Origin of the sequence: Virgibacillus salexigens (assembly GCF_014905415.1) — a bacterium.
GTDB classification, from domain to species: domain Bacteria; phylum Bacillota; class Bacilli; order Bacillales; family Amphibacillaceae; genus Virgibacillus; species Virgibacillus salexigens.
In genome coordinates this window covers 461,371-519,041 of sequence record NZ_BNEO01000001.1, presented here as the reverse complement: position 1 = coordinate 519,041, position 57,671 = coordinate 461,371, and the positions used below count along the sequence as shown (strand labels likewise).

Genomic DNA, 57,671 nt, shown 5'->3' with positions numbered 1-57,671 from the left:
TTTCACCGCTTTCAACTGTAGCCGTGATATACACCCACGGGCATACGGACCATGTTTGTGGTGCCTCTGTTTTTATGGATGAGGGAACGGAAGTGTACGCGAATGCAAAGACGAAAGATTTATTTAATCAACAATTTAATCAATTGGATCCTATCTTAACCGTCCGTGGAGCTAGACAGTTTGGAGTGAAAATTCCACGTGAATACCTTCCTGCGATGGGGCTTGGACCGTTTCTTCATGTCGATGGATATAATCCTCAATTGGTTATGCCTACTCAAGAGTTTGAAGATTTGTTGGAATTACGTATTGGAGGACTTCGATTAAAATTGGTTTCTGCTCCAGGTGAGACCGATGACCAAATATTTATATGGATACCCGAAAAAAAAGTGTTACTTAGTGCTGATAACTATTATCCTTGTTTCCCTAATCTGTATACCATTCGTGGAACAACCCCACGGCCAGTTTACAAATGGGTTGAATCACTAGATAAAATGAGAGATCTTGGTGCTGAGTATTTAGTTCCTAGCCATGCAGAACCGATTTACGGATCAGAAAGAATCCATGAGCTTCTTACGGTATACCGTGATGCAATTCAATATGTTCATGATTCTGTTGTTAGAGGAATGAATCAAGGGAAGACCCCAGATGAGCTGGTCGAAGGCATCTATCTTCCGCCACATCTCCAAACATATAAAGAATTACGTGAGCTGTATGGAGAGCTTTCACAGTCTATAAGAGCTATCTATGATGGTTATTTAGGCTGGTTTGACGGGAACGCAACTAATTTAATCCCCCTTTCTAAAGCGATTCGTGCCCAAAAAATAGTGGATTTAGCAGGTGGTTATCAAAAGATGCTGAAAGAGATTAGAACTGCATTGGACAACAAAGAATATCAGTGGACCGCGGAAATTTCAGATATGTTGCTGACGATCACACCGGATAATGATGAAGTTACATCCTTGAAGGCTGAGGCATTATTTAAATTGGGCTGCGCTTCTCAGAATTCAAACAACCGTGCTTATTATCTTACGCAGTCGCTTGAGTTAAAAGGGGAAATTCATTACCGGCCAAGATCTGTGGACAAACAACTTTCATACGCCAAGTCTATGTCAGTTGATCAATTTTTTTCCAATATGGCGATTCGCCTTAACCCAGACAAGAGTAAGAATGATGTCATTACCGCATCCGTTCAAATCACAGATAACGATGCAGCCTATCAAATCCAAGTGCGACGGGGAGTAGCAGAGGTACGGAGGGGATATATTCAGTATCCTGATCTTTGGATTGAAACGACAGGTGTGGTATGGAAAGAAGTCATTATTGGAGCATACGACATTCGAGAAGCACTGCATTCGGGTAAGGTCCAACTAGTGGGGGAAGTCGATTTACTACGCTATTTTGTTAATCTATTCAAAAGTGATTCAGAATGAAACAAATTAATCCTATAGAAAAAGATAAACATAAAAACCAACTAAAATATGCACAGCAGCATCTAGCAAACGAACGAACTTATCTTGCCTGGATTCGTACAGTTGTGGCTGTTATAGGTATAGGGTTATTAATTGCGCATCTTGGTATTAAGGGAATTACTCTAATCGTTACCATATTAGGAATAGGAATGGTAGGAACGTTAACAATTATCATCGCTACATTCAGTTACCTTAATAAGAAAAAACAAATCGATCAACAAACCTTTTATTCATCGCATACCAGTATTATTTATTTCTCATTTCTTTTATTTGTGATTATATTGTTTGCTCTGTTAATCAGTGCATGCTACCACATGAAATAAGTGTTCCATATTATCGATATATGTTCAAATATGAGAGTGGAAGACAGTTTAGATCGTACCAAGGGAACGGGTACGGTCTTTTCATTATTGCAAATAATAATCGGAGAAATGACAACAAATGGGGAGATGTCTTATAGAGAATAGCATTCAGTTTGAAATTAATATTCTATTTACGATGTATTAAAACTCTATTAATAGTTTGTAGATATACTAGAATTAATTGAGTTTGGAGAGGAGAGATAATGTGTTAAAGAAAATAGGTGTGGTTGCAGTAAGTCTTGGTCTAGTTGCTTCTAGTATGGGATCTGTACAAGTTGCAGAAGCAAGTAAACCAGAATGGGTGAAGCCTGGGAAGCCTGATTGGGTGGAAAAAGGAAAAGTGGAGAATGTTATTTATATGATCCCAGACGGTTTTAATGCCGATTATGCTACGAATTATCGAATCTTTAAAGGGGAAGAGGCAGTTTGGGATGACCACTTAAAAGGGATGTATACGACACATTCTGCTAACTCCAATATTACAGATTCTGCTGCGGCTGGAACGGCAATGGCAACAGGGGTGAAGACGAATAACGGAATGCTAAGTGTCGATCCAGACGGGGATGAATTGGAAACTGTTCTTGAAGCTTCAAAGGATAAAGATATGGCAACAGGATTAATAGCTACATCAACGATTACACATGCAACGCCAGCAGCGTTTGCTTCTCATGTTGAAGATCGAAATAATGAAACAGAGATTGCTAGACAAATGATTGCTAATGAAGTTGATGTTTTGCTTGGCGGTGGGAAAAGCAACTTCTTACCTGAGTCAGAAGGTGGGGAGCAAGAGGAAGGAAATTTGCTGAAAGAAGCGGAAGAGCAAGGATATGAAGTAATTGAAGATCGAGAAGAATTGCAGAAGAAAAATGAAATTTCTTTAAAAGATAATGATAAACTACTTGGGTTATTTGCGGATGGTCCACTCTCGGATGAAATGATTCGTGACAAGGAGGAACAACCAAGCCTTGCTGAAATGACAGAGGCCGGAATTGATATTCTTAATCAAGAAAGAGACGGGTTCTTCCTTATGGTTGAAGGAAGTCAAATTGATTGGGCCGGACATGACAATGATGCAGCCTGGGCAATGAATGAGGTAGAAGCGTTTGAAGAGGCAGTAAAAGAGGCAATCGAATTTGCTAAAAAAGATGGAGAAACGCTTGTTGTTATTGGTAGTGATCATGAAACAGGAGGTATGACGGTAGGCGCGAATGGCTCCGCTTCTGCAAATCCAGAATTGCTAAGGGATGTAAAAGCAACAGGAGCACAAATGGCAGCAGAATTAAATGAAGAGCGTTCCAATATTGCAGAAGTTATTAAGCAATATACGGATTTTGGCCTAAATGAAACAGAAATTGAACAAATTAAAAAGGCAGAAGATCCAGCAGTTGCCATTAATAAAGTGATTAGTGATCGTGCCAATGTTGGCTGGACAAGCAGTAATCATACTGGTGTTCAGGTACCTGTATTTGCATACGGTCCGAAGGCAGATGAGTTTGTTGGATTTTATGATAATACGGATTTACCGAATAAAATTGCAGAGGCATTGAAATTAAAATTGGATCAATAAATTTTAAATTTCATATAGATCACTAAAGCCTTATGATATTGCACCCCAAAAGTTAGTTTGTCTAACAACTAACTCTTGGGGTTTTTTATAGTGCCGCTTCAACTCGTTTTTAGAACAAGTCTGTTTAATTAACGTTAAAAAAAGAGTTCACTACGGATGGGGACACATCCGATAATTGCTGGTAATTATATTTCGGATTCCGATCTTTATCTATAACGACAGACCGAACGCCCTCATAAAAATCATGCGACTTTAAAAAGTTTCTAGCTAGAACCAAGTCTGTTTCTAGACATTCCTCTAATGTTTTATTTTCTCCTTTGATTAGTTGATCTAATGTAACCTTAAGAGAAATCGGGGATTTAGATAACAAGGTTTCTTTCGTTTTGCTAGCAAATTCACTATTATCGGATTTAAGAGAATCAATGATTTGTTCAACTGTTCCATAAGAGAAATGTTGGTCGATTTTCGATTGTAAGGCTTCGATTTCACCATCAGGTATTGAAGTTGGATGACATGTATCAAGAAGCAAATCAAGTTTTGCTGCTCGATCTTGTTCAATATGCCAATTGGTTTCCATTACTTGCTTTTCTAATGCTTCTAGCTGATTACTGGATACAGCTGTATCCGCTCCATTTACATAGAGAACATCTGTAGCAGTAATCACATTAGCTGTAAGTGCTAGGTATCTACCAGCATAGCCAGGCGCTTTGTTTAGAAAGTAAGCTGCTCCAACGTCAGGAAAAAACCCAATATTCATTTCAGGCATAGCCCATTTGCTTCGTTCCGTAACAATTCGGTGGCTGGCGCCGTAGGATAATCCAATTCCTCCGCCCATAACAACACCATCTAAGATTGCTAGAATCGGTTTAGAAAAGCTAGTAACTAATTGATCGGTTAAATACTCTTCGGTAAAGAAGGTAATTGCCTTATCATATCCATCCTTGTTATCTTTTGCCTGATACAGTGTCTTAATATCTCCGCCAGCACAAAAACCTTTGGCACCTGCACCTTTCAGAATAACAAGACAAATACGATCATCTTGTTCCCATTCTAGTAATTTCTCGCGAATTGGTACGAGCATCTCATAGTTTAATGAATTAATCGCTTTTGGTCGATTTAAGGTGATTACTGCAACTCCATTATCCTGTGTTGAGAATAAAACTTCCTCCATGTTTACACGTCTCCTTTACTTATACTTATAGTGGGAATTTATTTATGTTTGAAGCTTGGTTTTCTTTTTTCAACAAACGCGTTTACGCCCTCTTTGGCATCTTCTGTTTGAAATAATGCTGCAAAGTTTTCTCTTTCCCTTTTTAATCCATCTGCGAAGGATTCATGGTATCCATAGACAATGCTCTCCATGGCTTTGATTACACTTGTCATACTATGTCCATTAATAAAACCATTAGCCGTCGCTAAGGTTGTGGGTAATAGTTCTTCTTGGGGAGTAGATAGTTGAACAATTCCATATGCAAAAGCCTGTTCGCCATTGATATGTTTACTAGATAAAATTAACTCGGTAGCAGTAGCTATACCGGTAATTCTTGCCAGACGCTGTGTTCCACCAAAAGAGGGGATTAATCCTAAATTTAACTCTGGTAGCCCAAGCTTCGCATCATGAGCAGCAATTCGAAAATGGCAGGCCATTGCCAGTTCCAGTCCTCCGCCTAATGCAGGGCCATTAATGGCAGCTATCACCGGTTTATTCATGGACTCGATCTCATTACATAATGCTTGTCCTGCTTCGGATATACTCCTTCCCTTATGTGCATCGCCCATCGCTGGTACAAATTCTTTAATATCAGCACCAGCTGCAAAGAACTTTCCAGAACCGGTTATAATGATAGCGTGGACGTGATCAGTTTCGCGTAATTGTTTGAAAACGGTACGTAATTCTTGAATCATAGTAGTTGATAATGTATTTGCTGGTGGTGCATCTAGTTCTATCTTAGCAAGTTTATCCTTATACGTTAACTGAATATGATTACATTCCATAGTTCTTCCTCCTAGAATCATTCTATTGTTACTTTATTCTATAATCTTAATGCAAATAACATGCCAATCAATATGTGAAATCATAATAGCAAAACAGTGACTTAGCTGTACAATTGTACAAACAATTAGACAGTTATGTTTTTTATGCCGGTTTTTAGAAGATAAGATCAACACACATAAAGAAAAGCAGCTGCTATTTTTAGCAGCCGCCTTACTTATGAAGGGGAAGAGGGAGACAATGAATTTACTACTTTTTAACCTTTTGGATAATTCGGTAATTTTCATGTGCCACCACTGTATTTGAGAAGCCATGGCTGATTTTCCTCAAATTATTGGATGAGGAAATATCGACAATAATACTACGTTTACAGTTTGATGGCAGTACTTGTCCTTGTAAGATGTAATTTTCTTTCTCGAATTCAATAATATCACCTGGGTTAGCCTTTTTGGTATCTGCTTTAAACATTACAGTTCCTCCTCTAGCAATTAATTTGTTATTCGAACATTCTTGCGAAAGATTCCTTTTTCATTTCGTACTCATTCGCCGGGGTGATTGCTTGTTTTAATGACTCAATCTGTTCTCGTAAATCATTAATTTCTTTGGATTGTTGTTCTGCGATCTTCATCCTTTTTTTCTGTTCTTCCTGCAGTGATTGAATGGATTTTTCTTGATTAGCAACATTAGAGACTGTCATTCCAATCGTTTGCATCACCGTTAAGATATTTTCTCGGTAATTTCCTTGTTCAAAAGTCATTTGTACATCCTCGATTGTACTTTCTACTCGTATTGGAAAGCTTCTATTAGCTAATCGCTTTAGTATATCTGGTTTCTTATAGTTTTTGTATTTACATTTTTTGATGAATTTTAAAACGTCAATTGCTTCTGGAAGATAATACATGACATCTTGCTGCTGTGTCTTTGGTACGTACATATTAAATTCCTCAACCCAGGTTGCTGCAGTATTTTTTGGAACGCCAACAATGTGAGACAACCCATTTAGACTAAGCAATTCCATTGTTTTTCACCGTCTTTCTATTATTTTCAAATGTTTGCTGGGTGCTTATAATGAAGCACATTACTAATACTAAACAATGGTGATGGAATGAATATGTGATAAATGTGGAATAAATGAGGAAATATAAATCGATTGTTTTTATACTTCGTGAGAACGATTAAAGGGAGCAATCACTTGTTATATAAGCTCATTTGTAAGAAAAAAATCAGCCTGCAAGTTTTTCTTTACAAGCTGATTTCATACGTATCTATATAAGTATGCTCATCCAAAACGTATATACAAGCTACTGCTTTCGTTCATCAATACATGCTTGTACTAATGTAACTCCTTGACTCATTGCAGGTCCACCCCCAAAAGCAGCAGTCACACATATGGCATCAAGAATTTCCTCCTCGGTGCAGCCTTGATCCAAACAGCCTTTTGTATGATAGATAATACAATATTCATCTTGCGCATGAACACTGATACCTAATGCGATTAATTGCTTTGCTTTCTTAGGTAAGGCCCCTTCTTGAAAACAAGCTTCTGTAAAGGATGTATAGGCTTTTGTAAATCCCGGCATTTTATCGGAGAATTTTCCCATCCCTTCTTTATATTCAATCAGCTTTGATTTGGTAGAATCCATTTGCTCAGCTCCATTCTTCAAATAATTATAGAACTTAGTATGAGCAAAATAGAACTTGTTAAACCAAGTTTGTCGTTCATCTATTACATTTTCTGAGATGGGCAGTTTTGTTCTCCTTCGTTTGACTTGGGTTGGATGTTTATAATATACTTTATTCAACAAAGTTGAATGAAATGAAACATGATCCAATATATATAGTACAAAAAGAGGTTATATTTTTATAAGTAAGCGTATTCACAAGCCTTCTTATCGTGAACTGTATTTGTCATTTTGCATACATTGATAATAATACGTAATGAGGAGTTTCGAAAAAATCAATTCTGAAATTGGAGGGGAAAGCATGTGTCAGTATCCAAAGCATGTGGGTATCAAAGAGGTTGGGCCAAGGGACGGATTACAGAATGAAGATGTATTTATTGATACAAATGACAAGGTGAAATGGATTAACATGCTGTCTGAATCCGGTGTGAAGGAAATTGAATATTCATCTTTTGTACATCCAAAGTGGATTCCACCATTGGCCGATGCACGTGAAGTAGGCAGAAGGATTAAGCGAAATCCAGACGTGACCTACTCTGCGCTTGTTCCCAATTTAAAGGGGCTAGAGCATGCATTGGAAACAGGAATTGATGTAGCTTCGGTTTTTATGTCAGCAAGTGATACACATAATCAAAAAAATATTAATAAATCCATTGATGAAACCTACCCCGTGTTGAAAAAAGTAATCCATGAAGCAAAAGATGCTAAAAAGGCAGTAACTGGTTATGTATCTACCGTTTTTGATTGTCCATATGAGGGAAGAATCTCTCCAGAACAAGTAATAGACGTTTGCGATCAATTATTTGATTATGGTGTGGATTCTATATCATTGGGCGATACAATTGGAACTGCCGTTCCGAGTCAGGTAGAAGCTTTATTAGCTTCTATATTATCTCGTTACGATCAAGAAAAGATTATTATGCATTTTCATGACACAAGAGGAATGGCAATCGCAAATATGATGACATCTATTCAACATGGAATAACGCGATTTGACAGCTCTGTTGGCGGTTTAGGTGGCTGCCCTTATGCAAAAGGAGCGGCTGGGAATGTTGCTACAAATGATGTATTATATTTGTTACATGGATTGGGAATTGAAACCGGCATAAAAGAAGAAAAGATTCAACAAGCAGCTTTATATATTCAAGATAAATTAGGTAAAAGTCTACCGAGTAAAGCACTTGCTTATCAATCTAGTAATTATAAAAAAACAGTCTAAAACAACGACCTACGAAGTAAATGAGCTTTGTAGGTCGTTTGCTTTATGTGAGCCTTACGATATTTTAACTTCTCTGCTTTGTTGGGATAACGATCACCATCTTAGTAAAGCAAATAATTAGTTGGGTGCCTAAGGGCATCTTTTCTTGTTTTTAAATGATTGCAGGCAGCGTTTTTACAAAGTCACTTATACCCTTCAGATCATTCACTTCACTTGATATACCTACTAAAGTACTGATTATTCATTTTCAGAAGGAGATACAAAAGCGCCTATCGAAACTAAAAATAAATACATGTTTATAAGTTAGGGACTGGATTGCTCGGAGTTTTAAAAGGATGTATTGACTTTCTCTAAAAAGAGATTTAAAGGAGGTGTTTCATCAAAGTACATCTAAAATAAGTAATTGTTTCATCACTTTATTAAGATGAATAGCAGTAGGGATGATTAAGTGAATTTTTAGGGAGGGCATTATGAGAAAAAATAGTTGGACAAAATTAATATTCGTTGCTTTTATCTTACTAGTAATGAATCCGCTTTCTGTACAGGCGCTGCAAAACGATAATAATACTGATAATGTGGACCATGATTGGATGAGCAATGAAGAACTAATTCAAAAGCTAAATCAAATTGAGAAGGCAAGTTCTAACAGAGTCGATGTTGATGTCATTGGTCATTCACACCAAGGACGAGAAATCTATGCTGCTAGAGTGGGGACAGGGGATCAAGTATTATTAATAAATGGTAATATACATGGAAACGAAAAGAGTGGTCCTGAAGCACTTGTACAAATGCTTGAAACACTCGGAACCAGTGATAGTACCTTTGCTCAAGCAATTCGTGACGAAGTTACAATAGTTGCCGTGCCTAGGCTTAATGTCGATGGTGCTGACATAACTCAACGCCAGAATATTTTCTCATGGAATGATGTTATGAATAAGTATCCACAGCTTAATGGTACTACTCCATCTTGGTACTATAGTGAAACGAACGGCGGATTTGACATTAACCGGGATTTTAACCCGAATTTGAGCTACGAACCAGAGGTTGCGGATTTACCTGGTACAGGGGCCGATCCTGGTTTTTTCCTAACAAATGAATCCCGCATCCTTAGAAACGTATATCTGAATTTGAAAGATGAGTTCGGTGAAGTTGAGGCTTTTGTAGATCTTCATCATATGGGAACCCCAGAAACGAATAAGACCGGCGAGGATGTCACAATCGCGATAGACTATCCACCACTGGGGCCGGAAGATAGTACAAAATATGCGGATTGGCCAAAATTGGATCAAGATAAGTCTAAGCGATACGCGTTAGCTGCTGCTCTTGGGGTAAAGGAATTTTCGGATAGGGAAGAGCCAGGAGTTGCCCGTTATTTGCACCCTGAGGAACGTGACTTGCCTGGACAGGCTAGGTCTTCATTTGCTCTTAATGGAACCGCTACGGTTCTCTTCGAAATGCCAGGGCAACAACCTGAATATGGCTATGATCAAGCGTTAATCGATCGTGTGGAAAATGGATTATGGGGCATTGCTACTCGTATGGCTGATGGGTCTATCGACCAACTAAATGGTGATCAATTCCTTCGTTTGCCAAAGTATTGGACGGAGCGTTCATCTGATATGAAAATATTAGTTGAACGATTTTTAGAGGAAGGAAAGATCGAGAACGAAAGTGCTGCCCATTCATTATCTATCCATTTGATGATGGTTAATATTTATGAGAAAAGAGAAGAAGGTGAGAAGGTTGTTAAGCATATGAGGAACTTTAAATTACTACTTGATCATCAAAACGAAGAAGGATTGATTGCTGAAGATGCATATAACAGACTTCATGATGATGCTGATTATTTAATTGAGAAGTGGTAAGCTTTTATAAGAAGGTGTAGCAATATAAGGTAATCCATATAAAGCAAAAAAACATAATATGGATTACCTTTAAGTCTTTCTTAAATAGTAGAGTTGCGTTGGATCAAGCTTTACGCATTGCTTAATCCTTTTTGCACTCTTTCGTTATATAGAGACAACCTGTGAAAAAGGAGTTTAAATGCTTAAGTTAAAGTATCTTTTGAGCTCTTTCTGTCCCTTATCGGTAATCGTAACGGCACGACTTAAAGGTTTTCTGCTAATCCAATTCAATTCAAAAAGATGAGAAGTTATGGCCTGACCTAAAGCACCAGCAAGATGATGATGCCGTTCACTCCAGTCCAAACAAACACGGGAGAAGGAACGACGTTCTTTTCTTAGATCCGCAAGTTCCAATCCGAAATCCTGAAAAAACCGTTCTCCATTAGAGGTTACCTCAAATTCTTTTTCTCCTTTTCGCAAATAACCCAAATTCACCATCGATTCAGTTAATGCTACACCTAACCGTCCTGCTAAATGATCATAGCACGTTCTGGCATTACGAAGGGCGATTGTTTGGCTAGACTGTTTTAATGAACGCACTTCGGGTGGTTTTGAAATAGTAAGAAAAGATTCTAAAATACATGCAACCTCTCGACTTGCCAGTTGATAATAACGATATCGTCCATGCTTTTCGACAGTAACAAGGTTCCCCTTCACTAATTTTGAGAGATGAAAACTGGCTGTCTGGGGTTTAATGGCAGCCATATAGGCTAACTCACTTGCTGTATGAAAACGCCCATCCATTAAACTAGTTAGAATCATTGCTCTTGAAGGTTCACTAAGGAGAGAAGCAACTTCGGCCACATTTGGATTCACACTCATTTGTATTCATCTCCTTCTGCATTCCATATTTCGATTATAGTTGAACTATCCATAGGTTACAATAATCATAGATTATAAGTGATTTCAAATTTAATTCATGAAAAGGGGTTTTTTTATGGATCAAAACCATCGATCTTTAAAAATGAGTAACTTTCATCATCTACATCAGCAGTCATCCAGCTTTGTTCTTCCAAATGCGTGGGATGCCATTAGTGCTAAGATGTTTGAAGAAAGTGGATTTGAAGCGATTGGAACGACAAGCGCTGGTATTGCCGCTTCATTGGGGTATAAGGATGGAGGAAATATTCCACTGGAAAAAATGATTGAAGTCATTCAGTTGATTACAAGTTCTGTGAATGTCCCCGTCAGCGCAGATATTGAAGCAGGATACGGAGAAACCATTAAGGAGGTTTTAGAAACAGTAGAAAAAATTATAGCTACTGGAGTTGTTGGGATAAATATTGAAGACGGTACAGGCAAACCAGATCAACCACTATATGATCTATCCTTTCAAAAAGAAAAAATTGCAGCTATCAAGGAACTTTCCTATGCCACTGATGATGCTTCATTATTTATAAATGCTCGTACAGATACATACTGGCTCCATGTTGGAGATGCAACAATGCGATTGAAAGAAACCGTTAGACGTGCTAAAGAATTTGAGGAAGCGGGAGCGGATTGTATTTTCGTTCCTGGATTAACAGACCAGACGATTATCCAACATCTCAGAGAAGAACTTTCCTTACCTATTAATCTATTGGCCAGCCCTGGAATGCCTTCTTTGACCGAGTTATCAGATATTGGCATTGAGAGGCTTAGTTGTGGGTCTGGCCCTTTTAGAGCAACTGTAACTTTACTGAAAACCATTAGTGATGAGATCATGGGTCAACAAACCTTTCATCATATGATGAATGACGCTATGCCCTATGACAAGATTGCTAACTTAGGGGGGAAATAATAAGATTCAAATCCTTTTATAACATTCTATAATGGTAAGTCGATTATGCTTATATGAGGTAATCGACTTTATTCTCAGGATACATATTCTATTTGAAGTTCAAGTAGTTTATTTGTCCCCTGCTATAGTAGTACCTCTGTACGCGAACTATCAGAAACGCTTTATGCATAAAACCATAGAAAATACTCTCAACATGTAACTGTATTTTCTCCTAAATGAACAATAATTACAGTCTGTTTTTTGATGAACATAAACAAAAAATCATAACAAGTACTTGACCTTCTATTGATTCTGCTATACTATGTTTATAGAATTAATGCAATCGTTTGCACATATGGTTGGGAGAATAGGATTAAATAAGTAGAATTTTGATAACGTATATGTTTTATTTTTTAGTAAAATGAAAGTGTTTTCAAGTTTTTGAAAAACTAAGGAACCATCGATTCATTTGAGAAATCGTTTGCATTAATAATAAGGAGGGAGCAGCATGAGAAACATGTTTTCATTTGATTTCTGGCAGAAGTTAGGGAAGGCGTTGTTGGTTGTTGTGGCTGTAATGCCTGCAGCTGGAATTATGATCTCGTTAGGGAAAGTAATTGCAATGTCAGTGGAAGATATATCTTTTATCCTTATGATTGGACGAGTGATGGAAGATATTGGCTGGGCAATTATTAATAACTTACATATTTTATTTGCTGTAGCCATTGGCGGTTCTTGGGCAAAAGAGCGATCCGGAGGGGCATTCGCAGCTTTACTAGCGTTTATATTAATTAATCGAATTACTGGTGTTATATTTGGTGTTACCAACGATATGTTTACCAATCCGGAGGCGGCAGTTACTTCTTTATTTGGAAGTGAATTGGTCGTGGATAATTATTTCACTTCAATTTTAGGGGCACCTGCGCTTAATATGGGGGTATTTATTGGAATTATTTCCGGTTTTATTGGAGCGGCAATTTATAATAAATACTACAACTTTAGCAAACTACCACAAGCCCTATCATTCTTTAATGGAAAACGTTTTGTACCATTTGTGGTTATCCTGTGGTCGGTAATTATTGCTGTGATCATGGCTGTTGTATGGCCATTTATTCAGGGACTGATTAATGATTTTGGTATTTGGTTAGCATCGTCTAAAGACTCTGCACCATTTCTAGCGCCATTTGTCTTTGGGATGTTAGAGCGATTGTTGTTACCATTCGGTTTACATCATATGCTAACGGTTCCAATCAACTATACGGAGCTTGGCGGAACCTATACGATAATGACCGGAGCATCGGTTGGTGAAGTGGTAGCAGGTCAAGACCCACTTTGGTTGGCTTGGGTTTCTGATCTAGTCAATTTGCAAGCAGCTGGTGATATGCAAGCCTATCATACGTTGCTACAAGAAGTAACACCAGCTAGGTTTAAAATGGGACAGATGATTTTATCCAGTGCAGTATTAATTGGAGCGGCACTTGCAATGTATCGTAATGTTGATATAGATAAGCGTACAAAATACAAGTCCATGTTTTTCTCTGCGGGACTAGCCGTATTCATTACAGGGGTAACGGAACCGATTGAGTTTATGTTTATGTTTGCAGCACCAGTATTGTACTTTGTTTATGCTCTTATAGCTGGAGTAAGTTTTGCAATGGTAGATTTAATAGATTTGCGTTTACACTCCTTTGGGTTAATCGAATTGACTACTCGATTACCAATGGCAATCAATGCAGGGCTCATCGGTGATATTATTAACTTTGTAATTACTTGTCTTGTTTTCTTTGCAATTAGTTATTTCCTTTTTCACTTCTTAATCAGGAAATTAAACTCACCAACACCAGGTCGTGCCGGTAATTACTCAGAAGACGATGAAACAGAAGAGGAAAACAACAGCTCTACGCAAACAGCAAGAGCAAAAGATACGAAAGATACAGAAGTGAAAGAAGTTGTCCGCTTACTTGGTGGTGAAGCGAATATCTTGGAAGTAGATGCATGTATGACACGTCTTAGAGTCTCTGTAAAAGATGTAGATCAAGTTGCCTCTGAAACGGATTGGAAAAAGACAGGTGCAATGGGGCTTGTTAAAAAAGATACTGGCGTTCAGGCAATCTACGGACCAAAAGCAGATGTGCTTAAATCAAAGGTAATCGATTACCTGGAGGAGGAGTAGATGAAATTATTGACACTAAACTGCCATTCTTGGCAAGAGGAAGATCAATGGAAGAAGCTGGACATCCTTGCTGCATCAATTCATGAGGCTGCTTATGATGTTGTTGCTTTACAAGAAGTAAGTCAATCTATTGTATCGGAACAAGTAACAGATCGTTTGAAAAAGGATAATTTTGGATTATTACTTGTACAAAAGCTAAATGATTTGGGATCAACTTATAAATATACATGGGCGTTCTCACATACTGCTTATGATCAATATGAAGAAGGGGTTGCTTTATTGACAAAGTGTCCAATTCTTGACCAAACAGAGTTCTTGGTAAGTCAAAGTGATGATCCAGAATTTTGGAAAACACGTAAGGTGGTAGGATTGACCATTGATCATCATGGGATACCATATGCATTTTATTCTTGTCATATGGGATGGTGGCAGGACAAAGAAGAGCCGTTTCGTTGCCAGATGGATCAACTCGTTACAAATGTAAATAAACAGATTCCACATTATCTAATGGGCGATTTTAATAATGTGTCTAATATAGAAGCGGAAGGGTATGCCTATGTGCAACATTTAGGTTATAATGACACCTTCCAACTGGCAGGAGAAAAGGATAGTGGAATTACTGTAGCTGGTGAAATTGCAGGTTGGGAAAAGAATAACGAAAATAAACGAATTGATTTTATTTTTACGTCGACAAAGGACAAGGTACGATTGTCGCGTGTGATATTTAATGGTATCAATAAACCAGTGATTTCCGATCATTTCGGTGTGGAAGTGACGATAGAAAATGGAACGATGAATGGAACTAGTTAAATGAAGGAGAGGGACGATGAAAAAACTATGGTGGAAAGAAGCGGTAGCCTATCAGGTCTATCCTCGCAGCTTTATGGATTCAAATGGAGATGGAATTGGTGATATTCAAGGAGTCATTGATAAGTTAGATTACCTTAAAGATTTAGGCATTGATGTAATCTGGCTAAGTCCTGTCTATCAATCCCCAAATGATGATAATGGGTATGATATTAGTGATTACCAAGCCATTATGTCTGAATTTGGCACCATGACAGATTTTAATCAATTATTGGAAGAAGTACATCAGCGAGATATGAAATTAATTATGGATTTAGTCATTAACCACACGTCGGATGAGCATCCTTGGTTTATGGAGTCAAGGTCCTCAAGAAATAATCCCTATCGTGATTATTATATATGGCATGAAGCAAAAGGCAATCGAGAGCCCAATAATTGGGAATCCATTTTTGGGGGATCGGCCTGGGAATATGATGAACCAACCAATGCCTATTATATGCATGTTTTTTCTCGTAAACAACCTGATTTGAATTGGGAAAACCCGAAAGTCCGCCAATCTTTATATGAGATGGTGAACTGGTGGTTAGATAAAGGAATTGACGGTTTTCGAGTAGATGCCATTTCGCATATTAAAAAGGCTCCAGGTTTTCCGGATATGCCAAATCCGGAGAATAAGAAATACGTACCTTCTTTTGATGGTCACATGAATCAGAAAGGTATTCATGACTTTTTAGCGGAATTAAAGCAGGAGACATTTGATCATTATGATATCATGACTGTTGGTGAGGCAAATGGGGTGACAGTAGATGATGCAGATCTTTGGGTTGGTGAACATAAAGGGAAATTCAATATGGTATTTCAATTCGAGCACTTGGATTTATGGGGGAAAAGTGCGTCTGGTGGATTAGATATTCACGCATTAAAAGAGACATTATCTAAATGGCAGAAAGGGCTTGAAAGCGACGGATGGAATGCTCTTTTTCTGGAAAATCACGATCAACCACGCTCGGTTTCAAGCTGGGGAAATGATGATCGATATTGGAAGGAATCAGCAAAAGGGTTGGCTACTCTTTACTTTCTCATGCAAGGAACACCATTTATTTATCAAGGACAGGAAATTGGAATGACAAATGTCCAATTTGCGTCCATTGATGATTATAATGATATTTCCATGAAAAATTTATACGCAGAAGAGATGGCGAATGGGAAAAATCATCAAGATGTGATGGAGATTATTTGGAAAAATGGGCGAGATAATTCAAGAACACCAATGCAGTGGAGTAGCCAAGAAAAAGCAGGATTTACTACGGGTACCCCTTGGATGAAGATCAATCCAAATTATAGAAATATCAATGTTGCTGCACAGATAAAGGATCCAACATCCATTTATCATTACTATAAACAGCTCATTCAATTAAGAAAACAACATCCAGTCTTTATTTATGGAAAATATGATCTTTCTTTAGCCGATCATGATAAGGTATACGCGTATACAAGAACCGATGGAAATCAGCAAATGTTCATTATGGTGAATTTATTTGAGGAGGAAGTATTGGTCAGCATTACAGATCAATCATCAGCGAAGTTGTTACTAAGTAATTACGATGTAGATAAAGAAGAACAATTGGAGCAATTGGTATTAAGGCCTTATGAAGCTAGGGTTTATCAACTAATTTAAAAAAGGCGAAAATTCTTTCTAGGCTGTCGGAAAAAAGTCTCGACAGCCTGTTTACTTAGAATTTTCAAAGAACCTCCTTATAATCAGATAAGGTAAAGAATATATTCTATAAACGGAAAACATCTTTATCTTAACCGATAAAAAATCCCGCTATTAGGTATAAGACAGCTGCAATTCCAAGCCCAATGGAAACAATCTTTAATTTATACCGTGCATAATCAATTAATGGAACTTCTAAAATAGACGCCGTCGTAATGGTTGTATCGCCAAGTGGAGAGGTCATGGCACCAAATGATCCACTTGCAAAGACGGCACCAACTGTCATTGGCAGTGAAGCTCCAGTGGAAGCTGCTAGAGCAACACCAAGTGGCATAAATATCCCCCACGTTCCAAAAGATGATCCGAGAAAATAACTAACGATCGATCCGACGATAAAAACAATAGCAGGGATTGTAAAGGCTGGGAGAAAAGAACCTAGTGTTGCTTCAATAAATTGAGAGAAACCAAGGTCCTCCGTAACAAGCGAAAGAGACCATACTAAAACGAGAAGGATGATCGCTTCCATTAATTGATTTCCCCCATCATAAAAATGATAAATCGTTTCCCCTAATTTTTGGTCACGAATCATGTAGAAAATAAATGTGATGATTAACGTAATAAAAACAGCAAGCAGGATGACGAAAGTAGCATCAGCTTCAGCAAAGGCATTGAACAAGCTAGTAGCTCCTTTTTCCACCCCATCCTGCCACAATAGAAATAAGGTAAGTCCAAGTAGTAAAAACAATGGGACAATTAAATTCCAAGGTTGTGCCTTTACCATTTCTAATTCTTTTTTTATGCTAGCACGATGATGTTTCCCTTCTTCCCCGTCTTGCGGACCATTATTTGTCTGTTTCTTTTTTGGCTTTGACCAGAAGGTCCAAATCAATCCAATAATTAGCATGACGATGGCAAAAAAGTTGAAAGGGATACTATATAGGAAAACTTGATAAGCATCTGCATTCAAATTATGTTTTTGAATACCGCCCTCAATCAGTGAAACCATAAACCCAACAAATGCTGTTGCTACAGGTAACAATACAATAACAGAGCTGGTTGATACGTCCATGGTAAAACCAACTTTCCAATTTGATATATTGACTTTTTTCAATAAGGATTTAATCACAGGACCAATCATCATAATTCGAAACATTGGCATCATAAAGGTAAAGGGGAGAGTTAACCAAATGACCGCTAGAAGCCCGCGTTCAGAGTCAATTTTGTTACCAACCCACTCCGAAAATCCCTTCACACCACCAGAGATTTGCATCATGCCGATTAATCCGCCAAATAGATATAAAAAAGCGATAATATTAATATTTCCTGGATCAGCCAAGGTAGTTACGATATAGCTGACCGTCTCCTTTGTCCCGTCCAAAATACTGAATTCTAATAGAAAAGCTCCTACAACCAGACTAAGTACTAAACCAGGAAGAATTCGTTTTTGCCAGATCGAAAGTCCAATAACAATAATAAATGGAATTAATGAAAGCCATGATTGTTCCATCAGATAACCTCCCTTATCGCCTTATAATGGAATTTCATAATAATGAATGACCTCTCTTGTTACCATGTGTTAAATCATCCTTTTTCATGCGTGAATGGAAGAAGGTATATCCTTAACTAATAAGAGATGTTACGCTTAACAAAGAAAAACTGTTATAAGTTAGTTATATGAGGAGAGTGACTGCATGGATGAAGAACTTAAAACGTTACTTACAAGAACCAATCTTTACACCGTTGGTTGACCGATTTGTCATGTTTGGATTTGCCGTTGCTGGTGCTTTTGCAAGCATTTATTCATCTGAGCATATGCCATTTTTGGAATTGCTTCATTATTTACTGTTGTTTTTATTAATTGCCATGCCCATCCTAGAATGGATTGGAACAAATTGGAGAGAAAAAAGAGGAATTAAGGAGGAGTCGGTACGATCGCCTCAATATGCCGATAAGATTATAGCTAATTTGTTTGTTATTTTATCAATGATTCTAGGTATCGTTAGCTTAGGGATAAATCTACTTGCTGAATCGTTTAATTGGCGCTGGATGGTGTTTATGTTAGTTGTTGTATTATTTAGCTTTTTCATGCGATATATCCTTATAAAACGTTGACGTCAACTAGAAAATAAATAAAAAAATTGTCAAAACCTTTTGCATTTTTATTGTGGAATTGCTATGATAGATATTAAATATTTAAAAGGAATTCTTATCAAGAGAGGTCAAGGGACTAGCCCGTAGACGCCTCAGCAACCTGTTTGTGAAGACAAGGTGCTACTTCTAGCAAGTTTAGTTAAACTTGAGAGATAAGAAGATGACACCGTTTATTACAGCGTCTCTTCTTAGCTAGAAGAGGCTTTTTTATTACATAAAAAATTAGGGAGTGGATAAAATGGCAACAAAAGTAGAAAAAAAAGCACCATTTAAAGGGGATCATGTAGGAAGTTTTTTAAGACCTGATCGGATTAAGCAAGCTCGAATTCAAAAGGCAAGTAGGGAAATCACGAACGAACAACTCCGAGCCATTGAAGACACGGAGATAATTAAATTAGTTGAAAAACAAAAGAAAGCAGGGTTAAAGGCAATTACAGATGGGGAATTTCGTCGTGCATGGTGGCATTTTGACTTCTTAGAAGGTTTGATTGGAGTTGAAGAATTTGTACCCGAAGCAGGATTGCAATTTTCTGGAATTCAAACAAAAAAACGCGCGATTCGTGTCACTGGAGAAGTAGACTTTAGTGAAAACCATCCTTTTCTTGCAGACTATAAGTTCTTACATGAAGCCGTCGGAGACCAGCATGTTGCGAAGCAGACAATCCCAAGTCCGAATATGTTGCTAGTGCGAGCTGATATAGAAACAAATGTCTATGAAAATATGGAACAAGTGATTCCAGATTTAATTAACACATATCAAAAAGCAATCCAAGCTTTTTATGATGCTGGTTGTCGCTACTTGCAATTAGATGATACTTCTTGGAGTTCATTTCTTTCAGATGAGGGCAGGGAATCGCTCCGAGAAAAAGGTTTTGATCCGGAACAATTAATGGAAGTCTGTAGAAGTGTTATTAATGAATCCATTGCCGAACGTCCAAACGATATGTTAATAACGATGCATATTTGTCGTGGTAATTACCGCTCACACTATTTCAGTACAGGATCATATGATGCGGTTTCAGAAACTATTTTTGGAGGATTAGATGTAGATGGGCTTTTCCTTGAATTTGATGATGATCGATCGGGTGGCTTTGAACCTTTATCTTATGTGAATAGAAACGACCTTCACGTTGTATTGGGCTTGGTTACATCAAAATTTGCGGAGCTGGAAGATCCAAACTTGGTTAAAAAACGTATTGCAGAAGCCGCTACGTATATCCCTTATGGCCAACTTTGTCTCAGCCCTCAATGTGGATTTGCGTCAACCGAGGAAGGAAATAATTTAACAGAAGAAGAGCAGTGGAAAAAAATACGTCATGTTGTTGAGATAGCGGAAGATGTATGGCAATAAGTTTAGAGGTTCCTTCTTGTAAGTAATTAACTAAAGGAAAATCCAAATTATTATCCGAATATACAAGTTATATTCGGGTAGTTTTTTTATTGTTCATTTTCTTCATCATGATTGCGGTTGAAAGGTATGGAAATGAATGCATCAGCTTGGAGAGCGCTCGCTTTATCTATTTTCTATCCCCTTAAAATAACACCAAAGCTTCTGATCTTTTGTTAAAACCCTATTATTTGCCTAAGTATTAATAGATTCTATCATCATTTTCTTCTAACTTCCTCTATCAACCTATGCACTGACTGAATTACATCATAGGATGATCTTGCAAGATAAACAAAATTTAAAGGAGGAATTTAGTGTGGCTATTACCGTACCAGTTCCAACACTAGGTGATGTTATTGTATTAACGTATGAAGGTGATCAAGTAGAAACGGGATGTACAGCTCCAGGTGAAGATGCTCCAGAAGTCAAAAACTTCTCGGTTGAGCAGGGGAATCTTTATATTATTGGATGTAATAACTTCCCAATTGGGGGAGGCACCGTAGCATATATTGTGGATGCTCAAAATATTGATCTTGGTGAACTTATTCAAGCAATTTTAGGTTTGGCAGTTGTTCAAGGTACAGGTGGAAAGACAAATATCTTTACTGCTGTTTAAGCAGTTTTCTATTAGAGTATATGGCTGAGAAACCATGAATTTCTAAATAAGTAGGCGAACCATACTTTCGCAGTGGAAATCGTTTCGCTTTTCGTGAGCATGTCAGCTAACTTGGGCGAGCAAAATATCGCCTATCCGAGTGGATCTTAGGTCTGTGCTGGGTTTCAACGATTTCTACTGCAGATCTTTAATAGATGATGCGTTCAATCATTTCATCTAATAATATAGCAGAAGTCAAATTCATGAAAGACAGTCGTAATTTGTTTAGCTACATGACTTTTGTCCTGTTCCCTATGTAGAGACACTACTGACTTGGATGCCGATATTTGGTTAAATGATAAAGTAAAGTAAGGATGAATAAACAAAGACCGATAATTAGAAAGCTCGAAGCATATATGGATATTTGATGATTACTAACGTTCTCATTAATCATAATAAAAAGATAGGAAATGCCAATCCCGTTTCCATCAATCGGTCTCTGAACGAATTGGAAATAGTTATATACACTCGTTAAACTGAGAAAATATAAAAGGAATAACAGCAGCTTTTGCTTCATTATACCACCCCTTTGTCAAAAGATACTCCCGTTTTATCGGTATATTCTGATTTTTAGATGTTAATCAACCTGAACTGATGATTCTTTTCCTACCAATTGACGTTGTTTTTGTACTATTCTATCATGGAAGAAGTTTAACTCAAACATCAGTGGAAGTCCCATGTTTGATTTATTGAAAATAGCTTCTGATAAATGCCTTCACCATGTAACTGCTGTAATCTAGCTTCTTTTGTTATAATTAGTTTAAGATAGTCACGGTTTTTTTACTGGAAGGAGAGAGTAGCAATAAATCTAAATAATATTGGAAAGAAAATAAAACAGATGCGTTTACGAACAAAAAAGACACAACAGCAAGTGGCAGATGAATGTGGTATCTCCAAAAGTCTTCTATCAAAAATAGAAAATGGCCAGACTGCTTCAGCAATTGCCACGCTATCCAAAATTAGTGAAGTATTACATGTGCCATTATCATGGCTATTAGATGATCACGATGATCGCGATCTTGTTTTGCTTCCGCATGGAGAGCGACAATTCAAAGTAGGCGATGAAAATATGGGATACTCCTATGAATTATTAGCCAATCGCTCAAGGTTTACTGGCATTGAACCGACGATTGTACACGTTACTCCGCGTGACATGAATGTTCGTCAAGAAGCGTATACCCACTCACAGGATGAGTTTATCTATATTCTGGAAGGAAAGATTCAATTACTTTATGGAGAAAGCAAACATCATATGGAACAAGGAGATAGTGCTTTCTTTAAAGGGAACAAATCGCATCTGTTTATACCAGTAAATAATGAACCCGCTCGGGTATTAACCATTTTTATTGATAATCATTTGTAAATCAAGAGGCTCAGCAAGGTGCTGAGCCTTTTTAAGACCTAGTTTTTATGGAATAAGCCCTTGCAAAGTGATTATAATAGATCACAACATTAACTTTAATCGTTTTCATTTTGTAGCCTTTCTCTACAAAGCCTATTTTCCAATGTGTTGCCGTTTAAATACTTTCAGCCCTATTTTCTCAATGATTGCGCCTCTGCTTAGCCTTCCTATAGGTGCCCTCGATAATCAATGGTTACAATCATTCCAAAGTCCATTGATATTAATCCTTATTCAGTAGAAGAAATACATAAAAATTTAATTGTTTTATCGGTTCGATTATACCAATTATGCGGGGTGGATGATTCCAAAAATATGCAATCATATGGTTGCAATAGGACTTCTTCATGGTTAACTTCGATGGTTAGAGTGCCTTCTAATACATAGAGGAATTCCTGACCTTTATGTGTAAAATTATTCCCCCGATTATCCCCTGGATTCAAAATTATTAAATTAGGTACAAACAAAGGGTTTTCCATTTCTCCCGAAAGATCTTTATAAATAAATCGATTTTCTGTCAGGTTTTTCGTATCAACAATATTTCTGGTAATTGCCGAACGGGAACCTTGTGTTTCTGAAGAAAAAAAATAGCTTGGATTCACCCCGAGTGCTTCAGAAATTCGTTTTAACGAAAGTAATGTTGCAGATGTTTTGGAATGCTCTAATTGTGACAAAAAACTAATGGAAAGACCGGTTTCTTGAGAGACTTGCTTCAATGTTAACTTTTTTTGTTTTCGCAGATTCTTTACTTTGTTTCCAAGGTTTTCAGAATTTGTCATGGTATACTCGCCCCTTATGCTAAACGGTTCATGATAGTTCACAATTCCTAGTTTTATAGAATGGTATGAAAAAACAGTTGACGAAAAAGCAAAAAATATCTTATAATTTATTTAAACATAATTTAAGTGATACTTAAATACTTTTCGCTTAAATTATTAGAAAATTTTCTTAGTTCAAATTTCAAATTAATGTAGCTACGATCTATTTCTTATTAGTAACTAGAAAAAAACCCGCAACAGGCTAGACAACTTATTGATTACAGTAATGATTAAATTAATAAGCACTGCATATGCTTTAGGGTTTCTTCTTTTCACAAGTAGTGAAAACGGTTTCATCATTTGGACTAGTAAACTATAATTAGGAGGTTTTTCATATGGTAGTACCTTATACACACGAGCCTTTTACAGATTTTACAGTGGAAGAAAATCGGCAACAAATGCTTCATGCATTAAAAAAAGTAGAGAAGGATCTAGGTAAGGAATACCCACTAATTATTGGGGGAGAACGCATTACAACAGAAGATAAAATCGTTTCTGTTAACCCTGCTAATAAAGAAGAAGTAGTTGGCTATGTTTCGAAAGCGAATCAAGAATTAGCAGAAAAAGCAATGAAAGTTGCAGATCAAACATTTGAAACGTGGCGGAAATCAGACCCGAAATTCCGTGCGGATATTCTTTTTCGATCTGCGGCAATTATTCGACGTAGAAAACATGAATTCACAGCTCATTTAATTAAAGAAGGTGGGAAACCGTGGAAAGAAGCAGATGCGGATACAGCAGAAGCAATTGATTTCCTTGAATATTATGGCCGTCAAATGCTTGAGTTAAAAGATGGTGTCAAGATCAACAGTCGTCCTATTGAATACAATCAATACCATTATATCCCATTAGGCGTTGGGGTTGTGATCTCACCTTGGAACTTCTTGTTTGCAATTATGGCCGGTACAACGGTAGCAGCTATGGTCACAGGTAATACGGTATTGTTGAAACCAGCCAGTGCTACACCAGTAATTGCTTATAAGCTAATGGAAGTGTTGGAAGAAGCGGGTATGCCTGCTGGAGTTATCAATTACATTCCGGGTCCTGGTAAAGAAGTAGGGGATTATCTAGTTGATCATCCACGTACGCGGTTTATTAGTTTTACAGGATCACGTGAGGTTGGAACACGAATTTTTGAGCGTGCTGCTAAAGTACAAAAAGGTCAGAAGTGGCTGAAACGTACGATTATTGAAATGGGTGGAAAAGATACCATCGTAGTAGATAATGAAGCCGATTTAGAGTTGGCAGCTGAATCGATTGTACAATCTGCATTTGGATTTTCAGGACAAAAATGTTCGGCATGTTCACGTGCTGTCATACATGAGGATGTCTATGAAGAAGTGAAAGATAGAGTCGTAGAGCTTACCAAAGAATTATCAGCTGGGAATCCACATGATAACTCTCATTTTATGGGACCAGTTATTGATCAAGGTGCTTATGATAAAATTATGGATTACATCGAAATTGGCAAGCAAGAAGGAGAATTATTAGCAGGCGGCTCAGGTGATAATCGTATAGGTTGGTTCGTAAATCCTACTGTTTTTGGTAATGTAAGTCCAGAAGCAAGAATTATGCAGGAAGAAATCTTTGGACCAGTAGTTGCACTTACAAAGGCAAAGAACTTTGATGAAGCGATTGAGATTGCCAATAATACAGAGTATGGATTAACTGGTGCCGTAATTACCAATAATCGTACCCATCTTGAGCAAGCAAGACAAGATTTCCATGTCGGTAATCTTTACTTCAACCGCGGTTGTACAGCTGCAATTGTAGGTTATCAGCCATTTGGTGGATTTAATATGTCGGGTACGGACTCTAAAGCAGGTGGACCTGATTATCTGATTCACCATATGCAAGGTAAAACAAGCTCTGAAATGCTATAACATAATAACAATATCTCACTCCTGCACTGCTTTACAAAGTTTTGTGGAAATGCGTAATCAAAATCATGGGAAATCACTTATTGTGTTTTTCCCTTGCTTTTGATCGTTCATAAACTATAGATGGTTGGGGGGAGGATCAACGTGGAACAAATCATGCGCAATTTCTTTTTATTTTTATCCAATAATAAACCACTAACGAAAGCAGCTAAGAAGTATGGTTTTCGATTTGGAGCATCGCGATTTGTTGCAGGAGTAGATATTAATGGTGCGGCTGAAAAAATAAAAGAGTTAAATGCCAAAGGATTTGACGTTACAGTCGATCATTTGGGAGAGTTCATTGATAATGAAGACGAGGCTAGGCAATCTGCTCAGGAATGTATTCAGGCGATCAAGGTCATTGCAGAAAAAGAATTGAATGCACAATTATCGTTGAAATTAACTTCTTTGGGAATGGATATATCGTATGAATTAGTTATGGAGAACATGCGAAAAATTTTGCAGGCTGGGACAGAATATGGTGTGATTATAACGATTGATATGGAAGATTATCAGCGTACAGAACAGACGTTAACCATATTTAAGTCATTACGACAGGAATTTGATAATTTGGGAACGGTTTTACAGGCGTATCTTTATCGCGTGGAAGAGGACTTAGACGCATTAGATAGCTACAACCCTTATCTTCGCTTAGTTAAAGGTGCTTATAAAGAGTCCGAAAAAGTGGCATTTCCAAATAAACAGGATGTCGATGATAACTATAAAAAAATTATAAAAAAGAACTTATTGAATGAGAATTACACAGCTGTTGCAACGCATGATGACAGTATTATTGCTTATACCAAAGAACTGGAAAAAGCGCATGATATTCCTCGTGACCAATTCGAGTTTCAAATGCTTTATGGAATTCGTATTGAATTACAAGAACGATTAGTCGACGAAGGATATAAAGTACGTGTATATATGCCGTATGGAGATGACTGGTTTGGTTATAATATGCGTCGTTTGGCCGAACGTCCAGCTAACGTTGCCTTTGTATTAAAAGGAATCTTTAAAAAATAGTCGGTTTATAATGTGCAAGATGCGATTTGAGAAAGGTTTTATGCCGATATTCTCATAACTGCGCTTGCACTTTTCTATTACATATACATGAAAGGAAGAAAGCTATGTTAATTCTTTCAGAGCAAGAAATTAAGGATCATTATTTTATGAACGATGCAATCTATGATGTAAAGCAAGGGTTAATTTCTAAAAAGAAAGGACAAATTACTAATCCGCATCGGACAGTCATTGACATACCGGCGCATCAAGCTTCGAGTCTATATATGCCAAGTGCAGACTTATCACAGGAAATTGCCTCCGTGAAATTAGTCAGTATTTTTCCTGAGAATCCGAAACAAGGAAAGCCAACTACTCAAGGTGCATTAGTATTAACCGACGCTAGTAATGGGGAACATATTTGTATGATGAGTGCATCATTTTTAACTCGTTTACGTACAGGAGCACTGAGCGGGATAGGGACAGAAAAATTAGCTAGAACGGATGCACAAACATTGGGAGTGATTGGAACGGGGGCCATGGCCTTTGAACAAGTCCTAGGTGTTTTGGAAGTTCGTGTTATCCAAGAATTAATCCTATTTAATCGGACGATCGAAAAGGCGTACACATTCAAAGAAGCATTAATGACCTGGGGGATTACGATTCCAATCAAAGTAGTGGATTCACCGAAGCAAGTCATGCAAGTGTCCGATATTATTGCTTGTAGTACAAGGTCGGATAATCCGGTATTCGATGGAAATGATCTACGACCTGGTATGCATATAAATGGGGTTGGTTCGTATTTGCCTAGCATGAGAGAAGTAGATCTAAAAACCATTCAGACAGTTGATAAGATTATTGTGGATGATTTAGCCAGTATAAAAGAAGAAGCTGGTGAGTTAATTTATGCGAATCAAGAAAGTGATTGGCAATTTTCTCACATCCACGCAGAGTTAAGTGATGTTGGTGGTGGAGATCGATTATTGCGAGAAACAGATCAAGAAATTACTTTTTTTAAATCCGTTGGAGCTGCCTATTTTGATCTTGTCGTAGCTAAAGGAATTTATGTAAAAGCGAAATCGCTAGGAATAGGTCAAAAGATAGAATTGTAGTCTCTTAACCAACAATTAAAAAGATCTTATCGGAAAAATGTAAAAAATCATACTTGACACATTTTTCGGTATTCGGTATTATTGTGTACAATTCTTACTAATTAAATTGAATATTCCTTATCTAGAGTCGGGGGAGGAATCTGGTCCAGTGATCCCGCAGCAACCGTTACATATAACAAGGTGCTAATTCCAGCAAGCATTTGCTTGAAAGATGAGAGAATGTAGGCGATACAGCAACCTCTTCTCATCGGAAGGGGTTTTTTCATTGGTCATTATAGAAACCGTATATCCTCTTCCATTAATCCAACTAAATGAATGGGAAAAGTTATATTTAATTAGTGAAATGATTTATTTATTAAAGGAGCGATAACATTGAGTAATATAACGGAGAGTTTGTATAAAAAATCCTATTTCTCACGGATTCAAGAGCTTAGAGAATATGCCCCAGAAACATGTAATACTTTTTTTGCTTTTAATGATCAGGCCTTAGCTGAAGGAGAGTTGCAGGCAAAGCTAAAAGAATTAATTGCCGTTGCTGTAGCACATATTACAGGATGCCCATACTGCATTGAATTACATGTAGGCAATGTGAAGAAACAAAAAGCAACAAAAGAAGAGGTAACTGAAGCTATCTTTGTTGCAGCAGCATTAAAGGCAGGATCAGCAGCAGCCCATGGAGTTAATGCATTGAATGCGTATGACGGGGAAGGAACTGATAATTTGTATCAGGCGTCTTATTTTAACCGATTAAAGGAATTTGCAGCATTAAATGGGGCTACATTTGACGCATTTCTTGATTTTGATAAACAAGCAATCCAAACGAATTATCTGACTGAGAAAGAAAAGGAACTAATTGCAGTGGCATCAGCACATACCACAGGCTGTGCATATTGTATTGACCTTCATACGAAAAATGCAAAACATGCGGGGGCAAACCGCCATGAAATTGCTGAAGCAATCTTCGTAGCTGTAGCTTTGAAAGCAGGGTCTGCTTTGGCACGTAGTGTAAATAAACTTAATGCCTATGACGACTAAACCGTCTCCTAGGTTAGCACGGGGGCACCGAATCCTCATGAGTTACCATCAATCAGGGGAGGATGAAGATCACCAGAGTGGTAAAGATTTAATTTAGGATAACGCATAAGGGAGAGTTGGATATGGCTAAACAAATTCACTTTAACGGATTTATTCAGAATTCACCTTCTCCACATTCGACAGGCTTGTGGAAGCATGAAAAGGATGAAGGAGTTAAACATAATACACTTACCTACTGGATGGACATTGCTAAATTGCTAGAGAGAGGGAAATTTGATTCTCTATTTATTGCCGATGTATTAGGAACTTACAGCGTTTATAACAATAGTCATCAGGCTGCAACGGAGCATGCAGTACAGCTTCCAGCTCATGATCCACTAATTCCAATAGCAGCTATGGCTGCTGTAACAGAACATCTAGGATTTGCACCGACGATATCAGCAACATATGCACAACCGTATTCACTAGCTCGTCAGCTTTCTACGCTTGATCACTTAACAAATGGAAGGGTGGCTTGGAATGTCGTCACCTCTTATTTAGAAAGTGAAGCTGTAAACTTGGGACTTACTAGTAGACTGCCAAAAGAATTGCGTTATGATCGAGCAGATGAATTTTTGGAAGTTGTGTACAAACTTTGGGAACAAAGCTGGGAAGCAAATGCCGTTGTTTATAATCGCGAGAATGATCGTTTTGCTGACCCAGAAAAAGTACATTTAATTAATCATGAAGGAAGATTCTTTCAAGTACCTGGCCCGCATTTAGTAGAGCCCTCTCCACAGCGAACACCTGTCATTTTTCAGGCTGGTGCTTCTCCAAAAGGAAGAGATTTTGCAGCTAAACATGCGGAGGGAGTCTTTACCAAAAATCATTCCTTGGATGCATTAAAGAATTATACAGCCGATATCCGAAATCGAACAGTAAAGCAAGGGCGTAATCGAGAAGATGTACGAATCTTTCCAATGATTCTACCAATTATTGGTTCGACAGAAGAAGAAGCGTATCAAAAATATGAAGGATTAAAAGAACAGGTCAGTTACGAGGGGACAGCTGCTTTATTATCTGGTCATACAGGAATTGATTTCTCAAGTTATGACCCAGATCAATATATAGAAGATATGGAAACAGAAGCAGTACAGGGTAATTTAGATATGTACACTAAGGACCCAAATAAAAAGTGGACACTACGTGAAGCAGTGAAGAATCATGGACTTGGGAATGGGACGGTGAAATTCATTGGTACTGCCGAACAAATAGCCGATAAAATTGAAGAATGGGCTACCGTTGGCGATGCAGATGGGTTTAATATTGCCCAGTCCTATTCACCAGGGACATTCCAGGAATTTGTTGATTACGTTATACCGGAACTGCAACAGCGTGGCATCTATCGTACAGAATATGAGGGGAAGACACTAAGAGAGAATATGTTTGGTAAAGGACGTAGACATGTACCGGACAATCACCCAGCTAGAAAAGCTCAAACAACAGTTTAGAACTGTGCGAATGAATTAAATAAAGCACCGTGAGAAAGGAGGGACAGAGATGAGTACAGTTACGATCTATACATGGATCGGTTTTACTATTTTTTTAGTTGTGATGTTTTTGCTTGGCTTGGTCAGTTCAAAAAAAACCAAGAATGTGAGGGATTTTGCGATTGGTGGGGGGAATCTTGGTCCTTATGTGCTTGGTCTGTCCTTCACAGCAACTTATTTAAGTGCCGCTACGTTTCTCGGTTATCCAGGCTGGTCGCATGACTGGGGATTATCTAACCTTTGGCTGTTTTTGGCAATGATTGGTGGTGGCCCAATTGGTGTAATTATGGTAGCGAAAAGAGTAAGGAAGTTAAATAATGGACAAAAATCACTGTCACTTCCTGATTGGCTCGGTGATTTTTATAAGAGTGATATATTACGAGTAGGTACGGGGATTATATTATTATTTAATGTATTTTATATTGCTGGGCAATTCGTCGCAGGTGCCCGTATATTTGAATATTTATTACATATCCCTTATACCACAGGTTTAATTGTAATTGCAGCTATTGTTATTCTGTATGTCTTCGCTGGAGGGGCATTTGCTGATATTTACACGGACGCTGTTCAAGCAGTGATGATGGGAATTGGCGGTCTATTTATATTTGTATCGGGGATCGTTATTTTTTGGGAAGGCAGTATAACAGCAACATTTAGTGGAATTACGTCGAATTTAGCAAATCAAAATGAAAATTTGGTGCGTATTTTTAACCCAGAATCGACGCATTTTTATTCAATTGGTGTTGTGGTAGGTGCCATCGTGATTCAGTGGGCATTCGCTTCTGCCCCTCATTTGTTTAATAAAGTGTTAGGGTTGAAGAATGAGAAAGATCTAGGAAAGATGATTGTCACGTACATTGTGGCTAGTATATTTTCACTTGTTGTTTTATTTGGTGGCATCTATAGTCGTGCTGCATTAGGGGATACGGTAGTTAGCGCGGATGTAGCATTAATGGAATATATTGTCTGGGCATTTCCGGCTATTATTGTGGCTATATTTGGTGTTGTTATACTGGCAGCTGCAATGTCTACAACGGATGGTCTATTTGTTTCCATTTCAACGGTGTTTGCCAATGATATTTTTCTAAAAGTATTAGTAAAACGAGGAATAATTAAAGTAGATAACCAAAAGGCAGAGCGAATTGCTCTCATTATTAGTCGTGTAACTGTTCCAATTATAGGGTTAGTTGCCTTTCTAATTGTAGTAAGACCTCCTGCTTATATGGGTGATGTCATGTGGATTGGTATTTCTGGTGTAGCTGCAGGAACTTTAGGACCAATCTTACATGCTATTTATGGAAAAAGAAAAGCGCCAGCACGAGCAGTTGAAATTTCTATGGCTGTTGGTGTGTTATCCTATCTCATTCTGTATTTTGGAGGAATTATTCCAAGTACCATGTCAGCAGGAGCAGTAGCAACTTTCATTGGGATATTCACAATTATCATTACTGCACCATTTTTAAATCGTCACACCTATTCTTATGATCAAGCAGAGAAAACAACTGTGTAACTTTCGTATTAGTATTACTAAGGCATAAAGCATGAAGAGGTGTTAATATGTTTGTAAATCCTATGCTTTCCGTCTGGTTATATGGATTTATCGTTTTCCAAGTTGTAATTGGCATTTTGCTATGGAAAGGTTATTTTAAAAATAGATAGGTTTAACGAATTAAAGGTAAAAAAAAGCTATCGAATTATTCGATAGCTTTTTCAGGAGGAAGAAGCAGTAAAGGAAAATGCTAAAAGTCTGCGCGCTATTCGAGTGCTTAAATACTAGAAACGGATGGAATGAAACAAGTCTTAATAGCTTGGACTTCTCTTTCAATAGGTATTTTTTGCTGTTTTTTGTTTATAAATGTATACGCATTATCGTATTCATAAGGGAGATTAGGTCACTCTATTTAAAGATCAAATGATTCAACAATATGTTGACTTTATGGTAAATGGAGCAATGGACAAACAACACTAATCCCCTGGATAGTAATTACTATCCAGGGGGTTTTTTAATTTTAAAACGAATTTTTCAATCCATTTAGGAGCGGTTGATATATTTTATTATTATGTTAATATGAACATGTTCATATAAAAAACACGTTCATAAAATGTATAAATAAGGGGAGGTATGTAAAAAACGTTATGAGAGTAAAAGTAGATCAAATTATTTTTTGGCCATCTTTATTGGTAGTTATAGTTGCAACCTTATTCTTAGTTATTTTTAAAGAATCCGCTGGTCCAGTAGTGGAAAGCCTCATGACTGATATTACACATCGTTTAGATTGGGCGTTTGAGTTCTTAACGATCGGTTTATTTATTATTTTGGCATGGTTGATGTTGGGTAAATATGGAAGAGTGAAACTAGGGGATATAGATGATAAACCCGAGTTTTCTCGGTTTAGCTGGGGAGGTATGCTCTTTTGTGCAAGTATGGGTACCAGTATCATGTTTTGGTCGATTGTCGAACCACTTTATTATTATACGGGTCCTCCATTTGGCATCGAAAGCGAATCCACTACTGCTGCTGAATATGCAGTCAGCTATGGGCTATTTCACTGGGGTATTTCTGCATGGGCACTATACGCATTGCCAGCCGTCGTAATGGCTTATAGCTTCTATGTAAGAAAAGAGCGTTCGCTTCGCATCAGTGCGGCTTGCCGAGGTGTGCTTGGAAAGCATGCAGATGGAATTATCGGAAAAATTATTGATATATTAGTAATTTGGAGCATGATTGGCGGGTTAGGAACATCGCTAGGCCTTGGTGTCCCAATGGTATCTGCAGTAATCGGAAATCTAATTGGGATAGAGCCATCATTAGGCTTAAATATTGTTATTATTTTGATTTGGACCGTTATTTTTAGCTCAAGTGCTTATTTTGGATTATATAAGGGGATACGTAAATTAAGTGATTGGAATGTCTATTTAGCATTGGGGTTGGCGATATTTGTGATCATTGTTGGGCCAACATTATTTATTCTATCCTATTTCACAAACAGTCTTGGTTTAATGTTAGATAATTTTATGAGAATGAGTCTGTATACGGATCCAATAGAAAAAGGAGGATTTCCTCAAGCATGGACGGTCTTTTATTGGGCATGGTTTGCAGCGACGGCCCCGTTCATTGGAATTTTTGTGGCTCGTATTTCCAAAGGAAGAACCATTCGTGAGTTAGTATTTAATGTGCTCATGTGGGGTGCATTAGGAAGTTGGCTTTATTTCGGCGTTTTTGGTGGTTACACGATGGATCTTCAATTAACTGGAAAAGTAGATTTAGTTACTATTTTAGAACAGAGTGAGCCAGCTGTTATTGTAGCGGTCTTAAACTCACTCCCTATGCCTATCGTTGTTTCCATTTTCTTTGTTGTTTTAGGTTTTATTTTCTTAGCAACTTCGCTCGATTCTGCAAGCTATGTCATTGCTAGTGTTGCAACAAAAGAATTGTACAGTAATGCTGAGCCAGCACGCTGGCATCGATTATTATGGGGAATACTACTATCAGCATTAGCAATTAGTTTAACCATTGCAGGTGGGCTTAGTGTCGTACAAACATCATCTGTTTTAGTCTCTGTTCCGATTTTAATCATGTATATTCTATTGTCTATATCTTTGGTAAGATGGTTGAGACAGAATGAAGATCAACATGTATATGTGAAGAAACGTCGTTCGTAAATGTTCAAGTGAGGAGGCAGTTAAATGAAAAAGAAAATACAACGTGCACGTATGTGGCGTTATTTTCTCGATGCTGCTGCGGAAATTATTGAAGAAGAAGGAATTGACAATATAACTATACGAAAAATCGCAGATCGCGCTGGATATACAAGTTCTACAGCATATAACTATTTTAAGGATTTATCTCATCTCGTATTCTTTGCAGCCATGCGATTTACAACAACTTATATAGAAGAACTACCAGCATATATGGAAAAAGGCAATAATACTGTAGAAAAATGGCTATATTCATGGGAATGCTTTTGTAAGCATTCCTTTGAGCAGCCAGAAATCTACGCTATTCTTTTTATGGATAATTTGGGAGCAATACCTGAGGATCTGTTGGAAGACTATTATAGTATATACGAAGATGATCTTATTGGATTACCTGAGCAGATTAAATCCATTATTATGGAACAGAATTTCTCCAAACGAAGCGCATTATATATCGAAAATGCAGTGGAAGAAGAATTTATTGATCGTGAAGACATTGATTATATTGCTGATGTTACGTTAATGGTTTGGAAAGGAATGATGAGTACATTCATGAATCATCGACGTAACTACTCTAAGGAACAAGCAGTGGAACGGACAATATGTTATGTGTATGAAAGCGTAATGAGAACTGTTAAGCCAGATAAAAGAGTGAAAATAAATTATCGTTTTTTAGGAAATTAAGTTGCAACACAAGAAAGGAAGATAAGCTTGGTATTTAATGTTAGAGACTCAGAGGAGCGGAGAATTAAAACAGATTATCCACGTGAAATAAAGAAAGTTGACCATATTTGGATACCGATGTCAGATGGAAAGAAACTTGCGGCCACCATCTGGCTGCCTGTGGATGCCGAAGAGAACCCCGTACCTGCGATTTTGGAATATATTCCATACCGAAAAAATGATTTTACTGCAATCAGAGATTCCATACGTCATCCTTATTTTGCTGGGCATGGTTATGCGAGCATTCGAGTAGATATAAGAGGATCTGGTGATTCGGATGGTATATTATTAGATGAGTATTTAAAGCAAGAACAGGATGATGCTTTAGACGTCTTGGATTGGATTTCAAACCAACCGTGGAGTACTGGTTCCGTCGGAATGATTGGGAAATCCTGGGGTGGATTTAGTGGATTACAAGTAGCGGCGAGGAATCATCCGGCATTAAAAACGATTATTACGCTATGTTCAACGGACGATCGCTATGCAGATGATGTCCATTACAAGGGAGGAACGATGCTTGCTTCGGATATGCTTTGGTGGGCGTCAACGATGTTTGTTTATAATGCTAGACCACAAGACCCCAAGGTAGTAGGAGAGAGCTGGAAGGAAAACTGGTTGGATCGATTAGAGAATACGCCTCCATTTGTGGAAGAATGGGTCAGTCACCAAGTAAGAGATGATTATTGGAAACATGGTTCTGTTTGTGAAGACTATTCCGATATTAAAATTCCTGTGTTTGCTGTAAGTGGCTGGCAGGATGGCTATACCAATTCAGTATTTCGCCTAATTGAGCGTCTTCCAAATGCGAAAGGGTTGATTGGACCATGGGCTCATGAGTATCCCGAGGTTGCTACACCGGAACCAGCAATTGGATTTCTGCAAGAGTGCCTACGTTGGTGGGATCACTGGTTAAAGGGAAATGATACTGGCATCATGGATGAACCTAAATTAACCACTTATATCCAAGATAGTGCCCCTCCTAAAGTAAGTTATGATGTGCGTCCTGGTAAATGGGTGGCAGATGAAGAATGGCCTTCCAAGAGTATCGCTAAGAAGAATTTTTATCCGAACCATATGCAGCTTGCAGAAGCAGCTAATGAAGATAGCATAACAGTTCCAAGTGTTCAACAGCATGGATTTTATGCAGGGGTATTTTGTCCGTTTGGTCAACCAGGAGACCTTCCTTCAGACCAACGATTAGAAAATGGCATGACAACCGTATTTACCTCCGAGCCAATGGAAGAAAATATGGAAATCTTAGGGTTCCCTATGTTCCATGCTACGATTGAATCAGATCAAGAACAGGCTTTATTAGCAGTAAGATTATGTGATAAAGCACCGACTGGGGAATCCACACTAATTAGCTCGGGTGTACTTAATTTAACCCATCGCAATTCACATGAGTATCCTGACAAGCTAATTCCAGGAGAAAAATATCAGGTCTCGGTACAACTAGATGCAATCGGTCAGCATATTCCTAAAGGACATCGGTTAGAGTTAGCTGTTTCACCAGCTTACTGGCCGTCAGCATGGCCGTCTCCGAAAGCTGTTACACTGACCCTGCATACTGGGGAGGATACAAAGCTTTCATTACCAATTAGAAAAGCGCAATCTAACGATGAACAGGTACGATTTGAAACCCCTGAAATCGCTCAGGTAATGGAAAAGAAAGTATTACGCATGGAAGAACGAAGCAGAAAAGTTAGTCATGATACAGTGACAGGAGCATGGAAATTAGAAGATTATTCCGATGAAGGGGAACGGAAATTAGTAACCAATGGTTTAGAGTATGGAAGTAAAAATAAAAATACCTATATGATTAAAGAAAACGATCCCTTATCGGCAACGGCTTCTTGTGAATGGGAACTAAAAGTTGGCAGAGGTGATTGGCAGACTAAGTTAATTACTTTTAGTGAAATGACGAGCGACGAAGCAAACTTTTATTTAACAAATACCATGTCAGCGTTTGAAAACGGCGAAAAGATATTCAGCAAGACATGGAATAAGGAAATAAAGAGGAACTATATATAGAATCGTGTCCCGAGATAAATTATCTCGGGCACTTTACATATTGATCGAAAAGGAAGTGTCGAGGTTTACATTTCACCTATTTAAACGTACAATTCTAGCTATATAGTATTTCAGTATATGGAAAGGGAAGGGTAGAATGACAAACTATATTGGATTTGCAGGAACCTATACAAGGGAAAATAGCAAAGGAATCTATCGTTTTGAGCTGGATACCCAAGAACAAGTATTACATGCAGTAAAAGCTGTTGCTACTGTTGGTAGTCCTACATATGTAACCATTAGCGATGATAACCGTTTCTTATTTGCTGTTGGTCAGGACGGCGATTTGGGAGGTGTATATGCTTATCAAATAGATGGAGAAGCGGAACTAAACAAACTAAATGAACAGCTTCTAGAGGGAAGAGCGCCATGTCATGTCAGTGTTCATGATGGAAAAGTGGTATCAGGGAATTATCACAAAGGTGAAGTTGCTATCCATGCTCTTCATACAAGTGGCAAGATAGAAACTGGCTCATTTGTAACGCATGAAGGGAACGGTCCACATGAACGACAGGAAAAATCCCATGTCCACTTTGCTGGATTTACTCCTGATGGGAGTTATGTTGTCGTATGTGACTTAGGTACAGATGAGGTCGTCACGTATCGTGTGGAAAACGATAAATTGGTTCGACATCAAACATTACATACGAAACCAGGCAGTGGTCCTCGTCATATTGTATTCCACCCAAATGGGAACACAGCCTACGTTCTGACAGAATTAAGTTCAGAAGTCATTGTACTTGATTATCATGCAAGCGAAGGTAGGTTTACAGAAAAACAAACAATCCTTGCGAAACCAGAGGATTTTACAGATACAAATGATGCAAGTGCTATTCACATTTCATCTGATGGAAAGTTTGTTTACACGGGGAATCGTGGACATAATAGTATTGCGGTCTTCCAAGTAGAGGAAAAAAACGATCAGTTAGCATTGGTTGAATGGACAGCTACTGGCGGAGAGTGGCCACGTGATTTCGTTTTAGATCCAAGTGAATCGTTTATCGTTGCATCGAATCAACATAGTGGAAATCTCGTATTATTTGCTCGGGATAAAACAACTGGCAAATTAACAAAACAAGACAGTGAAGTCGAGGTGCCAGAAGTTGTTTGTGTGAAATTTATGAATTAATGAATTAATCTCAGAGAAAAGACACCACCATAACCATTTTGTTGAATCCGTGGTGTCTTTTTGATTAGAGGATGTATGGTAGAAGTAACACTCTGATAAATAAGGCAATTGCATTTCTGACCTCATATTAATTGTAGACAACAAGAATTATAGGCTAGGAACCAAACGGCCAAACAAATTGTTCCACCGATGGAGTCAGATGGAAATGTGGATTTTGGGCTGCCTATATGCTAGCTGAATTGTGTCAGTTTATTCCATTAATGTACCGATTTGATGTCTTACGAAACTCATGATAAATGGATGTACCATTTGCTTCAGGCTCTACTGTGATTTTAAAAAACCATCATCAATGCTGTTTTAGCTGTAGCCTAAACAAATGGAGAATTGAGAAGTCTTGCCACCAGTTTTGCTTAGTGGTAATATAAAAGGAACAAAGACATCTATATTAGATGCTGATTAATACATATAAGCACAAAGTGATCCTATAAATCACTTTCATTTTTTTATAAAAAAATGAAGCGCTTACAATATTATTGTATTTGATGGAGGTGTTAATTCGTGGCAGAGAAAAATGTAATAGAGGGTGCGAAAGAATTTTATTTTCCTGGTAATCAAACGGGGGTGCTAGTAATTCATGGATTTACAGGTTCTACCCAAAGCATGCGATTTCTTGGTGAACAACTTGCTAATGCTGGTTTTACGGTTTTTGGACCACGTTTAATCGGACATGGGACATCGCCAGAAGATATGGAAAATGCAACCTATCAGGATTGGATTCAAACAGTGGAAAAAGGATTAGCAAAACTTCAAGAAACATGTAAGGAAGTTTATGTGACGGGGCTTTCCATGGGAGGGACATTAACGCTTTATCTTGCTGAACACCATCCAGAGATAAAGGGAATTATGCCAATCAATGCGGCTATTCATATGCCAGAAATGATCAAAAATTATCAAGAGCTTATTAACTCAAATACCCGCTTTATAGATGGGATCGGTTCTGATATCAAAAAAAATGGGGTTGAAGAATTAGCTTATAAACAAACACCTGTTAAGTCGATGGGAGAAATTATTGCATTAACCAAGAAAGTAAGAGAACAATTATCAATAATTAACATACCAGCCATGATCTTTGCATCTTCGGTAGATCATGTAGTTCCTCCGGAAAATTCTCAAGAAATCTACCAATCTATTTCATCAAAAGAACGTTCTATTGTGTCTTTAGAGCTTAGTTACCATGTTGCAACTTTAGATCATGATAAGGAATTAATAGCCGAGAAATGTATTGCATTTATCAAAGGTTAATGGCCAGCATTTCCACCTGTTATCCTATGTGAAGGTCTTACCATATTAAAATTCGGGGAAGGATAGGATGATCCATTCCTCGAACTTTATGAGATGATGTAGGAACTATGCAGTTTCTTGTTTTACCTTAGGTTTTATTGCTCTTGAATGGTATAAATTAAAGAGAGCAAGTGCTGCAATAACAATTACTGCACATACGAGATAAAGATTCGCATACCCTACTCCTGATGCGACAATTCCCCATATGAATGATCCAATTGCAATCCCGGAATCATAGAGAATAAAGAACGTGGATGTTGCATGAGAACTTCTGTTTTTTGGTGAAGCTTGTATAGCCATTGTTTGGAAACTTGGTAAGATGGTACCATATCCAAGACCGATAAGAACAGCTGATAATAAAAGCATCCAAGGTGAATTGGTCAAACTTAGTGCAATTAGTCCCATAGTAAACATAATTAAGCATGGGAATATAACAAATTTCGGCCCCTTAGAATCAAATGACCTTCCAAAGTATGGTCTTGATAAGAGCATAACTGCGGCAAATACAACAAAGAAATAACTCGCTGTTGATGCTAGTCCTAAAGTATTGGCGTAAACAGAAATGAAGGACATGACACTTGCATAAGCTAACGATACTAAACTGCAAATGAGTGCAATCGTTATAGCCTTTGTTTCGATAAAGTCATGGATCGTTAATTTTTGCTTCCCTTTTTCAGGAGCATTCGCTCCTTTTGGCACCTGTACCATGATTGAATTAATGACAGCTACGATCATTAATACCGCTAAAATAATGAATAAGTTTCGAAAACTCGTAAATTGTAATACGGTTAGCCCAATGAAAGGTCCGACAACAACTGCTAGATTCATTGCCATAGCAAAATAGCCAAGGCCAGCACCTCGTCGTGATGGTGGGATAATATCTGCTGCTATCGCCCCTGTCGCAGTTGTAATGACACCAAATGATAAACCATGAAAGAAACGTAAAGCTAATAAAGACATAAATGCGTCAATTACTGGATATAGAAATGAAGTTACTGCAAAGATTGCCACACTAACTACTAATCCCATTTTCTTTCCGGTCTTATCTAATAATTTAGCGGAAAAAAGACGGACAATAATTGCTGCTAATAACATAGCAGTTACCACTAACCCACCTTCAGCTTCTGTCCCTCCTAAATTATCGATGACATAAATAGGTAAGGTTGTCATTAAAGCATAAAACGACATGAAAATTAAGAATTGTGTCATCGAAATGCTTATAAAACTATTCGTCCATATTTTTTGTTCTTGACTCATATTACTTCTCTCCTGTTGCTAATTTTTCCAATAATCGATACAAATGATTCCTTTCTTCTGGTGATAAATGAGTCACCATATCTTCATCAAATGTATCCATTGTTTCTTGAACAACCGAAAAATTTTGTTTTGCATAGTCGGTTAATTCAATGACTCGTTCGCGTTTATCCTCTCCTTGTCTTCGAACAATCCAACTACCTTTTTCTAAACGAGAAAGCGTTCGTGTAACGGTTGGCGCTTCAATGTTTAAATATTTCCATATATCTGTTTGTGTCATTGGCCCAAATCGCTGAATAGAAAAAATAATAGACCATTGGGAAGCATACAACCCATGGTCACTGAGTCGTTTGTTCATTTCTTTGGTTAAATAGCGAAAACGTTGATTTAATAAATGGAGCAGATCCCGATTTGTTATGTTATTCACAAGTACCATCCTCAACTTATATTTACCTAGGTAAATAATATACTCGATCTATTTTATACCTTGGAAAATAATTTGTAAAGCCTAGTATTTAACTCGGCTTTTAATCATCAATATAAAAGGGTAGATAATTCTTCTCTCCTTTGACTTGCAATCTATCCATTTATCCAAAATACGCAACATTATGAAGACTTATAATTACAATAAGCATTAGTAAGACAATCATTCCAAGATGAATGAATTACCTTTTTAATTAGGTATGTAATGCTTAGTATTAAATTGTACATCGTCATAAGAAAGAATGCCATAGCAAGGAGTAACGATGTCAAATTGATAATTATATCAATATTCATGAATGATGCCTCCAGCGAACGCGACTTTTCACTACGTTATTTAGTCAATCCATCCTGATTATTTTTAACCCTATTTCTTAGTGGGGTAATCCAGTAATTAGTACAAAAATCAAATCAGTTATCGGTTTAATAGGAAAATAGTATTGTTTTTGGTTAAGTGTTTTGAGCAGACTGCAGTTTTTCTGTGAATTTGTTGAAAAAGAAAAGAAACACCAGGACTTTATACCTAAAATAAGACCAGTTGCATGAAAGATAGATATCTTGCAAAACTATTATACTATTTTAAAAATAGTATAATATTCAGATTTTAATCTATTGATATTTTGCTAAGATAGTATAAAAGATGGAAATGAATACATCTATATAAGCGATAAGTATTGAGTCGAAAGGTTGTATGGAAAATGAAAAAATCATTAGCAATTGCTTTTTGCATCGTTTTAATAAGCTCCAGTCATGTGGCAGCTGATAAAGAGATGTGGTATTCCATTTTTCAAATGAAGAGTTGGATAAACGAGCATACGGAAGATAATTTTAAACAATATATTTTAAATGACTATCTTTTAAATCATCAACAAAACTACGTTGAAGAAAGACTAGAGCAACTTCGTATAGATTCTAGACTAGAGATTCAGCAGTATGGAGAAGCGTATGAGGAACAAATCACCGAAGCAATAAGTAAATCGAATTATGAACGGTTGGACAATTATTCAGAGAAAAAGAAGCATGAGATACAACAAGGTATATCAAATAATGTTCGTCGTTCACTTGAATCGTGGTTATATCAAAAGGATTCAACAACGAGTCCTTCCAAATAATAAAAACAAGGGGAGAGTTGAGAATGAAACTAGGATTAGGAACTTTAAAATCGAAAGTTGCTGCGGGAGTCATTGGAGTAGGGATATTATCAAGCGCTGGTGTAGTATTTGCTAATACGGATGCAGGGATAACTATCCGCCAGTGGTATGACGGGATGTTTAATGATTCTGTAGCGACAATTGAAGAAGAAGTTACCGAGTACGGTGAAAGCAAGCTGCCGGAACTAGAAGAGAAATATGGTCAATTGAGGCGTGATGCATCGTTAGATATTGATTTAGCTCGAACAGAGGAGACAGCAGCATCCCTTCAAGAAGTCGTCGCTGCAAAACTAGCACATATTGAATCGTTGAGTGAAGAAGAAAGCATGATTTTAGAGGAGATGGGATTACAGTTCTATAATGTGTTTCTTGATGGGTACCTAGAGATTGAAAGATTAGGAGTAGAAGGTCTTCAATACGCAACCAATGATTTAACAGCATTTACAGAACAATTGGGAGATGAAGCGGTAAACCAATTAACTTCTGATTTAACCGAAGCAAAGTCGCAAGCGGTTGCTGAGTTGGAAGAAGCAATTGCCAATGCGCAAGCTGATTTGGAAGCGGAAATTGCAACGAATGAGGAAGTAACGATACGTAATCTACAAAACCAAGTGGATTGGGCAATAAACGATTTAAGAGAAACGGTTACGGAATTAATTGGAGGATTGGTAGAAGAACAACAAATCATAATTACGGCAACGGCACAAACACTAGAAAATGAGGCTAAAGCAGCGCTTGATGAAGTGGTTTCAGGGATAAATGAGTAATTTCGAACTGTGATGAATCACCTGTGAAGGGGGGAGAAGCAGGTGGCAGATAGACAAATCAATGGCGAACGAACAAAGAATAAGAAAATATGTCGATGGACGTTTTGTATAGTACTATGTATGTTGTTAACAGGTGGCGCATATACGGCTGTCTTTGCAGAGCAGAATATAACGGGGATGCTGACAAATTGGTTTCAACAAAAAACCGATGAAGCAATTGATCATATCGAATTGGAAATTTCAGCTGTGCAAAACGAACAAACGAATCGTCTGAATGATGCCTTGAAAGAAGAGGTAGAGGAAGCTGAACGCGATTTAAATGAAACGGTTCGTATTGAAATTAAGGCACGAACAAAAGAATTGCAACGTTATACGGATACGTTAATCAATAAGATTGAAAAGCAAAACAATCAGGATGGAATGATCGATCCAGCTCAGCTGAAAGAATTAGATCAAATTGTTCAAGAAGCGAAAACAAAAATGCAAGAAGTTACAGAATAGCAATAATTCTTTATTCGAACAGAATATTGAAGTGTAGAAAAACCATCGGTCTTTCTACACTTATTTTTATGATAAATATTACATGAAGTAGTAGGTTAGTGTTGTTGTGATTTTATAAACCTATTATTCTCTCCGCTTCTGTCTGCTCTTCTGTAGTCACTTGGAATAGGTAACTCCCACAAACACAAATGATCAGGTTTACTAGCAATCCCCAAAGACCGCTAAATACGCCAAGCGGTTCCATATTTATAAATGTCATCAAGCTTGCTAAAATTGTCCCCACAATCATTCCAGTAAAAACAGAAGCTGTATGAAGCTTTTTCCAGTATAAGCCGAGAATAAATGCGGGAGCAATCTGTATGAGTAACTCAAATTTCAAAACAAATATTTCGTATAACGTTGCTGGAGGGTACCATGCTAACAATAATAAAACAGCAACGGCCAGAATTCCGGAAATTTTTCCAACAATAATTTGTTTATGTTCAGATGCCTTTGAATTAATGAACTTACCATATAAATCTTTGGATATTACGGAAGAGAAGGTTAATAATACGGAATCCGCAGTAGAAATAATTGCTGCAATTATCCCTCCGAATAATAGAATCATTGCCCAATAGAAAAAGGCATTTTGCGATGCAATTACATTCGCCATCATCCCAACCAATTGTTCGGACTCCATGACATCCAACTTCGGAAAAGCGTTTATACCAATAATACCAACAAGAAAAATAACCCCCGTTGTAATAAACGGCATCCATGCCATACCAATCAGTGAGTTTTTTAATGTACTTTCGTTTTTGGCAGAAAAGATACGTTGAATTGCATGGGGATAGATTGCTGCACCTATACACGTAAGGAGCAACATGCTAAACCATCCAGAAATTCCACTCGCTTCCGGGACACCAAGTTTTTCTGGCGAAAGTGTAGCCATATAATTGGCTGAAGTAGGAAGACCGCCGAAGTAAATAATAGAACCGATTACAAGTATGCAAACACCGAAGAGGAGCGCAATTCCTTGCATTGTATCCGTATAGGCTACTGCACGCATACCGCCGAGCCAACTGTAAATTAACATAATAATGATAAAAAACACAACAGCAATTTGATATGGAATGGTTCCTCCGGTCAATCCAGAAACACCCTGTCCAACTGCAACTAATTGTTCTAATAAATAATTACCTAGACCATAGAGCATAAGAAAAGATCCTAAAATGGTAATGCCTTTAGAGCGAAATCGTTTATCTAACCAATCGGATGGCGTAATGAAGTTATGTTTTCTACTTAGGGCATACAATCGGGGCGCAAATAATAGGTAGCCGACCATGACTAATATCATAAAAGTGATCGATTGAATCCATTCGAAGCCAATTCGATATCCTTGTGGTGCATACCCAATGATCGTATTTCCACTATATTGAGTGGCATAAAAAGTAAAAAAAAGCACCATGATACTTAAACCTTTTCCACCCAAGTAATACTCTTCATTACTATTTCGTAGATTGCGGTTTCTTAAAAATGTAAACAGTCCAATTCCTAGCATCAATAAACCGTAACTCGCCATAATCAGGATTCCTGCCCAGCCACCAAAAGCTAGTTCTTGTTCCATTTGTTATCCTCCTTTCTCTCCGTAGTTATTTCCTCCGTTATCCAGAGTCGTTTAATAGCGAAGGTAATCGTTGCTGAAAAGGCTATTGAGACAAACAGGATAATCCATGCCCAGTAAGGAATCCCAAGAATAATCGGTTTATAGCTACCTGTTGGAAAATACCATGGAACGCTTAATAAGAACAGCACACCGAAAACAACCCATAACTTCCAATTTTTAATTGGTTCCTTTATTAGTTTCATACTATAACCTCCTTGCTTAAAATTTGGATGGATCATGTAAATCCGTAATTTTACCTGCCTTGCTAACTTGGCCAGGAGTTTCATGGGAAAGTAGAGACTGAAGATGAATAGAACTATCTATCAGGCTGTCTAACTTAGCATTCAAGTCATAACCCATAAAATAAAGCATATGGACGACATCTTCTGTGCATATATTTCCAGTTGCTCCTGGAGCAAATGGGCATCCGCCAATTCCACCTAAAGATGAATCAAAATGCGTAACCCCTGCTTGGATGGCTTGAATAACATTTGCTAATCCCATACCTCTGGTATTATGGAAATGCATGGTCAGTTGGAGGTCTGGAAAAAAGGTGAGTACTTGTTTACATAATTGATATACTTGTGTGGGTGTAGCCATTCCAGTGGTATCTGCTAACGTAATGTTTTCTATGCCCAAACTTTTGTATGCTTCGATTAATAGGAATACTTTAAATTCAGATACCTTCCCTTCGAAAGGACAGCCAAAGGCAGTTCCAATGGAACCATTGCGTATCACCGGTTTATCAGACAAATAATCGATGATTAATTCGAATTGATCATATGTTTGTTGGATGGATTGTCGGATATTTTTTTGATTATGTGTCTCACTCGCCGATACAACCAAATTAACTTCGTCTACATGGCATTTCATTGCTCTCTTGGCCCCAATCACATTAGGGATGAGTGCACTATACGATATTTGTGGATTCCGCTGTATCGATGTCATTACTTGCTCAGCATCTGCCAAATTAGGTACTGCGTTCGGAGAAACAAAGGATGTGACTTCGATTTTGTCTAAACCTGTTTGACTAAGTTGATTAAGTAAATGTATTTTATCTTTGGTTGGAAGAAATTGGTCTTCATTTTGTAAACCATCCCTGGTAACCACTTCGTGAATATATATTTGTTTACTCATAACGAGTCTCCTTTAAATAATCCCTTTGTCTTGTAAATCTTGTATCTCTTGTTCCGTTAGGTTTAAATAATTTCTTAATGTTTCAACGGTATGTGTTCCTAAATCCGGACCCAACCAATTTGTCCTACCCGGGGTTTTACTCATTCTAGGAACAATTCCAGGAATCTTTACAGTATCATTTTCTGTTAAAGAATAGGTTTGGATCATATCCCGTTCCATGTATTGAGGGTCTTTGACAATATCTTCAATACTATAAATCGGGCCAGCAGGTACATTTGCTTCATCTAAGATGGTCAATGCTTTGTCTAGGTTTACTTGTTTAGTCCAATCGTTAATGGCTTTGTCCAAGAAATCAGCATATTGGGATCGTCCACTATTCGATCGAAATCTTTCATCTTCAGCGATATCAGCTCGATCGATTGCATGCATGAAGCGTTGAAATATACTATCTCCATTTCCACCGATAACAATATATTTACCATCTTTACAAGGATAGGTATTCGAAGGAGTAATACCAGGTAGCTTAGCACCTGTGCGCTTTCGCACGACACCAAATTTATCATATTCTGGTAGGAGGGATTCCATCAGGCTGAAAACAGATTCATAGAGAGCAACATCAATTAATTGACCTTCTTTTGTCCCGCGAACATCCCGGTGATATACAGCCATAAGTGCTCCAATAACGGAGTATAAAGCGGCAAGCGAGTCGCCAATGCTTATTCCTACTCGTGGAGGCGGTAATTCTGGATAGCCTGTTATATAACGAATGCCACCCATAGATTCACCAATACTCCCAAATCCAGGTTTATCTCGATAGGGGCCAGACTGTCCAAAACCTGAGACCAATACCATGATAACCTTAGGATTCCGTTTAGCTAGTTGTTCATATCCTAGATTCCATTTTTCTAGTGTGCCTGGTCGAAAGTTGGCAATAACAATATCTGCTTCATCAATTAGTTTTCGAACAAGTTCTTGGCCATCGGCTGATTTAAGGTCAATGGTAACGGATTTTTTATTTCTTGCTTGCAGGGACCACCATAATGATTTTCCGTCATACATATAACGCCACTCACGAAGTGGATCACCTTTTTTTGGCGGTTCTATTTTAATAACGTCAGCACCAAACTCTGCAAAAAGCCTACCAGCAAAAGGGCCAGCAATTAAACTCCCCAATTCAATTACACGTAATCCTTCTAATGCTGCTATCACGTCTATCATCCTCTTATTCTTATTTATAGATTTTATATAAGATTACGTGGGTTGGATAAACGATATGACAATCAAGTCAAAGATGGGCATATGTTCTTAGCTATCTGGTGAAAGAATAGGGAAGTATATGCTTGAAAAGTGGCTGATATATCCTATATGATTTAACAATACATATTAATGAGAGTAGGTGGGAGGTACAATGAAAGGGAATCTGGATATTAGAACAATTACTGAAATGAATGAACTGGAGAATGTCATCATGTTAGAGGATGTGATTTGGGGGAATGCGACACCTGTCCATCAAACCTTCACAGCGGTAAACAATGGAGGACTTATGTTAGGTGCGTACGATGGCAAGAAGTTAGTTGGTTTTTCATATAGTTTTGCTGGATTTGACGGGAAGGAGCCCTATTTATACTCCCATATGTTAGGATTGTTACCAGCATACCGTAAAGCTGGTTTAGGGGAGAGAATGAAACAAAGGCAAGCAAAAATCGCAGAGGAGATGGGCTATGCTAAAATGATCTGGACATTCGATCCACTTCAAAGTCTTAATGCCTATCTTAATGTACACAAATTAGGAGCAACCGGAGCAATCTATAAGGAAGATTATTATGGTGAAATGGATGATGGGCTGAATAAGGGAATGCCTACCGATCGGATGTTTATCGAATGGCGTTGGAATGACCAAGCAGAACTAAAAATGGCATCACTAGAACAAGCAAGTGTATTATTAAGTGAGCAGAATGGGAAGCCAGTGATGACTGATTATTATACAGAGTCATTATCTAACGATGTGTATGCTGTTACGATCCCAAGTCATATTCAAGATATCAAAGATAGGGATTTGTTGACAGCTATTGAATGGCGAATGAAGTCAAGACAAGCATTTGTTCATTTATTTAGCCAAGGCTATCAAGCGCATGAATTTATTCGAGATACCGAAAAACCTTATAGTTATTACTATTTTACAAAGTAAGTGTACTCCGGAGAACATTAAAATGCTCTCCGGTTTTATATATCTAAAAACATCTATATAAGGTTACTTCATCTGGTACCACTTATTCATGGAAGCTGATACTTTCCATTTTTACGGTTAATTGTCATACTAGTCTATATATTCTTTAAAAAATAAGATTCCATGAATGGAGGTAACCAAATTGAATCAACACGTAATTGGAGAAGTGAATGAAAAGATCGATGTATTATGGGAAGAGGAAAAATTATTTTTAAAGATGCTAGGGACATATAAAAGTACATTAGGTAATGAAAAGGCAATTCAAACCTTTATTCAAGGTCACTTAGATGAAATGAATCTAACAACAACCACCTTTGATCCTGAACCAGAAAGATTAAAAAAGTATCACAATTATGGGCAGCCTGAATGGTCTTACCAGGATCGGCCTGTATTAGTCGGAGAATGGGAGAATCCTAATAAAATAGGGAAGAGCTTAATTTTGCAAGGGCATATTGATGTTGTAAGTGCAGAACCAGTGGAGTTATGGGACTATGATCCATATCATCCTACAATTGTGGATGAAAGAATGTATGGTCGAGGTATTTGTGATATGAAATCAGGCGTTGCAGCAATGATCTATGCCGTAAAAGCAATTCAAGCAGCTGGTATTGAACTAGGGGCAGCTTTGCAAATTCAGACAGTAATCGAAGAAGAATGTACTGGAAATGGAGCGCTAGCATTGTTAGACAAAGGATATACTGCTGACGGTGCGCTTATACCAGAACCTACGTCCCATCGAGCGATAAAAGGTCAGCTTGGGGTCATGTGGGTACGTGTAAAAGTGAGAGGAAGCGGTGCGCATGTCGAACGTGCAGAAAAAGCGCAAAATCCAATTAATAAGGCAGCATATTTAATTGAGACATTAGATGCCTATAGAGAATATATTAATCAAAAGCCAAAGCATCCAGACTTTCAAAATCATCCTCATCCACTGAATGTAAATGTTGGAATTATCCATGGAGGGGATTGGGCTTCGAATGTGCCATCTGTATGTACATTTGAGGCGAGAGTAGGTTTTTATGCAGATGTAAATCCAACAGATATTCAAAAAGAGGTCAAAGCGTGGTTGTTGGAAGCAGCTAATCAAGATAACTGGTTAAAGCAAACTCCTCCTGAGATCACATTTTATGGGTTTCACGCTCCGGGTTTTTCTTCGGTTGATCCTTCATTAATGGATTCACTTGCTAATGCGCATGAAATTACGACAAATAAACAGCTTGAATCCATTGGTTTTACGGCTACAACAGATATACGAGCTTTTGAAGAATTTTGCATTCCTGCTACTTGCTATGGTCCAAGCGGTGCTAATATGCATGCACCAAATGAATATATTCATCTAGATAGCTTAAAGACGACTACGAAAACAATAGCGGCGTTTATATTAGATTGGTGTAAAGTTCAATAGTATAAGGAAATGAACGAGTTTACGTAGAATGACTACTTTTTAAAGACAAACTTTCCGTATGCTGGTAAAGAGCTACTGCATAGTCAATCTATGTTTCATTCACCGTTTATAGAAAGCACAACAAAGGAGTAGATAAGAAAATCAAAATAGGCATGATTCCTACGGGAAGAGCACCGGTCCAAAGATTAACTTGGGTAAGCAATTTTTGCTTACCCCCAAGTTAGTTGTGGCCGTGCCCGCGGAAATCATGCCAAGTTTTTTGAAACCGACCCTATAACCTAAGTTAGGATATGTCGCCTGCGGTAGTAGTAAATCAGCCAAATACTTAGGCCGGCGAGTAAGAAAAGAGCTCCGATTAACAGATAATTATATATACTGGTTGCTGTATCCGGTAGAGAAGATCCATTGCCTGGGTTATTGGATGTATTTTCAATTAATGGCGATGAATCATCTTGATTCTTATCTGTTTTATCTTGTTCAGAACCTGCTTTTGGCTTTTCAACGCTTGGGTTACCATCACCATCGCCATCTTTATTCTCCGATTCGTTACCATCTTCTTCCTTGTTATCATCGTTGTCTCTTGGATTAACAATTTCCCCATCTTCCGTTAGGAAACTCCAAATATCAGAACGGGTTGTACCGCCATATTTATCGGTTGCTTCGACATACCAGAAATATTCATGATCTGGATCTAAATTCTGCCACGTGACGGAAGCTTTTTCACCACTTGGGACGTTTTCAACACGATCGATTAATGTATCGGTATATACATTTACTTCTAGATAATCTGTTGCTACTTTTTTCGTTTGAGCTGCCATATCATAATCCAACGAGAATGTATCTTTTCCAGGATATTCTTCCGGATTATAATAATTATAGTCATCTAAGTGCGGAGAATAGGTTTGTACATCAATTTGATTGTTTTCCATATTGAAATTCAATATTCGTAAATACCCTTGTCCACCTTCAGGACCTCCTTGATAATCGGCCAACATTTGATAAACCGTACGATCGGAAATGCCATCTCTATTATCGTCAATTTCATCTATCAATGTATGTGCATTATGATAATGTCCACATAAAACAGCAAAGACATTTTCATTTGGCACGACAACTTTTTCAAATAATTCGTCTCCTGTTGGGCTTCTGCTTCCAGTTGCTAGCAAGTATTCATGTACATTCAAAATCGCTTTTCGATTAGGATGTGCTTGTAAAACTTCATTAAGCCATTCGATACCCTCTTCTTCGATTCCCCAGCCAAGATGTACCATGATGAAGTCCATGCCATTCGCAGAAATTAAATCATAGTGTCCGCGATTATTTTGGAAAGAACCTCCATAATAATCATTGTTCTCAAACCGATCTGCGCCGAAGAATTGATAGTAATTCTCATAGTTTCGGCTTTTATTATATACATCATGGTTGCCGGCGACAACCCCATAAGGAATGCCTGCGTCATCGAGAACGCGCATTGATCTATCAGCAACATCCCATTGTTCAAAATCATCGTAAACATTTACTAAATCGCCAGAATGAAAAACATATTCAATGTTTAACGTATCTCGATTGTTCGCAATCCAATCCACTTGCTTATCATAGATATATGGATAACTTTCGGAGTAATATTGTGTATCTGCCATCCAAACGAAACTAAAATCTTCTCCTGGGTTGGCGATTTGGTCTTGGACAATCACACTGACTTTTTGATCTTGTACATAATCCAACCCTTTTACAGAGCCTATAAGTTGAAATGCTTCTTTTCCTGCAATCGTAGATACGAGCGGCGCCCATTTGCTTGTTTCATAATTCCAAGCATACATGGTTACTTTTCTTCCCTCTAAAGAAGAACCATTCCAGACAATTTCGATTTCGTCATTTTTATCTACCTGTTTATCTACCCTGACATCAAATCGGTGATAAGGGAATTTTTGCTTCGATTCGGTAGATAATTCATTTCCATCTAAAGCCTGCAGTTGGTTTCGCTGTTCTTTTGTAAGACGATCTTCTCCATCTGGTAAGTAGCCAATAGGGGGTTCAGTGCTGACTGCGTTTTGTGAAATCGTGATATTCTCATCTTCGGCCGTGTATTGAAAAGCTTCATGGAAGTTAACATCCATAATGTCATTCGTCGGGTCCTTTACAGTTACGGATAGATTGGCGCTTGTTGTATGAGCATTATCACTAAGCCAATCTGGCATTAATGGATGCTCTTCTGTAACAGAAAAGGATACCTTTTTCTTTGCTACATTATTTGCTTTATCCGTAGCCTGATAGACAAGTTCATGACTCCCTGGTTTTAGTAGTGCAGATGACGTTTCGTAAGGTAAGGAAATGTATTCTCCATCTAACGTTGCAGTTATTGATGTAACCTCACTTGTGGCATCTTTTGCCTCTGCATCAATCGTAAATTCACCTTTGTATGTTTTTCCCTCGTTAATGGAAGGGATTAGTGTTGGACTTGTATTATCAGTTATAATCGCAGTTGTTATTGTCTTATCTTGATAACTTGTTTTTACTTCATGCTTTCCATCTTCTACAGATGTTGTATCAAATACATAAGCTGTTGATGTAAATTGTTCTTCTTCTAAATTAAAGTTAAAGTCGTAGATAGCATCTTTTCTTGGACTATCGCCAATAGAATACGCTTTGCTAGGATCTGAATAAGCTGGATCATAGATGGTTGTCCCGTCTTTTAAAACGAGTCGGATATTTTTTATCATAAAATCATCCCGATTCTCTTCGGAAGTTTCATCAAATGGACTAACTTTGTTACCTGCTCGGATAGAAATCGTATTTTCCCCTTGCTGAAGCCGTTCAGCAGACACCGGTACAGTTAATGTCGTGAAATCCGTATACGTGTCGTCAAAAACCTCGAGAATCTCATCTCCCATGGTTACGCCATTTTTAAAGTAAATATTTGTTTCCTTTACATCAAAGGCAAAGTAAGCCTCCGTTTCCATTGCTTCAAAAGTATCTGTTATCTGCCGATCATCAATAAATAGCTGCGTTTCATTGTTGTATGTATCAGCGGTTGCTTTAATCACTTTTTCACCAGAAAGTAGTTGATTATCTTCGAGATTAAGCCTTAATCCTTCTTGTGAAAATGGATTCTCAATCTCTATATAATTAGCAGGAGCAGTTAATTGGTTTCGGCCATCGCTAGCGACAAAATAGTATTCTAGCGTTTGTTTTCCTATAAGTTCTGGTTCATATACGATATGCTGATAGTGGTTATCGGCTTGTTTCTCTAAGTTTACTTTTCGAAAATCTTTCTTTTCATCAGTGCGATAATAAACAGCTGCTGACTTAATTCCAATATTATCCGTAATGGCAGCGGAAAGGGTTACTGGCTCTTCAGATGTTATTTTCTTTTTCGTTGTCGTATTTTTAATAATTGGTTCTTCTCTATCTGCTGGTAGGTTTATTCTTTTAGTTGGTACTTGTGCTGCTAATGTTTCTCCAGGAGTCGCATCCCATTCTCCAGCACTAATTTTTGTTGATTGTAGACTTCCATCGATGGGGTAACGATAGAAAATCCCTTTATTAGCAACGGTGTCATCGCTGTCAACTAGGTCATTGTAGCTTGCATAAGAGAGTTCCTCTCCCGTTTTAGTGGCAATTAATAACGTACGTTCACTGCCGTTAGCCATGCCGTTATTGTATATTTTAAATAGGTTATCTCCATCTACTAAATTGGTTTGGAAATGGGCATTAAAATCAGCTGCTTGCTTATCTGTATTTCCATGATTAATTACCCAGAATACGATGGATTCACCAGAAGGTATCATTATATCTTTTCCTTCTTCAGGCCCCCAAACTAGATCATTACTTGCACTCGTATTTGGGTATCGGTAGCGAATACTGTAGTCCTTAAAGTTAATTGATTCTGTTGAATTATTATAGACCTCGATAAATTCATAGCCATCCGCACCATTCAAATTTGTTGTATCTGGTGTAATCTCCGTAATTAGTAATGGTGGAACTTCTTGATAGTCAATCGGTTGCTGAGAAAAAGTATAGTCTTCTATATCCGTTTTAGTATCTCCAGATTGATTTGAAGCCTCCACATAAAACTGAATGGTTTCCCTCCAAATCTCTTCTCGAGGAATTGTAACCGTGTAGGTTTGGGAATCATCTTCGGAAGCTTGTAGGGACCATGTTTGATATTGAGTATCTTCACTTTGAAGTATTGCAAGATTAGTCCCAATGATTTCTTGTTCGGAAGTAACTGTTACATTAAAAATGATTTGTTCTTTCGTTACTGTGAAAGTAGGTGATTCAATGACTGGTGTACTTGTATCATTAATGACTACAGGCTCCTCAGGTGCTTGTCCATCAATAATGGTTAATGGCGTCATTCCTTCGCCAATACCAGCTTTAACCATTCTGTCATTTTCTGCTGGATACGTATAAACAATCCCTTGATCTGCATTGGTATCATCGGTTACTTGATTGTACGAAGCAGCAATGATCTCATTCTCATACTTGTCTGCAACAATTAGCGTACGTTCACTACCATTAGCCATACCGGCACTATCTAGTTTGGCAACATGGCTTTCTGGCATCGTTAACCCGTAGTGCGTATTAAAGTCAGCAACCGTTTGCTTCTGATTTCCATCATTTTTTATCCAAATAATAAAGCTGTCTTGAGGTTCGATTAGTTGATCATTTGTAATATCCCAATGCTGATCAGCTGTTTCTGTTGGATAACGGTAAATGATTTGATAATCGCTCATTTGAATGGGCTGATTGGAATTATTATAGACTTCGATAAATTCATAGGCATCGGCACCGTTTATATTTGCTGTATCAGGTGTAATTTCGGTAATCAGTAATGGTGGTATGGTTTGTGGATCAGCTTTATTGGTTTGTTCTATAGTAACTTGTATATCATTTGTTTCAGGATAGCTAATTGTTGTCCCATCTTCAGCTTCAGCGACAATCCGATACGAAAAAGTAGGAGACCAGAGCTGTTCTTTAGGAATGGTGACAGTATACACATTTGAATCAGTCGCTTTCGTAAAAGCAAGCTCTTGTACTGTCATTCCTTCTCCTGTTCTGTAATGCAATGTTAATTGATTTGTGTTAGGAGCAGTAGCTGTAATAGTTAAATCGTTTGTATCCGTAGCAGATGTGATTGGTTCATGTTGAATTGGTTGTGTAGACTCATTTTTTCCCTTATCGGCATTGTCATATAATGCTTGTTGTTGCTCGGCTTTTTCTTGCTTGTTTTTAGAAGTGTCCTCCGTTTGATTTTCTGGTGATGTTGGCTCTTTAATTTCAATTACGTTCTCCGGTACTTGACCAGGCAAAAGGTTAATAGGTGCAGCTTGCTTAGTTAGACCGCCGCTTTTCATTTCTCCTTCATGATAATAATATAATTGACTAGCTGCTGTATCTGAATCACTATAAGAAACAGTAGAAAGGTCTTCCTTCTTTTGATTATGAACGAGCTGTAGTTTTATATCTTGGGTAGGCAGGTCCTTATATTCGAGCATGATAAGTTGATCGTCTGTGAGGTTGGTTTCATAAAGTTGATTAAAATCATTACGGTTTTTATTTGCCTCGGATAACCAAAGTACGATTGTTTTTCCAGAAGCTACCGTACTTTCTGGTATATCTAGCTTTTTATCCCCAAGAGATAGGGTATAATCATTAAGTTTCAACTGTTGATTCGTGTTGTTATAAAGTTCAATAAAAGGCTGTTCTCTAAGATTTACTTCAGTAATAAGCAGGGATGATGTTGATAAGGAAACATCATCTGCTTGTTTTTTAATTGGTAGAGAATAGACAGTAGATGTTTTTTCTTCCTGATTATTTTTCGCTTCAATCCAATAATCTAAGGAATCTGACCAAAGTACGGATCCAGGTATTGTTTCTGTAAATGTATCGTTCTTAGATCGTTTCATATCGACACGAATTGGTTGTGCGTATTTGGTTGCTTGATAAACGAGTTGAACGGTTGTCGCATTTGGAACAGTAGCTTGAATGTATTGATCTTGGTTATAACCAACTTGGGAAGGGGGTTCATGTTCTATTTCTAGAGGGAGCTCTTTCTGATCTTTTAATTCCTCCATGGTTTGCTCTTCTTTTGCGTCTGCCGTTTTGTTTTCACCTTGATCGGTCTGCTCTTCGTTTTCTACCTTTTCAATTGGATTTGAAACAGAGGCATAAGCGATCGAAGTTGACTGTAATAGACTTGTTACAAACAACATGGTGGCAGCAATAACTGCAAGTAAGCTATGTAACTTCCGTTTTTTCATTTTTTCCCTCCTAGATTAAATTTAGTTTAAGTATACGTTTCAACTATTAAAGTGAAATGAAGATATTGTGAAGATTTGGTAAATCGATCATAATCTATATTTACTAAAAATGAATAGATGATGTTACAACTTGTTATCTATTTGAAACAGATTCCTAGATGGTGGTACATGATACGAAGCTTCGGTAAAGTATTTACATGAATGATTTGCAAGCGTTTACTATTGATAAGGCAAATCAATAGGAGGAACATATGGAACATCAAAAGCGAACTTCGTTTCCCAATCATTTTCTTTGGGGATCTGCTTCAGCCGCCTATCAAGTGGAAGGAGCGTGGAATAAAGCCGGAAAAGGTCCGTCTGTATGGGATATTTTTACAAAGAAAGAGGGAATGACCTACAAAGGAACAAATGGAGATGTAGCGGTTGATCATTACCACAGGTATCGAGAAGATGTTGCCTTAATGGCAGAAATGGGCTTAAAAGCATATCGGTTTTCCATAGCCTGGAGTAGAATTTATCCAATCGGTAAAGGAAAGGTGAATGAACAGGGGTTGCAATTTTATGATGATCTAATCAATGAATTGCTTTCTTATGACATCGAACCAATTATTACTGTCTATCATTGGGATGTTCCACAAGCATTAATGGACGAATATGGCGCATGGGAATCGAGAAAGATCATTGATGATTTTACGAAATATTGTATTACCTTATTTAAGCGATATGGAGACCGAGTAACCTATTGGGTAACCATGAATGAGCAAAACGTGTTTATCGGACTTGGGTATCAAGCGGGTATCCACCCACCAGGTGTTAAGGATACCAAGCGAATGTACCAAGCCAATCATATCGCAAATGTAGCAAATGCTAAGGTGATCCAAGCCTTTCGTAATTATGTGCCTGCAGGAAAAGTTGGACCGAGTTTTGCCTATATGCCCGGATATCCACTAGATAGTAAGCCAGACAATGTACTTGCTTTTGAGAATGTTGAAGAGCAGCGTAACTATTGGTGGATGGATATTTATGCATTTGGACAATATCCGCAAATAATGTGGAATTTCTTAGAAGCACATAGTTTAGCGCCAGTGGTAGAACCGGGAGATATGGAACTCCTAAAAGAAGCAAAGCCTGATTTCATGGGAGTGAATTATTATCGCTCGGGAACGGTTGAATCCAATCCGCTAGACGGAATAAGTATGGGAACAATGAACACGACTGGGAAGAAAGGGACTTCATCGGAGTCAGGCGTACCAGGATTGTTTAAAACAGTTAAAAACCCTTTTCTGGAAGTGACAAATTGGGATTGGGAAATTGATCCAATAGGGCTTCGCATTGGATTGCGGCGAATAGCAAACCGCTATGGACTACCAGTTTTAATTACAGAAAATGGACTAGGAGAATTTGATGAGGTGGAAGCAAATGGCTTCATAAATGATGATTATCGAATTGCATACATCAAAGCGCATATTGAGCAAGTTCAACAGGCAATATCGGATGGAGTGGAAGTACTCGGATACTGTACGTGGTCATTTACTGATCTACTAAGTTGGTTAAATGGATACCAGAAACGATATGGCTTCGTTTATGTAGATCGAAATGAATGGAATGAAAGAGATTTACGTAGAATAAAAAAGAAAAGCTTTTATTGGTATCAATCAGTAATTAAGCAGAATGGGCTTAGAGAAGAATAGAGGGGGAGAGATAATGAAAATATTATTAGTATGTGCAGCCGGTATGTCTACAAGTCTCTTAGTCACCAAGATGAAGGAGCATGCAGCGAATTTAGGCAAAGAAGTAGAGATTATTGCATTGCCAATATCCGAATGCAGTACGGTGGCTGATGAAGTAGATGTAGTTCTTCTTGGACCACAAGTACGTTACCAGAAACCGCAAGTTGATACCATTATTAATGGTAGAGTTCCAGTTGAAGTTATTGATATGCGAGACTACGGAACGATGAATGGAGAAGCGGTGTTAAATAGAGCAATGGCTCTCCACGGAGAATAAAAAAAGGGGGGATAATAATGGGTTTTATGAGCAAATTTGAAAGCGTTATCGAAAGGATATTAGTTCCGATTGCGAATAAGTTAAATTCACAGCGTCATATTATTGCAGTTCGTGATGCATTCATTCTCGCTTTTCCATTAACGATGGCTGGTTCGATCATTTTATTATTAAATTTCGCGATTTTATCACCGGATGGATTCATAGCAAATTTATTATTCT

48 protein-coding genes and 2 riboswitches (2 of these 50 only partly in view) are annotated in these 57,671 nt (G+C 37.8%); of the genes, 32 read left to right on the top strand and 16 right to left on the bottom strand.

What is annotated here, in order from left to right:
• The 3 genes from JKP73_RS02465 to JKP73_RS02455 all read left to right on the top strand — a co-directional run.
• Positions 1–1,430 carry the 3' portion of an alkyl sulfatase dimerization domain-containing protein gene (locus JKP73_RS02465; protein ID WP_200410849.1) on the top strand. The gene continues 223 nt to the left of window position 1, outside the view, so 1,430 of the gene's 1,653 nt are visible here — the last part of the coding sequence; its start codon lies beyond the left edge, outside the window; it ends in the stop codon at positions 1,428–1,430.
• Positions 1,427–1,792, top strand: a complete 366-nt coding sequence (locus tag JKP73_RS02460; protein WP_021289359.1) for a YidH family protein — start codon at positions 1,427–1,429, stop codon at positions 1,790–1,792. The genes JKP73_RS02465 and JKP73_RS02460 overlap by 4 nt, the downstream gene beginning before the upstream one ends.
• A gap of 244 nt (positions 1,793–2,036) precedes the next feature.
• Positions 2,037–3,398, top strand: a complete 1,362-nt coding sequence (locus tag JKP73_RS02455; protein ID WP_038242752.1) for an alkaline phosphatase — start codon at positions 2,037–2,039, stop codon at positions 3,396–3,398.
• Positions 3,399–3,522: 124 nt separating this feature from the next.
• Here JKP73_RS02455 and JKP73_RS02450 read toward each other — a convergent pair whose 3' ends face one another.
• The 5 genes from JKP73_RS02450 to JKP73_RS02430 all read right to left on the bottom strand — a co-directional run bounded on the left by JKP73_RS02450 (position 3,523) and on the right by JKP73_RS02430 (position 7,034).
• Complete coding sequence (locus JKP73_RS02450; RefSeq protein WP_021289357.1) at positions 3,523–4,569, bottom strand: enoyl-CoA hydratase/isomerase family protein; 1,047 nt, start codon at positions 4,567–4,569, stop codon at positions 3,523–3,525.
• A 38-nt stretch (positions 4,570–4,607) separates the two neighbouring features.
• Complete coding sequence (locus JKP73_RS02445; RefSeq protein WP_160806679.1) at positions 4,608–5,393, bottom strand: enoyl-CoA hydratase-related protein; 786 nt, start codon at positions 5,391–5,393, stop codon at positions 4,608–4,610.
• A gap of 247 nt (positions 5,394–5,640) precedes the next feature.
• Positions 5,641–5,859, bottom strand: coding sequence for a DUF2187 family protein (locus JKP73_RS02440; protein WP_021289355.1), 219 nt, complete (start codon positions 5,857–5,859; stop codon positions 5,641–5,643).
• Positions 5,860–5,887: 28 nt separating this feature from the next.
• Positions 5,888–6,403, bottom strand: coding sequence for a MerR family transcriptional regulator (locus JKP73_RS02435; RefSeq protein ID WP_200410848.1), 516 nt, complete (start codon positions 6,401–6,403; stop codon positions 5,888–5,890).
• Positions 6,404–6,692: 289 nt separating this feature from the next.
• On the bottom strand, positions 6,693–7,034 hold the full coding sequence (locus JKP73_RS02430; protein WP_021289353.1) for a carboxymuconolactone decarboxylase family protein: 342 nt from the start codon (positions 7,032–7,034) through the stop codon (positions 6,693–6,695).
• A gap of 340 nt (positions 7,035–7,374) precedes the next feature.
• On the opposite strand from JKP73_RS02430, the gene JKP73_RS02425 reads away from it, so the two are divergent.
• Together JKP73_RS02425 and JKP73_RS02420 are read left to right on the top strand one after the other, a co-directional pair.
• Positions 7,375–8,292 (top strand): hydroxymethylglutaryl-CoA lyase, encoded by a 918-nt coding sequence (locus JKP73_RS02425; RefSeq protein WP_021289352.1) that lies wholly within the window; start codon positions 7,375–7,377, stop codon positions 8,290–8,292.
• 470 nt (positions 8,293–8,762) lie between these two features.
• Positions 8,763–10,157, top strand: coding sequence for a M14 family zinc carboxypeptidase (locus tag JKP73_RS02420; protein WP_021289351.1), 1,395 nt, complete (start codon positions 8,763–8,765; stop codon positions 10,155–10,157).
• Positions 10,158–10,331: 174 nt separating this feature from the next.
• Here the strand turns inward: JKP73_RS02420 and JKP73_RS02415 are convergent, their stop codons facing one another.
• Positions 10,332–11,018, bottom strand: a complete 687-nt coding sequence (locus tag JKP73_RS02415) for an ArsR/SmtB family transcription factor (protein WP_021289350.1) — start codon at positions 11,016–11,018, stop codon at positions 10,332–10,334.
• 115 nt (positions 11,019–11,133) lie between these two features.
• Between JKP73_RS02415 and JKP73_RS02410 the strand changes: the two genes are divergently transcribed.
• The 4 genes from JKP73_RS02410 to JKP73_RS02395 all read left to right on the top strand — a co-directional run bounded on the left by JKP73_RS02410 (position 11,134) and on the right by JKP73_RS02395 (position 16,613).
• A complete protein-coding gene (locus JKP73_RS02410) occupies positions 11,134–11,976 on the top strand; it encodes an isocitrate lyase/PEP mutase family protein (protein WP_038242768.1) in 843 nt (280 codons plus the stop codon).
• A 487-nt stretch (positions 11,977–12,463) separates the two neighbouring features.
• Positions 12,464–14,128: a PTS transporter subunit IIBC gene (locus tag JKP73_RS02405; RefSeq protein ID WP_038242770.1), complete on the top strand. Its 1,665-nt coding sequence runs from the start codon at positions 12,464–12,466 to the stop codon at positions 14,126–14,128.
• Positions 14,129–14,938: an endonuclease/exonuclease/phosphatase family protein gene (locus JKP73_RS02400; RefSeq protein WP_160806678.1), complete on the top strand. Its 810-nt coding sequence runs from the start codon at positions 14,129–14,131 to the stop codon at positions 14,936–14,938.
• A gap of 16 nt (positions 14,939–14,954) precedes the next feature.
• Complete coding sequence (locus JKP73_RS02395; protein WP_038242774.1) at positions 14,955–16,613, top strand: glycoside hydrolase family 13 protein; 1,659 nt, start codon at positions 14,955–14,957, stop codon at positions 16,611–16,613.
• A gap of 130 nt (positions 16,614–16,743) precedes the next feature.
• Here the strand turns inward: JKP73_RS02395 and JKP73_RS02390 are convergent, their stop codons facing one another.
• Entirely contained in the window at positions 16,744–18,159 is a 1,416-nt protein-coding gene (locus JKP73_RS02390) for a Na+/H+ antiporter NhaC family protein (RefSeq protein WP_021289345.1), read from the bottom strand.
• A 188-nt stretch (positions 18,160–18,347) separates the two neighbouring features.
• Here JKP73_RS02390 and JKP73_RS02385 point away from each other — a divergent pair, with 188 nt between their 5' ends.
• The 3 genes from JKP73_RS02385 to JKP73_RS02375 all read left to right on the top strand — a co-directional run bounded on the left by JKP73_RS02385 (position 18,348) and on the right by JKP73_RS02375 (position 20,806).
• Complete coding sequence (locus JKP73_RS02385) at positions 18,348–18,764, top strand: hypothetical protein (RefSeq protein ID WP_021289344.1); 417 nt, start codon at positions 18,348–18,350, stop codon at positions 18,762–18,764.
• A 91-nt stretch (positions 18,765–18,855) separates the two neighbouring features.
• Positions 18,856–18,962: riboswitch (SAM riboswitch) on the top strand.
• Positions 18,963–19,041: 79 nt separating this feature from the next.
• Positions 19,042–20,154 (top strand): 5-methyltetrahydropteroyltriglutamate--homocysteine S-methyltransferase, encoded by a 1,113-nt coding sequence (locus tag JKP73_RS02380; protein ID WP_021289343.1) that lies wholly within the window; start codon positions 19,042–19,044, stop codon positions 20,152–20,154.
• A gap of 352 nt (positions 20,155–20,506) precedes the next feature.
• Positions 20,507–20,806 (top strand): hypothetical protein, encoded by a 300-nt coding sequence (locus JKP73_RS02375; RefSeq protein WP_021289342.1) that lies wholly within the window; start codon positions 20,507–20,509, stop codon positions 20,804–20,806.
• A 304-nt stretch (positions 20,807–21,110) separates the two neighbouring features.
• Here the strand turns inward: JKP73_RS02375 and JKP73_RS02370 are convergent, their stop codons facing one another.
• Positions 21,111–21,362 (bottom strand): hypothetical protein, encoded by a 252-nt coding sequence (locus JKP73_RS02370; RefSeq protein WP_021289341.1) that lies wholly within the window; start codon positions 21,360–21,362, stop codon positions 21,111–21,113.
• A 285-nt stretch (positions 21,363–21,647) separates the two neighbouring features.
• On the opposite strand from JKP73_RS02370, the gene JKP73_RS02365 reads away from it, so the two are divergent.
• Entirely contained in the window at positions 21,648–22,208 is a 561-nt protein-coding gene (locus JKP73_RS02365; RefSeq protein WP_031335044.1) for a helix-turn-helix domain-containing protein, read from the top strand.
• 266 nt (positions 22,209–22,474) lie between these two features.
• Here JKP73_RS02365 and JKP73_RS02360 read toward each other — a convergent pair whose 3' ends face one another.
• Entirely contained in the window at positions 22,475–23,023 is a 549-nt protein-coding gene (locus tag JKP73_RS02360; protein ID WP_021289339.1) for a helix-turn-helix domain-containing protein, read from the bottom strand.
• 374 nt (positions 23,024–23,397) lie between these two features.
• Between JKP73_RS02360 and pruA the strand changes: the two genes are divergently transcribed.
• The 11 genes from pruA to JKP73_RS02305 all read left to right on the top strand — a co-directional run bounded on the left by pruA (position 23,398) and on the right by JKP73_RS02305 (position 38,576).
• Complete coding sequence (pruA, locus tag JKP73_RS02355) at positions 23,398–24,945, top strand: L-glutamate gamma-semialdehyde dehydrogenase (protein WP_200410847.1); 1,548 nt, start codon at positions 23,398–23,400, stop codon at positions 24,943–24,945.
• Positions 24,946–25,086: 141 nt separating this feature from the next.
• Positions 25,087–26,004: a proline dehydrogenase family protein gene (locus JKP73_RS02350; protein ID WP_021289337.1), complete on the top strand. Its 918-nt coding sequence runs from the start codon at positions 25,087–25,089 to the stop codon at positions 26,002–26,004.
• Positions 26,005–26,108: 104 nt separating this feature from the next.
• Positions 26,109–27,092, top strand: a complete 984-nt coding sequence (locus JKP73_RS02345) for an ornithine cyclodeaminase family protein (RefSeq protein ID WP_021289336.1) — start codon at positions 26,109–26,111, stop codon at positions 27,090–27,092.
• A gap of 114 nt (positions 27,093–27,206) precedes the next feature.
• A riboswitch (SAM riboswitch) is annotated at positions 27,207–27,310 on the top strand.
• Positions 27,311–27,473: 163 nt separating this feature from the next.
• Positions 27,474–28,127 (top strand): carboxymuconolactone decarboxylase family protein, encoded by a 654-nt coding sequence (locus tag JKP73_RS02340; protein ID WP_420006907.1) that lies wholly within the window; start codon positions 27,474–27,476, stop codon positions 28,125–28,127.
• Between the two features lie 122 nt (positions 28,128–28,249).
• The gene (locus tag JKP73_RS02335; protein WP_038242781.1) at positions 28,250–29,617 is read left to right on the top strand and encodes an LLM class flavin-dependent oxidoreductase; all 1,368 of its coding nucleotides are present in this window, start codon (positions 28,250–28,252) and stop codon (positions 29,615–29,617) included.
• A 49-nt stretch (positions 29,618–29,666) separates the two neighbouring features.
• Positions 29,667–31,166, top strand: a complete 1,500-nt coding sequence (locus JKP73_RS02330; RefSeq protein ID WP_200410846.1) for a sodium:solute symporter family protein — start codon at positions 29,667–29,669, stop codon at positions 31,164–31,166.
• A 626-nt stretch (positions 31,167–31,792) separates the two neighbouring features.
• On the top strand, positions 31,793–33,319 hold the full coding sequence (locus JKP73_RS02325; RefSeq protein WP_160806675.1) for a BCCT family transporter: 1,527 nt from the start codon (positions 31,793–31,795) through the stop codon (positions 33,317–33,319).
• 24 nt (positions 33,320–33,343) lie between these two features.
• Positions 33,344–34,036, top strand: a complete 693-nt coding sequence (locus JKP73_RS02320; RefSeq protein WP_160806674.1) for a TetR/AcrR family transcriptional regulator — start codon at positions 33,344–33,346, stop codon at positions 34,034–34,036.
• Positions 34,037–34,063: 27 nt separating this feature from the next.
• A complete protein-coding gene (locus tag JKP73_RS02315) occupies positions 34,064–36,106 on the top strand; it encodes a CocE/NonD family hydrolase (RefSeq protein WP_160806673.1) in 2,043 nt (680 codons plus the stop codon).
• A 136-nt stretch (positions 36,107–36,242) separates the two neighbouring features.
• Positions 36,243–37,274 carry a lactonase family protein gene (locus tag JKP73_RS02310; RefSeq protein ID WP_160806672.1) on the top strand — a complete coding sequence of 344 codons (1,032 nt, stop codon included), beginning with the start codon at positions 36,243–36,245 and terminating at the stop codon, positions 37,272–37,274.
• Positions 37,275–37,832: 558 nt separating this feature from the next.
• A complete protein-coding gene (locus tag JKP73_RS02305) occupies positions 37,833–38,576 on the top strand; it encodes an alpha/beta hydrolase (protein ID WP_160806671.1) in 744 nt (247 codons plus the stop codon).
• Between the two features lie 105 nt (positions 38,577–38,681).
• Here JKP73_RS02305 and JKP73_RS02300 read toward each other — a convergent pair whose 3' ends face one another.
• A complete protein-coding gene (locus tag JKP73_RS02300) occupies positions 38,682–39,872 on the bottom strand; it encodes an MFS transporter (RefSeq protein WP_200410845.1) in 1,191 nt (396 codons plus the stop codon).
• 1 nt (position 39,873) lies between these two features.
• Positions 39,874–40,296: a MarR family winged helix-turn-helix transcriptional regulator gene (locus JKP73_RS02295; RefSeq protein WP_051739026.1), complete on the bottom strand. Its 423-nt coding sequence runs from the start codon at positions 40,294–40,296 to the stop codon at positions 39,874–39,876.
• Positions 40,297–41,047: 751 nt separating this feature from the next.
• Here JKP73_RS02295 and JKP73_RS02290 point away from each other — a divergent pair.
• The 3 genes from JKP73_RS02290 to JKP73_RS02280 are packed head-to-tail and all read left to right on the top strand — an operon-like array spanning position 41,048 to position 42,768.
• A complete protein-coding gene (locus tag JKP73_RS02290) occupies positions 41,048–41,461 on the top strand; it encodes a hypothetical protein (protein WP_160806669.1) in 414 nt (137 codons plus the stop codon).
• 23 nt (positions 41,462–41,484) lie between these two features.
• Positions 41,485–42,267, top strand: coding sequence for a hypothetical protein (locus JKP73_RS02285; protein WP_160806668.1), 783 nt, complete (start codon positions 41,485–41,487; stop codon positions 42,265–42,267).
• A 42-nt stretch (positions 42,268–42,309) separates the two neighbouring features.
• Positions 42,310–42,768 carry a hypothetical protein gene (locus tag JKP73_RS02280; protein ID WP_160806667.1) on the top strand — a complete coding sequence of 153 codons (459 nt, stop codon included), beginning with the start codon at positions 42,310–42,312 and terminating at the stop codon, positions 42,766–42,768.
• A gap of 112 nt (positions 42,769–42,880) precedes the next feature.
• On the opposite strand, the gene JKP73_RS02275 is transcribed toward JKP73_RS02280, so the two are convergent.
• From JKP73_RS02275 to JKP73_RS02260, 4 genes are read right to left on the bottom strand one after another with little or no spacing between them, the layout of a single operon-like run.
• Complete coding sequence (locus JKP73_RS02275; RefSeq protein ID WP_038242797.1) at positions 42,881–44,374, bottom strand: sodium:solute symporter family protein; 1,494 nt, start codon at positions 44,372–44,374, stop codon at positions 42,881–42,883.
• Positions 44,359–44,616, bottom strand: a complete 258-nt coding sequence (locus tag JKP73_RS02270) for a hypothetical protein (RefSeq protein WP_038242798.1) — start codon at positions 44,614–44,616, stop codon at positions 44,359–44,361. Before JKP73_RS02270 ends, JKP73_RS02275 begins: the two co-directional genes overlap by 16 nt.
• Positions 44,617–44,632: 16 nt before the next feature.
• Complete coding sequence (locus JKP73_RS02265) at positions 44,633–45,550, bottom strand: hydroxymethylglutaryl-CoA lyase (RefSeq protein ID WP_160806666.1); 918 nt, start codon at positions 45,548–45,550, stop codon at positions 44,633–44,635.
• Between the two features lie 12 nt (positions 45,551–45,562).
• Positions 45,563–46,768: a CaiB/BaiF CoA transferase family protein gene (locus tag JKP73_RS02260; protein WP_031335037.1), complete on the bottom strand. Its 1,206-nt coding sequence runs from the start codon at positions 46,766–46,768 to the stop codon at positions 45,563–45,565.
• Positions 46,769–46,958: 190 nt separating this feature from the next.
• Here JKP73_RS02260 and JKP73_RS02255 point away from each other — a divergent pair, with 190 nt between their 5' ends.
• Positions 46,959–47,738, top strand: coding sequence for a GNAT family N-acetyltransferase (locus JKP73_RS02255; protein ID WP_038242799.1), 780 nt, complete (start codon positions 46,959–46,961; stop codon positions 47,736–47,738).
• A gap of 181 nt (positions 47,739–47,919) precedes the next feature.
• Positions 47,920–49,182, top strand: a complete 1,263-nt coding sequence (locus tag JKP73_RS02250; protein ID WP_021289314.1) for an ArgE/DapE family deacylase — start codon at positions 47,920–47,922, stop codon at positions 49,180–49,182.
• A gap of 278 nt (positions 49,183–49,460) precedes the next feature.
• Here JKP73_RS02250 and JKP73_RS02245 read toward each other — a convergent pair whose 3' ends face one another.
• On the bottom strand, positions 49,461–55,445 hold the full coding sequence (locus tag JKP73_RS02245) for a lamin tail domain-containing protein (protein WP_160806665.1): 5,985 nt from the start codon (positions 55,443–55,445) through the stop codon (positions 49,461–49,463).
• A gap of 251 nt (positions 55,446–55,696) precedes the next feature.
• Here JKP73_RS02245 and JKP73_RS02240 point away from each other — a divergent pair, with 251 nt between their 5' ends.
• The 3 genes in view from JKP73_RS02240 to JKP73_RS02230 are tightly spaced (at most 17 nt apart) and all read left to right on the top strand, a layout consistent with a single transcriptional unit that may run on beyond the window.
• On the top strand, positions 55,697–57,136 hold the full coding sequence (locus JKP73_RS02240; RefSeq protein WP_160806664.1) for a glycoside hydrolase family 1 protein: 1,440 nt from the start codon (positions 55,697–55,699) through the stop codon (positions 57,134–57,136).
• Between the two features lie 10 nt (positions 57,137–57,146).
• On the top strand, positions 57,147–57,452 hold the full coding sequence (locus JKP73_RS02235; protein ID WP_031335033.1) for a PTS sugar transporter subunit IIB: 306 nt from the start codon (positions 57,147–57,149) through the stop codon (positions 57,450–57,452).
• A 17-nt stretch (positions 57,453–57,469) separates the two neighbouring features.
• Positions 57,470–57,671, top strand: the 5' portion of a protein-coding gene (locus tag JKP73_RS02230) for a PTS sugar transporter subunit IIC (RefSeq protein WP_021289310.1). Its footprint extends 1,145 nt past the window's final position; 202 of the gene's 1,347 nt are visible here — the first part of the coding sequence; it begins with the start codon at positions 57,470–57,472; its stop codon lies off the right edge, out of view.

What these genes read in the sequence shown, in the direction of transcription:
- JKP73_RS02405 (WP_038242770.1), top strand. Translation starts at nt 12,464, where the DNA reads ATGAGAAACATGTTTTCATTTGATTTCTGGCAGAAGTTAGGGAAGGCG.
- JKP73_RS02330 (WP_200410846.1), top strand. Translation starts at nt 29,667, where the DNA reads ATGAGTACAGTTACGATCTATACATGGATCGGTTTTACTATTTTTTTA.
- JKP73_RS02415 (WP_021289350.1), bottom strand. Translation starts at nt 11,018, where the DNA reads ATGAGTGTGAATCCAAATGTGGCCGAAGTTGCTTCTCTCCTTAGTGAA.
- JKP73_RS02425 (WP_021289352.1), top strand. Translation starts at nt 7,375, where the DNA reads ATGTGTCAGTATCCAAAGCATGTGGGTATCAAAGAGGTTGGGCCAAGG.
- pruA (WP_200410847.1), top strand. Translation starts at nt 23,398, where the DNA reads ATGGTAGTACCTTATACACACGAGCCTTTTACAGATTTTACAGTGGAA.
- JKP73_RS02460 (WP_021289359.1), top strand. Translation starts at nt 1,427, where the DNA reads ATGAAACAAATTAATCCTATAGAAAAAGATAAACATAAAAACCAACTA.
- JKP73_RS02285 (WP_160806668.1), top strand. Translation starts at nt 41,485, where the DNA reads ATGAAACTAGGATTAGGAACTTTAAAATCGAAAGTTGCTGCGGGAGTC.
- JKP73_RS02410 (WP_038242768.1), top strand. Translation starts at nt 11,134, where the DNA reads ATGGATCAAAACCATCGATCTTTAAAAATGAGTAACTTTCATCATCTA.
- JKP73_RS02290 (WP_160806669.1), top strand. Translation starts at nt 41,048, where the DNA reads ATGAAAAAATCATTAGCAATTGCTTTTTGCATCGTTTTAATAAGCTCC.
- JKP73_RS02440 (WP_021289355.1), bottom strand. Translation starts at nt 5,859, where the DNA reads ATGTTTAAAGCAGATACCAAAAAGGCTAACCCAGGTGATATTATTGAA.
- JKP73_RS02240 (WP_160806664.1), top strand. Translation starts at nt 55,697, where the DNA reads ATGGAACATCAAAAGCGAACTTCGTTTCCCAATCATTTTCTTTGGGGA.
- JKP73_RS02255 (WP_038242799.1), top strand. Translation starts at nt 46,959, where the DNA reads ATGAAAGGGAATCTGGATATTAGAACAATTACTGAAATGAATGAACTG.
- JKP73_RS02270 (WP_038242798.1), bottom strand. Translation starts at nt 44,616, where the DNA reads ATGAAACTAATAAAGGAACCAATTAAAAATTGGAAGTTATGGGTTGTT.
- JKP73_RS02445 (WP_160806679.1), bottom strand. Translation starts at nt 5,393, where the DNA reads ATGGAATGTAATCATATTCAGTTAACGTATAAGGATAAACTTGCTAAG.
- JKP73_RS02370 (WP_021289341.1), bottom strand. Translation starts at nt 21,362, where the DNA reads ATGAAGCAAAAGCTGCTGTTATTCCTTTTATATTTTCTCAGTTTAACG.
- JKP73_RS02430 (WP_021289353.1), bottom strand. Translation starts at nt 7,034, where the DNA reads ATGGATTCTACCAAATCAAAGCTGATTGAATATAAAGAAGGGATGGGA.
- JKP73_RS02335 (WP_038242781.1), top strand. Translation starts at nt 28,250, where the DNA reads ATGGCTAAACAAATTCACTTTAACGGATTTATTCAGAATTCACCTTCT.
- JKP73_RS02385 (WP_021289344.1), top strand. Translation starts at nt 18,348, where the DNA reads ATGAAGAACTTAAAACGTTACTTACAAGAACCAATCTTTACACCGTTG.
- JKP73_RS02390 (WP_021289345.1), bottom strand. Translation starts at nt 18,159, where the DNA reads ATGGAACAATCATGGCTTTCATTAATTCCATTTATTATTGTTATTGGA.
- JKP73_RS02275 (WP_038242797.1), bottom strand. Translation starts at nt 44,374, where the DNA reads ATGGAACAAGAACTAGCTTTTGGTGGCTGGGCAGGAATCCTGATTATG.
- JKP73_RS02260 (WP_031335037.1), bottom strand. Translation starts at nt 46,768, where the DNA reads ATGATAGACGTGATAGCAGCATTAGAAGGATTACGTGTAATTGAATTG.
- JKP73_RS02380 (WP_021289343.1), top strand. Translation starts at nt 19,042, where the DNA reads ATGGCAACAAAAGTAGAAAAAAAAGCACCATTTAAAGGGGATCATGTA.
- JKP73_RS02400 (WP_160806678.1), top strand. Translation starts at nt 14,129, where the DNA reads ATGAAATTATTGACACTAAACTGCCATTCTTGGCAAGAGGAAGATCAA.
- JKP73_RS02265 (WP_160806666.1), bottom strand. Translation starts at nt 45,550, where the DNA reads ATGAGTAAACAAATATATATTCACGAAGTGGTTACCAGGGATGGTTTA.
- JKP73_RS02395 (WP_038242774.1), top strand. Translation starts at nt 14,955, where the DNA reads ATGAAAAAACTATGGTGGAAAGAAGCGGTAGCCTATCAGGTCTATCCT.
- JKP73_RS02450 (WP_021289357.1), bottom strand. Translation starts at nt 4,569, where the DNA reads ATGGAGGAAGTTTTATTCTCAACACAGGATAATGGAGTTGCAGTAATC.
- JKP73_RS02360 (WP_021289339.1), bottom strand. Translation starts at nt 23,023, where the DNA reads ATGACAAATTCTGAAAACCTTGGAAACAAAGTAAAGAATCTGCGAAAA.
- JKP73_RS02310 (WP_160806672.1), top strand. Translation starts at nt 36,243, where the DNA reads ATGACAAACTATATTGGATTTGCAGGAACCTATACAAGGGAAAATAGC.
- JKP73_RS02325 (WP_160806675.1), top strand. Translation starts at nt 31,793, where the DNA reads ATGAGAGTAAAAGTAGATCAAATTATTTTTTGGCCATCTTTATTGGTA.
- JKP73_RS02320 (WP_160806674.1), top strand. Translation starts at nt 33,344, where the DNA reads ATGAAAAAGAAAATACAACGTGCACGTATGTGGCGTTATTTTCTCGAT.
- JKP73_RS02420 (WP_021289351.1), top strand. Translation starts at nt 8,763, where the DNA reads ATGAGAAAAAATAGTTGGACAAAATTAATATTCGTTGCTTTTATCTTA.
- JKP73_RS02300 (WP_200410845.1), bottom strand. Translation starts at nt 39,872, where the DNA reads ATGAGTCAAGAACAAAAAATATGGACGAATAGTTTTATAAGCATTTCG.
- JKP73_RS02245 (WP_160806665.1), bottom strand. Translation starts at nt 55,445, where the DNA reads ATGAAAAAACGGAAGTTACATAGCTTACTTGCAGTTATTGCTGCCACC.
- JKP73_RS02345 (WP_021289336.1), top strand. Translation starts at nt 26,109, where the DNA reads ATGTTAATTCTTTCAGAGCAAGAAATTAAGGATCATTATTTTATGAAC.